Source organism: Enterobacter cloacae complex sp. SHL001 (genome assembly GCF_049236825.1).
In the GTDB taxonomy this organism is placed as follows: Bacteria; Pseudomonadota; Gammaproteobacteria; order Enterobacterales; family Enterobacteriaceae; genus Enterobacter; species Enterobacter hormaechei_C.
In genome coordinates, this window is record NZ_JBMKIP010000012.1 from 1 (window position 1) to 51319 (window position 51319).

Sequence of the window (51319 nt, forward strand, 5' to 3'; positions counted from 1 at the left end):
GTCGGTTAGAATACCTGCCTGTCACGCAGGGGGTCGCGGGTTCGAGTCCCGTCCGTTCCGCCACTTATTAAGACATTAAGCCTGCCCTTCCGGCAGGCTTAATGGCAAAAACTTTAGGGGCGTAGCTCAGTTGGTAGAGCACCGGTCTCCAAAACCGGGTGTCGCGAGTTCGAGTCTCTCCGCCCCTGCCATATAGAATCCTTTGCTTCGGCAAAGGATTTTTTTTGCCTGCAAAACAGCTCAACACCTTCCTGAAGAATAAGCAGCCTGCGTTTCCGCAGGCTGTTGCGTTAATCCAGTATGCTGGTTTTTAACAGATCTTTTATCTGCGACTGCTTATCGCTGTTTTGCAGCCAAATGGCATACAGCGGCCTGGAGAGCGTTGTCGAATCGGTGACAACATGGAGTGCGGGTTTATTATCCGCCCAGCGAACAGGTAACCAGGTACAGCCTTTCAATGCGGGAAGATGCTGGCATGCGATCTCCGCAGAGCTTGTCGTGAGCTGCGGGATATCATCGCTGGCAATTAACCCCGTCTCGTGTTGCTGAAAATCAGGCCCCCATTCCAGGCGTAAATAATTCAGGTCGGCCTTCATCATTGCAGGCTCCGATGCATAGAGCGCCAGGCTAAACTGTCCAACAATCTGGCTGCTAAATTCGTCCATCTTGGGGGCTTCTGTGGTGATCAGCAGATCAAGCTGCCGCTCGTGGAGTTGCTTAACCAGCGACTGACGTTGCGCAATCCTCGCCTCAAATTGCAGATGGTTGTGTGTGCGATATAGCCGCATAAGCCATTGGCTGAGCATGCATTCCCATAGCGATGCGCTGGCACCGATCGAGAATTCATTATGCCGGGAGGTGTGCGCAACCTCCTTTCGCGCTGCCTGCCAGGTATTCATCAGGGTTTCTGCATAAGGCAACAGCTTTTCACCAGCCGGAGTTAAACGAATATTGTTGCGATGGCGGGTAAAAAGGTTCACACCCAGTTGATTTTCCAGCTGTCGAATACGAAAACTGACTGCTGACTGCGTCAGGTAGAGGGCTTCAGCTGCTCGCCCAAAGTGTCGCGTTCTGCTCACTTCGAGGAAAGTTTTTAGCAATTCCGTATCCACATCTTTCTCCACAAAATTATTTGTCGTTATGATTTAAATGTTTTGTTTTACACTCTGTCAAGCGTAACTAATACTCCGCGCCATAAATAGCTCGGCCAAAGAATTAGGAGCGTGTAGGATGGCGGAAAGCTTTACGACGACTAATCGTTTTTTCGACAATAAACATTACCCGCGCGGGTTCTCTCGTCACGGCGATTTCACTATCAAAGAAGCTCAACTTCTTGAGCGCCATGGTTATGCCTTTAACGAGCTGGATCTGGGTAAACGTGAACCGGCAACCGAAGATGAAAAACAGTTTGTCTCTGTTTGCCGTGGTGAGCGTGAGCCGCAGTCTGATGCAGAACGTGTATGGATCAAGTATATGGCTCGCATTAAGCGTCCTAAGCGTTTCCATACGCTGTCTGGCGGTAAGCCGCAGATGGAAGGTGCAGAAGACTACACCGAGTCTGACGATTAAGAAGAGAAGGGGCTACGGCCCCTTTTTTTACGCCAGCATTTTTTGCAGATGCAACAGCAGCCGATCGATCGCACGGTAACTTAATGCCTCCTGCAAATGCCGCCTCTCTATTCCGGGGCAGCCCTCCACGTCGGCGACCGTGCGCGCTACTTTCAACAAACGCTGCCACGCGCGAATGGATAGCCCAAACCGCGTCAGTGTCTCTTCCAGCCAGCCTGCATCTTCAGCGTTGAGAGAACAAAACTGTCGGATCCCGCTGTTATCCAGCCGGGCATTCAGCCTGTTCTGACGAGCATACTGCCGCGCCTGCGCCGCAATAACCCGTTCACGCACAGTTGCTGAGCTTTCGCCCCTAATACCGGTTTGCCTCAGCAGACCGGGCGGGGGCAGGGGGATCTCGAGAGATAAATCAAAACGGTCGAGGAAGGGGCCAGACAGCTTACTCAGATAGCGCAGCGTCTGCTCCGGCGTACAGCGGTTATGATTGCCCTGATAATGACCCGTAGGGCTAGGGTTCATCGCCGCGACTAGCTGAAACTGCGCAGGGTAGCTTATTTTGGCCCGTGTACGAGACAAATGGATTTCGCCGGATTCAATCGGCTCCCGCAATGCATCCAGCACGCGGCGTTCAAACTCTGGCAATTCATCCAGAAACAAAATGCCGTTGTGCGCCAGTGAGATTTCACCCGGTCCGGGGATCGAACCCCCGCCCACCATCGCGGTAAGAGACGCACTGTGGTGTGGAGAGCGGAAAGGACGGCGGCGCCACTGTTTATGCAGCGAGGTAGAACTGACCAGGCTAAATATCGCGGCGCTTTCCAGTGCTTCATGATTATTGAGGGGTGGCAACAGGCCGCTCAATCTGCTCGCCAGCATCGTTTTCCCCGTGCCTGGCGGACCTATCAGTAACAGGTTATGCCCACCCGCGGCCGTTATCTCTAACGCCCGTTTACCCTGTTCCTGACCCATAATATCGCTGAGATCCTCGGGCGAAGCTGGCGCCACCTCGTCATTCTCCTGCGGCTCGGCAAGCTCGTGTCGGCCTTCCAGCCAGGCGCAAACCTCTTGCAAATGTCCCGCGACAAGACACCCCTTTTCGGCGATAAGGCTTACTTCAGAGGCATTTTCATTGGCCACAATGATTTGTCTTCCCGCGCGTATGGCTTCAAGCGCACCCGAGATTGCTCCGGGAACGCCTCTTAACGCGCCTGTAAGCGCTAATTCACCCACGAACTCACACGAGCTTAGCCCTGGCGTATTGAGCTGTTCAGAAGCCGCGAGAAGCGCTATAGCAATAGGTAAATCATATCGCCCTCCCTCCTTTGGCAAATCGGCGGGCGCAAGGTTAATGGTGATCTTCTTCGCCGGAAAAGCATAACCGCTATTAATAATTGCGCTGCGCACGCGATCCCTCGCCTCTTTAACGGTCGTTTCTGGTAAGCCGACCAGCGTCAGTCCGGGCAGTCCATTACTTAAATGAACCTCTACAGAAATAAGCGGTGCCTTCACACCGATGGCCGCGCGTGTATAAACAACTGACAATGACATAAGCCCTCCTTGGCGGTGACTATGCCAGCATCATTTTTTCCTGTTTAGCACTAATTCACTGAATTACGGCGCTCGTTCCAGCCTTTTAGCGGCAAAATGTAATCATTACATGTGGGTGGAATTGGCCTCGCAGAAAAGAAATCATGCGCGCCTTGCCTGATGAAACAGGACAAAAAAATGAAAAATCTTCATTTCTATTTTTTCCCTATATAAAACAACGATTTTGAAAGAAATAGTTCGCATGCTACAGATATAGGTCATAAAAAAATCTTGTGTCAGATGAAATATCTGTGGTAACTCTTTAGGTATTCCTTCGAACAAGATGCAAAAAGAACTGAAAATGACAGCCCTTCTACGAGTGATTAGCCTGGTCGTGATTAGCGTGGTGGTGATTATTATCCCACCGTGCGGGGCTGCACTTGGACGAGGAAAGGCTTAGAAATCAAGCCTTAACGAACTAAGACCCCCGCACCGAAAGGTCCGGGGGTTTTTTTATGACTAAAAAACTTAAATGAGGAGCAGAGAATGACGACTAGCACAAAATTCTGTTTCTCCAGATTTATGACGGGGAACTAACTATGAATGGGGCACAATGGGTAGTACATGCGTTGCGCGCGCAGGGAGTCGAAACCGTATTCGGTTATCCGGGTGGCGCAATTATGCCGATTTACGATGCACTGTATGACGGCGGCGTGGAACACCTGTTGTGCCGACACGAGCAGGGCGCAGCGATGGCCGCCATCGGTTATGCCCGTGCGACCGGTAAAACTGGCGTCTGTATGGCCACCTCAGGTCCCGGCGCAACGAACCTGATCACCGGCCTGGCTGACGCGCTGCTCGATTCCGTACCCGTGGTGGCGATCACCGGCCAGGTGGCCTCTCCATTCATCGGCACCGATGCTTTCCAGGAAGTGGATGTGCTCGGTTTATCGCTGGCCTGCACCAAACACAGCTTCCTCGTTCAGTCTCTCGAAGAGCTGCCGCGTGTGATGGCCGAAGCGTTCGAGGTTGCCAGCTCTGGCCGTCCTGGCCCGGTTCTGGTTGATATCCCGAAAGATATCCAGGTTGCACTCGGCGAACTGGAGCCGCATTTCTCTACCGTGGAAAGCGATAATGCGTTCCCGCATGCAGAGGTGGAAGAGGCGCGTCAGATGATGGCGCAGGCCAAACAACCGATGCTGTACGTAGGCGGCGGCGTGGGCATGGCGCAGGCTGTTCCGGCGCTTCGCGCGTTCATTGCGACCACGCAAATGCCCGCCACCTGCACGCTGAAAGGTCTCGGTGCGGTAGAGGCAGATTACCCGTACTACCTCGGCATGCTGGGGATGCATGGTACCAAAGCGGCAAACCTGGCGGTGCAGGATTGCGACTTGCTTATCGCCGTCGGCGCACGTTTTGACGACCGCGTTACCGGCAAGCTGAATACCTTCGCGCCGAACGCCAAAGTGATCCATATGGACATCGACCCGGCGGAGATGAGCAAACTGCGTCAGGCGCATGTCGCGTTGCAGGGCGATCTTAACGCGCTGTTACCGGCGCTGGAGCAGCCGCTGGATATCAACCCATGGCGTCAGCACACCGCTGATATGCGTACTGAACACGCGTGGCGTTACGATCACCCAGGCGACGCCATCTATGCGCCGCTGCTGTTGAAACAGCTGTCAGACCGTAAACCCGCAGACAGCGTGGTAACGACGGATGTCGGCCAGCATCAGATGTGGTCAGCCCAGCACATGACCTACACCCGCCCGGAGAACTTTATCACCTCGAGCGGGTTAGGGACGATGGGCTTCGGTCTGCCCGCTGCCGTGGGCGCACAGGTTGCCCGCCCGAACGATACCGTTATCTGTATCTCCGGTGACGGCTCCTTCATGATGAACGTCCAGGAGCTCGGCACCGTGAAGCGTAAGCAGTTACCGCTGAAGATCGTCTTGCTCGATAACCAGCGTTTAGGCATGGTTCGCCAGTGGCAGCAGCTGTTCTTCCAGGAGCGTTACAGCGAAACGACCCTGACCGATAACCCCGATTTCCTCACCCTGGCCAGCGCCTTTGGCATTCCTGGCCAGCACATCACCCGTAAAGACCAGGTTGAAGCGGCACTCGACACCATGCTGTCAAGCGAAGGGCCATACCTGCTTCATGTCTCAATCGACGAGCTTGAGAACGTCTGGCCGTTGGTACCGCCCGGTGCCAGTAACTCACAAATGCTGGAGAAATTATCATGATGCAACATCAGGTCGCCGTGCAGGCTCGCTTCAACCCGGAAACGTTAGAACGCGTATTGCGCGTGGTTCGCCACCGTGGCTTTCAGATTTGCTCTATGAATATGGAAACGGCCACCGACGCGCAGAACATCAGTATCGAATTAACCGTTGCCAGCCCGCGGCCGGTCGACTTACTGTTTAGTCAGTTATCAAAACTGGTAGACGTTGCCCATGTTGCCATCTGCCAGAGCACAACCACATCACAACAAATCCGCGCTTAAGCGTGACAGGACGAAAAAATGACGACAAAAAAAGCTGATTACATTTGGTTCAATGGTGAGATGGTTCGCTGGGAAGACGCGAAAGTTCACGTGATGTCCCACGCGCTGCACTACGGCACCTCCGTGTTTGAAGGGATCCGTTGCTACGATTCTCACAAAGGGCCAGTGGTGTTCCGCCATCGCGAACACATGCAGCGTCTGCATGACTCAGCCAAAATTTATCGTTTCCCGGTCTCCCAAAGCGTTGATGAGCTGATGGAAGCCTGCCGCGAGGTGATTCGCCAGAACAAACTGACCAGCGCCTATATTCGTCCGCTGGTGTTCGTGGGCGACGTTGGCATGGGCGTGAACCCGCCCGCCGGCTATAACACCGATGTGATCATTGCCGCGTTCCCGTGGGGCGCCTACCTGGGCGCGGAAGCGCTGGATCAGGGGATCGACGCAATGGTTTCTTCCTGGAACCGCGTGGCGCCAAACACTATCCCGACTGCGGCTAAAGCGGGCGGTAACTACCTTTCCTCACTGCTGGTCGGCAGCGAAGCGCGCCGTCACGGCTATCAGGAAGGTATCGCGCTGGATGTGAATGGCTACATCTCCGAAGGTGCGGGCGAAAACCTGTTTGAAGTGAAAGACGGCATTCTGTTCACCCCGCCGTTCACTTCGTCCGCGCTGCCGGGCATCACCCGCGACGCCATCATCAAGCTGGCAAAAGATCTGGGTATCGAAGTGCGCGAGCAGGTACTGTCCCGCGAATCCCTGTACCTGGCTGACGAAGTGTTCATGTCCGGTACCGCGGCTGAAATTACGCCGGTGCGTAGCGTAGACGGCATTCAGGTGGGCGAAGGCCGCTGTGGCCCGGTCACCAAACGCATTCAGCAAGCCTTCTTCGGCCTGTTCACCGGCGAAACAGAAGACAAATACGGCTGGTTGGATCAGGTTAATCACTAAATATAAATTTGGGACGGCACGCACCGTCCCATTAAATAGTCAGACGGGAGTAAATAAAGCATGCCTAAGTATCGTTCAGCCACCACCACCCACGGCCGTAATATGGCGGGTGCCCGCGCACTGTGGCGCGCCACCGGAATGACCGACGCCGATTTCGGCAAGCCAATTATCGCCGTGGTGAACTCCTTCACCCAGTTTGTACCGGGCCACGTGCACCTGCGCGATCTCGGCAAGCTGGTTGCCGAGCAAATCGAAGCCTCCGGCGGCGTGGCGAAAGAGTTCAACACCATTGCGGTGGATGACGGTATCGCAATGGGCCACGGGGGAATGCTCTATTCACTGCCGTCGCGCGAGCTGATCGCCGACTCGGTGGAGTACATGGTTAATGCCCACTGCGCCGATGCGATGGTCTGTATCTCCAACTGCGACAAAATCACCCCGGGGATGCTGATGGCTTCCCTGCGCCTGAACATTCCGGTGATCTTCGTTTCTGGTGGCCCAATGGAAGCGGGGAAAACCAAGCTCTCCGACAAAATCATCAAGCTCGACCTGGTCGATGCGATGATCCAGGGCGCGGATCCGAAAGTCACTGACGAGCAGAGCGACCAGGTGGAACGCTCCGCGTGCCCGACCTGCGGCTCCTGTTCCGGGATGTTCACCGCCAACTCCATGAACTGCCTGACCGAAGCGCTGGGTCTTTCTCAGCCGGGTAACGGCTCGCTGCTGGCGACCCACGCCGACCGTAAACAGCTGTTCCTTAACGCGGGCAAGCGCATCGTTGAGCTGACCAAACGCTACTACGAGCAGGACGACGCCAGCGCGCTGCCGCGTAACATCGCCAGCAAAGCGGCGTTCGAAAACGCCATGACGCTGGATATCGCCATGGGCGGTTCCACCAACACCGTTCTGCACCTGCTGGCCGCCGCGCAGGAAGCTGAAATCGACTTCACCATGAGCGACATCGACAAGCTCTCCCGCAAAGTGCCGCAGCTGTGTAAAGTCGCGCCGAGTACCCAGAAGTACCACATGGAAGATGTCCACCGTGCGGGTGGCGTGATTGGTATTCTCGGCGAGCTGGATCGCGCCGGGCTGCTGAACCGCGACGTGAAAAACGTGCTCGGCCTGACGCTGCCGGAGTCGCTGGAGCAGTACGACGTGATGCTGACCAAAGACGACGCGGTGAAAAACATGTATCGCGCCGGTCCGGCGGGCATCCGTACCACCCAGGCGTTCTCGCAGGATTGCCGCTGGGACACGCTGGATGACGATCGCGCCGAAGGCTGCATTCGCTCGCTGGAACATGCCTACAGCAAAGACGGCGGTCTGGCCGTGCTGTACGGTAACTTCGCGGAAAATGGCTGCATTGTGAAAACCGCAGGCGTGGACGACAGCATCCTGAAATTTACCGGCCCGGCAAAAGTGTATGAAAGCCAGGACGAAGCGGTAGACGCTATCCTCGGCGGCAAAGTGGTGGAAGGCGACGTGGTGGTCATTCGCTACGAAGGGCCGAAAGGCGGTCCGGGCATGCAGGAGATGCTCTACCCGACCACCTTCCTGAAATCGATGGGCCTCGGCAAAGCCTGCGCGCTGATCACCGATGGTCGATTCTCTGGCGGCACGTCAGGCCTCTCCATTGGTCACGTCTCGCCAGAAGCGGCAAGCGGCGGCAATATCGCGATCATCGAAGATGGCGACCTGATCGAAATCGACATTCCGAACCGCGGCATTCAGCTGAAGCTGAGTGACCAGGAGATTGCGGCCCGTCGTGAGGCGCAGGAAGCCCGCGGCGACAAAGCCTGGACGCCGAAAGATCGTCAGCGTGAAGTCTCCTTCGCCCTGCGCGCTTACGCGAGTCTTGCCACCAGTGCAGATAAAGGCGCGGTGCGCGATAAATCTAAACTGGGGGGCTAATGATGGCCGAGTCACAACCCTTATCCGCCGCCCCGGAGGGGGCGGAATACCTGAGAGCGGTACTACGCGCGCCGGTCTATGAAGCGGTGCAGGTCACGCCCCTGCAAAAAATGGACAAAATCTCTTCGCGTCTCGACAACGTCATTCTGGTGAAGCGTGAAGACAGGCAGCCGGTGCACAGCTTCAAGCTGCGCGGCGCCTACGCGATGATGGCCGGGCTGACGGACGAGCAGAAAGCGCGCGGGGTGATTACCGCCTCGGCGGGCAATCACGCGCAGGGCGTGGCGTTCTCCTCGGCGCGTCTGGGGCTGAAGGCGCTGATCGTGATGCCGGTCGCCACCGCAGATATCAAGGTCGACGCGGTGCGCGGGTTCGGCGGAGAAGTGCTGCTTCACGGCGCTAACTTTGACGAAGCCAAAGCCAAAGCGATTGAGCTGGCGCAGCAGCAGGGCTTCACCTGGGTGCCGCCGTTCGATCACCCGATGGTGATTGCCGGGCAGGGTACGCTGGCGCTGGAACTGTTGCAGCAGGACGCCCATCTCGACCGCGTTTTCGTCCCGGTGGGCGGCGGTGGCTTAGCCGCAGGTGTGGCGGTGCTGATCAAACAGCTGATGCCGCAGATCAAAGTGATTGCGGTTGAAGCGGAAGACTCTGCCTGCCTGAAGGCGGCGCTGGACGCCGGACATCCGGTAGATCTGCCGCGCGTCGGGCTGTTCGCCGAGGGCGTGGCGGTGAAGCGCATTGGCGACGAAACGTTCCGCCTGTGCCAGGAGTATCTCGACGATATCGTCACCGTCGACAGCGACGCTATCTGCGCGGCGATGAAAGATCTCTTCGAGGATGTGCGTGCGGTGGCGGAACCATCCGGCGCGCTGGCGCTGGCGGGAATGAAAAAATACATCGCCCAGCACAATATTCGCGGCGAGCGTCTGGCGCACGTGCTTTCCGGTGCCAACGTGAACTTCCACGGTCTGCGCTACGTTTCCGAGCGCTGTGAGCTGGGTGAGCAGCGTGAAGCGCTGCTGGCGGTGACCATTCCGGAAGAGAAGGGCAGCTTCCTGAAGTTCTGTCAGCTGCTGGGCGGTCGTTCGGTAACGGAGTTCAACTACCGCTTTGCCGATGCCAAAGATGCGTGCATTTTTGTCGGCGTGCGTCTGAGCCGTGGCGTGGAGGAGCGCAAAGAGATCCTCAGCCTGCTGCATGACGGCGGTTACAGCGTGGTCGATCTCTCCGACGACGAGATGGCGAAGCTGCACGTGCGTTACATGGTCGGCGGCCGTCCATCCAAGCCGCTGAAGGAACGCCTGTTCAGCTTCGAGTTCCCGGAATCGCCGGGCGCGCTGCTCAAGTTCCTGCACACGTTGGGCACGCACTGGAACATCTCTCTGTTCCACTACCGCAGCCACGGCACCGACTATGGCCGCGTACTGGCGGCGTTCGAGCTGGGCGAGCACGAGCCGGATTTCGAAACGCGCCTGAACGAGCTGGGCTATGAGTGCCATGACGAAACCCACAACCCGGCGTTCCGTTTCTTCCTGGCGGGTTAGGTTGTTCGGGAAAATGCCTGATGGCGCTGCGCTTATCAGGCCTACGTTCTAAGGTTTGAACTGCGTGTAGGCCGTGTAAGCGCAGCTCCACCCGGCTTTAGTGGTTCGGCAATATCGTCCAGAACGCATCAATAAGCGGCTCATGCAGCCGCTTTTTTTGTGCGCACACGCCGAGCTCGAACGGCGTTTTCTCATCGCTGCGTTCTAAAATCATCACGCGATTGCGCACCGGCTCCGGGCTGTTTTCCAGCACCACTTCCGGCAGCAGCGCCACGCCGCAGCCGAGCGCCACCATCGATACCATCGCCTCATGGCCGCCGACCGTGGCGTAAATCGACGGGTTACTGATCTTCTGGCGGCGGAACCACAGCTCAATGCGGCGGCGCACCGGCCCCTGATCGGCCATGATAAACGGCACCGTGGACCAGTCCGGTTTCTCCACCGAAACCTGGTTGCGCACCGGGCAGGGCAGCGCCGGGGCAATCAGCACTACCGCCAGATTTTCCAGCATCGAGAACGCCACCGCCCCCGGCAGCGTTTCGGGTTTCCCGGCAATCGCCAGATCCGCTTCGCCCGTTACCACTTTTTCCATCGCGTCGGCGGCATCGCCGGTGGTGAGCTTAATTTCAACCGACGGATGTTCCGCACGGAAGCGGTCGAGAATGGGGGGAAGATGGCTGTAGGCAGCGGTCACGGAACAGAAAATATGCAGCTCGCCGGAAAGCGACGGCCCTTGCTGGTCGATGGTGTGCCGCAGCTGCTGATACTGTAATAACGTCTGCTGAGCAAAGATGCGCAGCTCTTCACCGGCTTCCGTGAGGGTGACGGTGCGGTTATCGCGCACGAACAGCGGCTGGCCGAGGTCTTCCTCAAGGCGCTGGATCTGGCGCGACAGCGTGGAGGGGCTGACGTGCATCGCCCGGGCGCTACGGCCAAAGTGACGGCTTTCCGCCAGGTGCAGGAACATTTTCAGATCGCGTAAATCCACCGATTCCACTCCCTCTTTTTACATTGCATAAATTGCAATGTGACGTTGTGAATATATCAATTTCCGCAATAAATTTCCTGTTGTAATGTGGGTACATTCTCGCTGAAACGCGAACCGAACAATAAGACACACAACATCACGAGGTATCACCCATGGCTAACTACTTTAATACACTGAACTTGCGCCAGCAGCTGGCGCAGCTGGGCAAATGCCGCTTCATGGCGCGCGATGAATTTGCTGATGGCGCGAGCTACCTTCAGGGTAAAAAAGTGGTCATTGTCGGCTGTGGCGCACAGGGTCTGAACCAGGGCCTGAACATGCGTGACTCCGGGCTGGATATCTCCTACGCCCTGCGCAAAGAAGCGATTGCTGAGAAGCGTGCTTCCTGGCGTAAAGCGACCGAAAACGGCTTCAAAGTGGGCACCTACGAAGAGCTGATCCCGCAGGCGGATCTGGTGGTTAACCTGACGCCGGACAAGCAGCACTCTGACGTTGTGCGTTCCGTACAGCCGCTGATGAAAGACGGCGCCGCGCTGGGTTACTCCCACGGCTTCAACATCGTTGAAGTGGGCGAGCAGATCCGTAAAGACATCACCGTGGTGATGGTGGCACCGAAGTGCCCGGGCACCGAAGTGCGCGAAGAGTACAAACGTGGCTTCGGCGTACCGACGCTGATCGCCGTTCACCCGGAAAACGATCCGAAAGGCGAAGGCATGGCGATTGCCAAAGCCTGGGCTGCGGCCACTGGCGGCCATCGTGCGGGCGTGCTGGAATCTTCCTTCGTTGCGGAAGTGAAATCTGACCTGATGGGCGAGCAGACCATCCTGTGCGGCATGCTCCAGGCCGGCTCTCTGCTGTGCTTCGACAAGCTGGTGGAAGAAGGCACCGATCCGGCATACGCGGAAAAACTGATTCAGTTCGGCTGGGAAACCATCACCGAAGCGCTGAAGCAGGGCGGCATTACGCTGATGATGGACCGACTGTCCAACCCGGCAAAACTGCGCGCGTTCGCACTCTCTGAACAGCTGAAAACCATCATGGCGCCGCTGTTCCAGAAACATATGGACGACATTATCTCCGGCGAGTTCTCTTCCGGCATGATGGCGGACTGGGCGAATGACGATAAGAAACTGCTGACCTGGCGCGAAGAGACCGGTAAAACCGCGTTCGAAACCGCACCACAGTATGACGGCAAGATCACCGAGCAGGAGTACTTCGATAAAGGCGTCCTTATGATCGCGATGGTGAAAGCGGGCGTTGAGCTGGCGTTCGAAACCATGGTGGATTCGGGCATCATTGAAGAATCTGCGTACTACGAATCGCTGCACGAGCTGCCGCTGATCGCAAACACCATCGCTCGTAAGCGCCTGTATGAGATGAACGTGGTGATCTCCGATACTGCCGAGTACGGTAACTACCTGTTCTCTTACGCCTGCGTACCGCTGCTGAAAGAGTTCATGACCACCCTGCAAGCGGGCGATCTGGGCCAGGCGATTGCGGAAGGAGCGGTTGATAACGCGCAGCTGCGTGACGTCAACGAAGCGATTCGCAGCCACGAAATCGAGAAAGTGGGCCAGAAACTGCGTGACTACATGACCGATATGAAACGTATCGCGGTAGCAGGCTAAACACGACGAATCGGGTGGCGTAAGCCACCCGAACTGTTTTAGCTACGCAATATCGCGCCGGGATAACCCAGCTGGCGCCACGCCTCATACACCACCACCGACACCGCATTCGACAGGTTCATGCTGCGGCTGTCCGGCATCATCGGAATACGAATTTTCTGCTCAGCGGGCAGGGCATCCAGAATGGTGGCCGGCAGGCCGCGGGTTTCCGGACCAAACATCAGATAATCCCCGTCCTGATAGCTTACGGCGCTGTGCGCTGGCGTACCTTTGGTGGTCAGGGCGAACATGCGCTGTGGTTTTTCGGATCCCAGAAACGCGGCGTAATCGTGATGACGAACGACGGCGGTAAACTCATGGTAGTCCAGCCCCGCGCGGCGCAGACGTTTGTCGTCCCACGTAAAGCCCATCGGCTCAATGATGTGCAGACGAAAACCGGTGTTGGCGCACAGGCGGATAATATTGCCGGTGTTCGGCGGAATTTCTGGTTCGAATAAGACGATGTTAAGCATGCTGCCCCCTTAATTGCGGGGGCAGAATAGCAGAAAAGAGAGGGACTAGGCGACGCCCGGCTCCTGCGCGCGGCTATACAGCATTTTGTAGACGGTTGCCGCCGCAGCCACGAGAGCAGGTACGCTGAGGATCATTAAAATACTGTCCGCCTGCCACTGCATGGAAAGAAGCTGGGCGCTGGTCATGGTGCCCGCCACGCCGCCGAAGCGGCCGATCCCCTGCATCCAGGCGATACCCGTCGCACGGCACTCGGTAGGGTAAAAGGTGGCGGCCAGGGTCTGCATGCCCGACTGCGCGCCGTTCATCGCGATCCCCATCAGGAAAATTAACCCGCCAAACAGGGCGATATGGTTATGCTCAATGCCGAGTAAAAGAATCAGGCCCATCGTCAGCACGAAACCACACGCGACCACCTTGTGCGCTTCCCAGCGATCCATCATCCAGCCCGCGAGCAAAATGCCAGCGGTGCCGCCGAAGGTGAACAGCGAGGTAAGCCAGGCGGATTCCGCCAGCGCATATCCCATCCCCTGCATCAGCGTTGGCATCCAGCTCAGCAGGACGTAATAAATCACCAGCCCCATAAAATAGGTGACCCACAGCATCAGGGTGCCGGGCAGCCAGGGCATGGAAAACAGCTGCGACACGCTGCCTTTTTTCGACGCGACTTTCTCCTCCGCGAGGAAAAAGCCCGTGACGCTATCCAGCGTGCTGCGGGCGAACCGGCTGGCGATGCGGCGAACCTGGGCGACGTCTTTCCCGCGCTGCACCAGAAACTTCACCGACTCCGGCAACAGCAGCGCCAGCAGCACCGTTAAAATCAGCGGCGCAATCGCGCCGGTCAGCAGCACGCTTCGCCAGCCATGGTGAGGGATAAGCCAGGACGAGATTGCTCCGCCGCCCGCCGCACCCAGAGGGAAGCCGCAGTACATGGTGTTAATTGCCATGGCGCGGCAGCGCTGGGGGGCAAACTCGGAGATCAGCGTGATGGCGTTAGGCATGGCAGCGCCGAGGCCGAGGCCTGTCAGAAATCGCCATAGCGTCAGGGTATTCAGACTTTGCGCCCAGGCCGTGCCCAGGCTCGCCAGGCCGAAGAACAGACACGAAAAGACCAGCACGCGCTTGCGTCCCATCCTGTCCGATACCGGACCTGCAATAAGGGCTCCCAGCGACAGCCCCAGCAGCGCCGCACTCAGCACCGGCCCCAGATCCTGTTTATGTATTCCCCACTCCGTCGACAGCGTAGGCGCAATGTAACCCATCGCTGCGGTATCAAACCCATCGATCGCCAGCACCAGAAAGCCCAGCACAATAAGAAGCCAGTGAAACCCTGAAAAAGGACTTTCATCGATCACCTGCTGAATATCCACCTTACCTGAATACGCCATACGCTCCACTCCGATCTGATGTTGTTTTTGTGTTCTTGTATTTGCTTGTCTATACAATTGCGGACGGCAGGTGGATGTCAAATTTTCTTATCCAGAATGTTACGCAGGTGTTATTTTCGACAAAAAAAGCGCCCGAGGGGGAAGTCGGGCGCGGAAGAAGGGGAGGCTAACCGGGGGAGATCAGGCCGCGTTTCCCTGAGAAAGAGGGGCCAGCGCCGCAGGCAGCTTACTGAGCTCCTGCACCAGCGAGTCTTTGCTGATTTCACCGATTGTTTTCGCACCGGTCAGCGTCATCGCCACCTTCATCTCTTTCTCGATCAGGTTCAGCAGATTCGCCACGCCCGCCTGGCCGCTGGTGGCCAGCGCGTACAGGTAAGCACGGCCCAGCAGCACGCTGTCCGCGCCCAGGGCGATCATGCGCACCACGTCCAGCCCGTTACGGATGCCGCTGTCGGCCAGGATCGCAATATCGCCCTTCACCGCATCGGCAATGGCCGGCAGGGCGCGGGCGGAGGAGAGCACCCCGTCAAGCTGGCGGCCACCGTGGTTAGAGACCACGATCCCATCGGCGCCAAAACGCACCGCGTCGCGGGCATCTTCCGGGTCGAGGATCCCTTTGATCACCATCGGGCCGTCCCAGAATTCGCGGATCCACTCCAGGTCTTTCCAGGAGATGGATGGATCGAAATTGTTCGCCAGCCAGCCGATGTAATCCTCCAGCCCGGTCGGTTTACCCAGGTAGGCCGAAATATTGCCCAGATCGTGCGGACGGCCGTTCAGCCCGACATCCCACGCCCACTGCGGGTGCGTCACCGCCTGCCAGTAACGGCGCAGGGCCGCGTTAGGGCCGCTCATGCCGGAGTGGGCGTCGCGGTAGCGCGCGCCGGGGGTCGGCATGTCGACGGTAAAGACCAGCGTTGAGCAGCCCGCCGCTTTGGCGCGCTCCAGCGCGTTGCGCATAAAACCGCGATCGCGCAGGACGTACAGCTGGAACCACATCGGGCGCTTGATGGTCGGGGCGACTTCTTCAATCGGGCAGACGGACACGGTGGAAAGGGTAAACGGAATGCCTTTGGCATCTGCGGCGGCGGCGGCCTGCACTTCACCGCGACGGGCATACATGCCGCATAAACCGACAGGTGCGAGCGCTACCGGCATGGAGAGCGTTTCGTTAAACAGCTTCGTCTCAAGGCTCAGGTCAGACATATTCTTCAGCACGCGCTGGCGCAGGGCCACCTCCGACAGGTCTTCCACGTTGCGGCGCAGGGTGTATTCGGCATACGCCCCGCCGTCAATGTAGTGGAACAGGAACGGGGGCAAAATGCGCTGCGCCGCGGCGCGATAATCACTGGCTGCTGAAATAATCATGCTTTGTTCTCCCTGGAAATATCACTCTCGCCAGGCAGACGGGTAATACGCGCCTGTCGGGCCTGATCTTCATCGAATCGTTTAATGGTGGTATGCACGAAGCCGAGATGCGCCATCATCGCCTTGCGCGCGGCCTCGGCATCACCGGCCAGAATGGCGTTGAGCACCGCCTCGTGCTGTTCGGTCAGCTGAGCAAACACCGGCGGGACCAGATACATGCGCTGGCGGCTCTGCTTCACGGAGGATTGCAGCAGGTCGAAGAACCCGCGCATGGTTTGCAGCAGTACCACGTTGTGCGAGGCCTCGGCAATCGCCAGATGGAACCGCACATCCGCCTGGGAGGCGATGTCCGGGTCGCTGCTTTGCGTGGCTTCAAAACAGGCTTTGAGCTTCTCTTTGTCGGCGTCGGTTGCCCGCATCGCCGCGTGCCACGCTGTACTGGTTTCGATGGCGTGACGCGCTTCGAGGATGTCGAAGCTGTAGTCCGGGTCGTTTTCCATCAGCGTCTTCAGCGGCTGCACGATGTTTTGTTCGGACCAGTCGTCATGCTGCCAGCGCACGAAGGTGCCGCCGCCGCGACGGCTCAGCAGCACCCCTTCGCTGACCAGCGTCGCCAGCGCTTCGCGCAGTGAATTGCGCGACACGCCAAGCTGAGCGGCAAGCTGACGCTCGGCGGGCAATCTCATGCCCGCTTCCAGCTGTTGTTCTTCTATCAGCGCCCGTACGCGAGTGGCAATCTCGTCGGACAGGCGTCTGGGCATCACTATCATGGAATCATCCAGGTTAAGACATAGGCCTGCAATGTGGTGATCACGCCCACCATGCAGGTAAATATCAGGCTGTGTTTAACGGTAAAGCGGAACAGATCCGACTCTTTGCCTACCAGCCCCACCGCGGCACAGGCAATGGCGATGGACTGCGGCGAGATCATCTTCCCGGTCACGCCGCCGGTGGTGTTCGCGGCGACCAGCAGCACGTCCGAGACGCCAATCTGCTGCGCAGCCGTGGCCTGTAGGGCGGCAAACAGGGCGTTAGATGACGTATCTGAACCGGTCAGGAACACCCCCAGCCAGCCGAGGAACGGCGAGAAGAAGGTAAACGCGTGGCCGGTATGCGCCAGCGCTAACGCCAGCGTCGACGACAGGCCGGAGTAGTTCGAAATAAACGCGAACGCCAGCACCATGCCGATGGAGTAAATCGGCAGCATCAGCTCTTTTATCGTCGCCGCAAAGGTCTGCACCGCGGCGGCAGGCTTCATGCGCAGCCACACTACGGAAAGGATAGCGGCAAACAGGATGGCCGTGCCGGTGGCTGAGAACCAGTCGAACTTAAACACTGCCGCATATGGCGTGGCGTCGTGCACCACCGGCGGCATACGGGCGACCATTTTGTCGAGGAACGGCACGGAGATATTAATCACCATGTCGTACAGCGCGCCGCCCGGGGCGAACAGTGCTTTAAACGGCGGAATGCTCCACAGCGTCACGGTGGCGGTCAGGAACAGGAACGGTGACCATGCGCGCACAATCTGTCCGGCGGTATAGCCGGTGCGCGCCAGCGTCTGATCCACATGTGAGGCACCCATATCGGCAAAGCGGAAGATGCGCACCGGCTGCCAGCGTTTCAGGAACAGCGTCAGACAGACCAGCGACACCAGGGAAGAGATGATGTCCGGCAGTTCCGGGCCGAGGAAGTTGGAGCTGAGATACTGGGCAATGGCGAACGAACCGCCCGCTACCATCACCGCAGGCCAGGTCTCCTTCACGCCGCGCCAGCCGTCCATAATCGCCATGATCCAGAACAGCACGATAATGGTCAGGAACGGCAGCTGGCGACCTACCATCTGGCCGATCTCGAAGCTGTCCAGCCCGGTCACCTGGCCCGCCACCAGAATCGGAATGCCCATCGCGCCAAACGCCACCGGGGCGGTGTTCACAATCAGGCACAGGCCAGCGGCATACAGCGGGTTAAAGCCCAGCCCGACCAGCAGAGCGGCGGTGATCGCCACCGGCGCGCCAAATCCTGCTGCCCCTTCAAGGAACGCCCCGAAGGAGAAACCGACAATCAGCATCTGTAAACGCTGGTCCGGTGTAATAGAGAGAATCGACGAGCGAATAATGTCGAACTGCCCGGTTTTGACCGAGATTTTGTAGACAAAGACGGCGGCGATGATGATCCACGCAATCGGCCACAGGCCGTAGAAGAAACCATACACCACGGAGGCCAGCGCGCGATCGACCGGCATTTTATAGAAGAACAGAGCCACCAGCAGGGCGATGGCAACGGTGTACGTTGCGGCAAGGTAGCCCTTCAGCTTGAGCTTAATTAGCGCAAAGAAGAAAAACAGGATCGGTAGCGATGCGATCAGGCTCGACAGCCAGATATTCCCGGCCGGATCGTAGTTTTGTTGCCAGAGGCTCATGCAGGTCTCCTGAGGACCACACAGGTGTTCGTCGGGTGAGTCTCTGCTCATCTCAGCGTCACACTTAGTGTAAAAGTGGTCCATCCAATATTGTGATGTAGGGTTAATGGCAATAAATGGTTAACCAGGTGTTGCTATTCAGCAATGGTTTTGTGAAGTGGAGCATCAAAACTGTGAACGATGGATAGCTTTGCGCATGATTGGTAGGACCAAACCCGCAAAATTAACTCACCGTGTGCGTTGGGAGCGGTAGTCAGGTGGAGAGCATTACATTCGTTTTTGAGCAGATACGGCGCGTAAAAGATGTTGAATAAAATGGGGAGGTGATAATATTACGTGAATTGAATGAGGTTTGTTTGCTTTATTTGTGTTTTTGAAAAGCTGTATATATGTGAGCAGAGTGATTTATTTCCTATAAATAAAATTTTTTTTGGTTAAAAATGCGAAATCTAAGCTGTAGCAAAAAATTTTAATTAAGGTAAATTTCACATATAGATTTTAACAGTGTATTACAAACGATCAATTGCTGATCGATAAAGAAATATCCTGTTTAACCGTGATTTTTCAGGATAAAGGGCAAGTATTTTTTGCTGAAGTGACATTTTTTGGCTAATAATATTCTGAAATAAATTGATCAAACAATGATCAGTTGGCTCTCTTGTAATTTAGTTACGGTATTAAAAGCAAATTAATAATTATCAGGGCAATCGAAAGGGGTTAAATTTGTTAGCTGAGTGTTAATTCCAGAGTGTTTACAGACGCGGCGTACTGCTTTTCAATACGTAGACGCTAAAAGGCATATGATTTACTATTTATTCAGAAGCAACGTTACAGAAGACATTAAATTTATTACTAACCACAACGTATTCAGTGTTATTTTCGGCCAGAAGTCATTTCCTCAGTTGCAGGATATCTGTGTATGGCCTTCTGAAAATATACGGATTATCACCATGGGATGGACCCTGCTTTATTCTATAAGGTCGCGTCACCCATTCTGCTAAAACCCTTTTGGTGGCGTTTTTAAATCCTTATAGCGGTTATTGTACCTGGTACAACAAGTCTATATCTGTTTAATTTACAGAGGGGAAAGTGTTCCAAATGAAAATCAAAAATGTGGCGCTGGCGATTGCCGCGGCGGGGCTGCTGTTATCTTCTCAATCAGTACTGGCAAGCAGTGATTCTGGCGTTAATGCTTCCCTGGATACAGGCGCTGGCTCGCAGAGCACAGGCGGCGTGATCAACTTTACCGGGAAAATCACCCTTATTTCCTGTGATATTACCCCTGCGTCAAAAAGCAAAACGGTAGACCTCGGCGCGTGGGCGAAAAGCTACTTTGACGATCACAGCGAAACGACGCCGCGTGAGTTCAAAATCAACGTAGAGAACTGCCCGGAGACGGTTGAATCGGTTGCGGTACTGTTTGACGGAACCAAAGATACGGTGAATGACACACTGCTACAGGTTACGCCAGGCGAAGGTATGGCGACGGGCGTCGGCGTGAAGCTTTATAACAGCGATCGCAGCACCGCGATTAAACCGGGTACGGTATCTGAAACAACCGCACCGGATGCTGAAGGCAATGCTGAATTAACGTTTTATGCCTCTCTCGACAAAGACGGGTCGGAAATTAACGCGGGCGACGTCAATGCCGTTTCTAACTTCCTGATGGTTTATAACTGATTTCACTCTCAGCCACCTCCAGAGATAATAATGATGAAACGTTTATCGTATATTATGCTCACTGCATTAATGGTTAGTTCTGCGTCAGTTTCCGCTGGCGTTGTAATGGGGGGAACACGGATCGTATACCCACAACACAGCAAGGAGGTGGCATTTTCTGTTTCTAATATGGAAAGTGCGGTTCCCTATCTTATTCAGTCGTGGGTTGAAGGTGATGGGCAGGATAAAAATAACGCTGCGCCATTTATTGTTACACCACCTCTGTTCAGACTTGATCCGGAGCAGACCAACACGCTGCGTATTCAATATACCGGCGCTCCGCTGCCCACAGATCGTGAATCTGTATTCTGGCTCGATATTAAAGCGATTGCGCCAAAGCCAAAAGAGAGCAGCAACGAATTACAAGTTAACGTTAAATCGAAATTTAAAATTTTCTACCGCCCGGACAACCTTAAAGGGGACGCTGCCACTGCCTGGCAGAAAATAACGTTTTCGCGGACGGGAAAAGGGCTTAAGGCCGCCAACCCGACGCCATACTACGTCTCTTTTTATCGACTGTCCGTTGGCGGGCATAAAATTGAGCAGCCGGGCATGATCGGTCCAGGGGAAATCCGCGAATGGCCTGTGTCCGCCTCCGGGGGCGTAAGCTGGTCGGCTATTAATGATTTTGGTGCCATCACCGCCACCCACACCCAGCCTCTTTAAGACCATGTCTTTTCGCCTGTTTCGTTACGCGCCGCTTTCGGTGTTGCTGCTTAGCTTCAGCCGCGCGGGGATGGCCGAGGATTACTTTGATCCCGCCGCGCTGGAGCTTTCCTCTACCGAACAGAAAACGGCGGATCTGCACTATTTCTCTGAAAAGGGCGGGCAGATGCCAGGCACCTGGCTCGTGACGCTGGAGATTAACGGACGCGAGGAGCGGCATCAGGAGATCACCTTCGTCAATGAGAAAGGCAGCCTGCAACCCGTTTTTAGCGTATCGCTGCTGGAAGCGCTTGGGGTGAATGTCAGGGCCATTCCTGCATTCTCACGGTTGCGGGAGGGAGAAACGTTCACGCACCTCGCGGATTTCATTCCGGCAGCGCGAACCTCCTATGATTTCAACCAGCAGCGTCTCTTTCTCAGCCTGCCGCAGGCGGCGATGAAACACCGCAGCCGTGGCTACGTGCCGCAGTCGCAGTGGGACGATGGTATCCCGGCGGCATTTACTGATTACAGTCTGTCGGGCGGCCAGGCACATCATCAGCGTGGCGTCACGACATCCAGCTATCTGAGCCTGCGTAACGGTATCAATCTGGGGGCGTGGCGGTTGCGCAACACCTCCGCCTGGAGCCACAGCGACGCGGGCGGCGACCATTTTCAGTCGCAAAGTAGCTGGCTGACCCGGGATATTCGCCGTCTTAACAGCCAGCTACGGATCGGCGATGCCTGGACCGCAGGTGACGTCTTCGATAGCGTGGCGTTTCGCGGGGTACAGCTCACATCAAGCGAAAGCATGTTGCCCGACAGCCAGCGCGGCTTCGCACCAACCATCCGCGGCGTCGCACACAGCTTCGCTAAAGTCTCCGTTTCGCAAAATGGCTATGTGATCTATGAAACCTGGGTGGCCGCCGGGCCATTTATCATTAACGATCTGTTCCCCGGCGCACAAAGTGGCGATCTACAGGTGACGGTCACGGAAAGTGACGGCTCAACGCGCGTCTTTACCCAACCCTATTCTGCGGTGCCGTTTATGCGACGCCTGGGCAGCCTGAAATACAGCCTCAACGCCGGACGATTTCACTCCGGCTCCGGCGATGCGCGTTCACCTGAGTTTGTTGAAGGCGCTTTCTTCTACGGCCTGCTCTCGAGGATGACGGTGTATGGCGGCTTTCGTACGGCGAGCAACTATCAGGCCGGTGCAATTGGCGTAGGCAGAGGGTTTGGCGCATTTGGCTCGCTGGGCATTGACGATACGCTGGCAAAAAGCCGTTTACCCAATGGCAAAAGCGCGATGGGGCAGGCGTGGCGCATTCAGTATCAGAAAGATTTCAGCGCTACCGGCACCGCCTTCAACCTGGCGAGTTATCGCTATGCCTCGCGCAATTACTATGAATTCAGTGAACTGAATCAGTCTGACAGCCAACAGCTGCAACTCAATAATCGCCGTAGCCGCTCGCAGGTCACCTTCTCACAGACGCTGGGTCAGTTCGGCAGCCTCAGCGTCTCGGCATGGATGCAGGATTACTGGCATACGTCCGGGCAGGATAAAACCATCCACATTGGCTGGTACACCAGCTGGCGAGGCATTACCTGGGGCGCGGGGTATGACTACACCGACTCAGCGCTTGAGCAGCATCCCGATCGTACCGTGTCGTTTAACGTCAATGTTCCGCTTGGTCACTGGTTACCGGACAGCTCGGTCAGTTACTTCATCAACCACAACAATCGTGGGATGACCACTCAGCAGGTGTCACTCAACGGCAGTGCGCTGGCGAATCGCAACCTTAATTACAGCGTTCAGCAGAGTAAGGCCAGCGAGGGACAAGCCGACAGTACCAGCCTGGCGCTGCAATACAACGGTGGCTACGGCAACGTCAGCCTCGGTTATGACCACAGCCGAAGCGGTAGCAACGCGAGCCTCGGACTCGCCGGAGGCGTTATCGCCACGCAGTATGGCGTCACGCTTAGCCAGCCGCTGGGCGATACCGTCGCCCTGCTACGCGTGCCCGGCGCGGCGAACGTTGAGCCGGAGGGCTACAACGGGATCCATACCGACAGCCGCGGCTATGCGGTCATGCCAACGCTCTCGGCGTATCGCAAAAATACCGTCAGCCTTGATACGGCGACGCTGGGTGAGAACGTCGACGTTGAGCAGAGCGGTCTGACGCTCATTCCCACCAGCGGCGCGGTGGTGCTGGCCAATTACAAAACCCACATTGGTTATCGCGTTCTGTTTTCCCTGCGCTACCACGGCGAACCGTTGCCGTTTGGTGCGCAGGCTGAAGTGGTGGAGCAGAACCGCCATTCTGCAAACCGAAGCATGGTCGCTGACGGCGGTCAGGCCTACCTGAGCGGGGTACCAGAGCGCGGCACCCTGCGCGTCAGCTGGTATCAGGACGGGGAGCAGCAGCAATGCCAGACACCTTTCAGACTGGGGAAAGCTCATATGGCCCCCGGTATCGCCACGCTATCCGTTGAGTGCCATTAGAGGAATATCATGCGTCGTTTTATTCACTGGTTTTTCTATCTGAGCCTTCTTTCGCTTTTTGGCATGCTGAGTTTTCATGCCCATGCTCAGACCTCATCTTGCCGCACCACGCGCGATCAGTGGGTCGTTCAGGTGCCCTACGCCATAGGGTATGCGCCCGGCACGGCGGACTGGACGCCGATATCTGCGCCGATACAGTCTACCGGGGCGGATTTCTACAGCTGTGATGGCGGGAATGACGCCTGGCGTAGTATCGGCTTTGTCGACATGGATAACCCCGTCGGCACCGTGGTTGGTGAAGACGGCGCGTCACGTCACGTCTACAAAACTCAGATCGATGGCATCGGCTATGCGCTGGGGTTCCGGGAACAGCAGTACTGCGGCGCCGATGCGGTACGCTATATTGACGGCACAAGTCAGGTGAATGGCAATGAGTCCCGGCGCATTTGCGACGCATCGCAAAACCCCGCCTTTGCCAGCGCCTCAATGTATAAAATGCAGTTCTGGGTGGTGTTTTACAAAATTCCAACGACCAGCGTCATGCCTGACGATAACGCCAATTCCCAGGAGCAAAATGTCGGATCGCTGATATTGCAGGCGGGAGAAAATCAAGCCAGCGCCACCAACGTGGCGACACCGGTACAGATCCATCTCGCCAGCTTCACCGTCAGGCGTACCAGCTGTTCAGTGGGCTCTCGCAGCATTCTTGTTCCCATGGGGAGCGTGAGCCAGCGTGAATTTCATGGCATAGGCTCCCGCGCCGGAGGCGGACGCTTCAGCATTCCGGTGACCTGCGAAAATAACACGGCGGTGAAGATGGGTTTCTTTGGCGATACCACGCCGGGCAACGATCGGGCGCTGGCGTTGACGAAGCAGGAGGATAGCGCCAGCGGTGTCGGGATCGAACTGCTTTACGGTGACAATACCGGTTCGGTTCAGGGGCAGGTGGTACCGTGGAACACCCCACAGGTGTCAGCATTTGAGCAAGTGGGGGATAACCAGACGCAAACCTTCTGGTTTGATGCGCATTACCTTCAGACGGAAGAGAACGTGACGGCGGGAAAAGCGGATGCGATGGCGACGTTTAACCTGATTTACAACTGAGTTTCCCCTGCCGCAGCGGCAGGGGAGGACGATCAGAACGCGGTCTTACAAAAACCCGTCATCTCTTTCAGGCCCATTTCGCGACCAAGCTCAGTCATCGGGTGCACCACTACCAGGCCACGGACGCTTTTCTTCAGCTTGCCCATGTCGGCCTGCTCTTTTTTGGTGATCGCGCGGCGATGCGGCATGTTCATCAGCTTCTGCGCTTCTTTACTCAGCTTCTGGCCTTTCACTTCGCGCAGGCGTTCAATTTCCGCCTCCAGCTTCACGGACTCTTTTTCCAGCTCGGCATATTTCTCGGCAGAATCGACCAGGGAGAGGCCAGCCATCTGATGGCGGATCAGATCCAGACGGTCGCTCAGGCGTTTAATTTCGTTCTTTTCGACTTCTTTCATGACAAATAACTCTGAAAACGGGGAATTTACAGGGAAGGATACACCAATGTGTGCGGGCTTACTTCTGAAACGCTTTTTTTAAGCTGATTTTAGAAATCAGCTCAGTCAGGGAAAGCACCATGGTGGAGCGCACAACCTGTTGATAACGCAGCTTTTGCATCGCGTACAGCTCAGGGTCGCTGTTATCAAACTGAGGTGCGGGAGGGAGCGCGGATACGCAGTGCAGTTCGCCGAAGGGCCCCAGTATCTCATCATCGGTAAAGGTGTACTCATTACCGTCATGATTGAGCTCTTCGCGCAGCGCCATTAACAGCTCGGCGTCTTCATACTCCTGGCGGTTCAGCACGCCAAGACCGTAAATCAGCTTCAGCCGTACCGATAAATCGCCCAGCGGTCCGTCTCCGTCCAGTAACGGTTCTACAGCATACTTTACCGCGTAGTCGTCTTTGCGAAACACCTGAAGCACCAGAATGTTCACCGCCTCGGTTAACAGCTCGACGGCGGCAATCAGGAAACTTCGTACGGTTTTGCCAGCATTCAGACGCTCAAGCACACGATTTTCAAAGGCCTGGGTTTGTTCCATTATTGCCTGCATATCTGACAATCTGTTATTCGGGCGCAGGCTAACCTGCGCCGGACTCTGCATCATTTGGTTGCGTTGTATGCGCTGACCGCCTCCGCAACTACGTCACTGTTGGCATCCAGACCGGAGATCTGCGCCAGCGCGGCCTGCGCGCCTTTGTCATCAATCAGCTGAGCCAGCTCAATCGCCTGCGGGTCCTGCTCGCTGCGGTAGTGCATGGCGGCAGCGATGCCCTTCACCAGGTTAGCGTGCGGCAGGCCGTATTCCAGCGTGCCCAGCAGCGGTTTAATCAGGCGGTCGCCCGCGCTCAGTTTACGCAGCGGCTGACGACCCACGCGCTCAACGTCATCTTTCAGATACGGGTTTTCAAAACGACCGAGGATTTTCTGGATGTATGCTGCGTGTTTATCAGCATCAAAACCGTAGCGTTTGATCAGCACCGCGCCGCTCTCTTCCATTGCCCCTTTGACCACCGCACGGATGTTCTCATCGAGGATCGCGTCACGAATCGTCTGATGACCGGCCAATTTTCCGAGGTACGCGGTTATAGCATGCCCGGTGTTCAGCGTGAAGAGTTTACGTTCGACAAATGCCATCAGGTTATCGGTTAATTCCATTCCCGGAATGGTCGGCAGCGCGCCCTTAAACTGGGTTTTATCAACGATCCACTCGCTGAAGGTTTCCACGGTCACTTCCAGCGGATCGTTGGTGGCGGATGCTGACGGCGGAACGATGCGATCCACGGCGGAATCCACAAAACCTACGTGCGCTTCAACCCAGGCTTTATCTTCGTCTGCGACGGCCGCAAGAACGTGGCCTTTCAGCTGCGTGGTGCCGCGCACCATGTTTTCACAGGCGATGATGTTCAGCGGCGTTTCAACGCCCTGTGCTTTACGCTTCGCCAGGCCTTTCGCGACCGCCGGGGCGATACGCTCAAGCACCACCGGACCCACGGCGGTGGTGACCAGATCAACGCTCGCGATAAGGTCAATCACGTCGTCGCCAATGCTGCTTACCGCGTTGACGCCAGAGACCGTTTCAACCTGTTCGTTTTCACCCACCACGTGAACCTGATAGCTATGACGGGCATTCAGGGCATCCAGAACCACCTGATTCACATCGGCGAATGTCAGGGTAATGCCCGCGTCTGCCAGCAGTTTACCGATAAAGCCACGACCAATATTACCTGCGCCAAAATGTAATGCTTTCATAGTGTTAACCTTCATCAATGTTTTTACCCGAGAGGGCTGGGGTGAGGAACGTTTTCCCCTCACCCTAGCCCTCTCCCCGGGGGGAGAGGGAAGAGGCGCTGTTACTTGTTCAGCAGGGCCAGAACTTCTTCAACGCTGGTGGTGTTGGCCAGACGCTCAATAACCGTTTCGTCATCCAGCGCATTGGTCAGGCTGGTAATCACCTGGATATGCTCGTTGTTGCGAGCGGCGATACCAATCACCAGACGGGCGATGTCGTCCTCTTCTTCACCGAAGCGCACGCCATCAGGATACTGACAGAACACCACGCCGGTTTTCAGCACGCGGTCTTTGGCTTCCACCGTACCGTGCGGAACCGCGATGGATTCACCCAGGTAGGTTGGGGTCAGCTTTTCGCGTTCCAGCATCGCCTCAACGTACTCAGGCTGAACGTAGCCGCCTTTCACCAGCTGCTCACCGGCGAAGCGAATGGCCTCTTCTTTATTGGTCGCCGTGCGGCCAAGGAAGATGTTTTCAGCGCCCAGTTTGAACAGATGCGCGTTGCTCTCGTCGAAGCTGTCTTGCAGGCTGGTACGCACTTTCACTTCGTTATCTTCATGGCGCTGCGCCGCCACCAGGCGTTCGGTCAGGCTGGCGTACAGGCCGCTGTCGAGGAAGTTGGTCAGGGAAATGTGCTGTGCCTGCGGTACCTGACGCATAGCGCGTTCGGTCAGATCGCGGTGCGTGATCACCAGGTCAACGTCCGGCGGCAGGCTGTTAATCGCGCTGTTGGTGACGGAGATGTTGGTCAGACCCGCATCCTGCACTTTCTTCCGCAGTACGCCCGCACCCATTGCGCTGGAGCCCATACCGGCATCACAAGCCACGATGATTTTACGCACGTGGCTCAGGTCGTTAGAGACATCACCCGCCGCCAGCGGCGTTGCGCCTTTGGATTCGGCTTTCATGTCATGCATACGACGGGTTGCCGCTTCGATATCGTCGTCTTCTTTCACCTTGCTGGTTTTCAGCAGGATAGCGGAGGCCACGAAGGAGACCGCCATGGCCGCACAGATCGCCGCGATGTTCGCGAAGTAGGCGCCTTTCGGGGTCATCGCCAGCACCGCCAGGATAGAGCCTGGAGAAGCAGGAGACACCAGACCACCGCCCAGTACGCTCAGGGTGAACACGCCGGTCATACCGCCAAGGATAACGGCCAGGATCAGACGTGGGTTCATCAGCACATATGGGAAGTAAATTTCGTGAATACCGCCCAGGAAGTGAATGATCGCCGCGCCGCCAGCAGACTGTTTCGCGCTGCCGCGACCAAAGAACATGTATGCCAGCAGAACGCCCATACCCGGACCCGGGTTCGCTTCAATCAGGAAGAAGATGGACTTGCCGAGATCGTGTGACTGCTGAATACCCAGCGGTGAGAAGATACCGTGGTTGATGGCGTTGTTCAGGAACAGGATTTTCGCTGGTTCAACGAAGATAGACGCCAGTGGCAGCATGTCGTGCGCCACCATGAAGTTAACGCCTGCGGCCAGCAGCTTGGACAGCACTTCAACCGCCGGGCCAATGCCGAGGAACGCCAGAATCGCGAGGATCATCCCGATGATGCCCGCAGAGAAGTTGTTCACCAGCATTTCGAAGCCGGATTTGATCTTGCCATCAACCCAGACGTCAAATTTCTTGATCGCCCAGCCGCCCAGAGGACCGGCAATCATCGCACCGAGGAACATCGGCATATCCGCACCGACGATCACCCCCATGGTTGTGATGGCCCCCACGACGCCACCGCGGTCACCGCCCACCAGACGACCACCGGTATAACCGATGAGCAGTGGCAGGAGATAGGTAATCATTGGGCCAACAAGTTTTGCCAGCGTTTCGTTAGGCAACCACCCTGTCGGAATAAATAATGCGGTGATAATACCCCACGCGATAAACGCGCCGATATTTGGCATCACCATGTTGCTGAGGAAACGACCAAAGCTTTGCACTTTGATCTTGAAATCGGATGACATAAAACACCCCTTCTTATGTTTACGCTTAGGCTTGTGGCCCGAGGTTTATCGTTAATGTGCGGCGGCAGAGGTAGCCGGGCCCTGTTCTGATGCTGTGAAATCTGGCACTGAATCGTTCAACTGTCCAGACAGTGAAATTTTGTGTGATCTGAATCACATGAATGTAGGGGGTGAGGATATTAATGAAGTGATCGCGATCACAAAATGAGTGTGTAAAAAAAATACATCGCTCAGAAATACGCCATAATGGGCGGCGTTTTGTGATTTGCATCACAATGTTAAGTTGGTTGTTTGTTTCCAGATTGTGATTTGATTCACAAAATATTTTTATGCAGATTTCTCCCGTATCCCCTCATGGCAGGAATGCGATACGCACACCTGCCTTTTTCCACGGCTTGATCCATACTGACCTCTTTGTGGGCATTAAGGATAAGCAATGAAACTCATCGGCAGTTATACCAGTCCTTTCGTGCGTAAGATTTCGATTCTCCTGCTGGAGAAAGGGATTGAATTTGAATTCGTGAATGAACAGCCCTACAACGCAGAGAACGGCGTTGCGCAGTACAACCCGCTGGGGAAAGTCCCGGCGCTGGTAACGGACGAGGGCGACTACTGGTTTGATTCCCCAATCATTGCGGAGTACATCGAGCTGCTTGGCGTTGCGCCAGCCATGCTGCCGGCGGATCCAAAAGCAGCGCTGGCGATGAAGCAAATTGAAGCCCTGGCGGATGGCATTATGGATGCGGCATTGACGTCCGTACGCGAGCAGGCAAGGCCCGCCGCCCAGCAGTCAGAAAATGAGCTGCTACGCCAGCGCGAAAAAATCAGCCGCAGCCTGGATATGTGCGAACAGCTGATCCGCGACGGGAAAATTCAGAGCGATAGCCTGAATCTGGCGACGATCGCCATCGCCTGCGCCATTGGCTACCTCAATTTCCGCCGCGTCTCGCCGGGCTGGTGCGTGGATCGTCCGCTGCTGGTCAAACTGGCGGAGACGCTCTTCCAGCGCGAAAGTTTTGCCCGGACTGAACCGCCAAAGGCTTGATGCGGGTTATAACACTTCCTGGCGGGAGGCGGTACAATCCCCCACATGTTAACTCCCTCTCCCGTCGGGAGGGGGGAAGATATTTACTCGCCAGGCGCATTCATGACTACTCATCATTCCCTCTACAGCCAGATCCCCGCTACCGATCGTCTGCTTCGTGACCCGCGCATCACTGCGGTGCTGGAGCAGTTTGGCCATACTGCAACGGTCGACATGCTACGCCAGCTTCAGGACGATGCGCGTCGCCATATTCAGGCTGAGAACGCGCTACCCGGCTGGTGCGAGGCGTGGGAGCAGGAAGTTGAACGCAGGCTGAGCAAGCACGGGCAAAGCGCGTTGCGCCCGGTTATTAACCTGACGGGCACGGTTCTGCACACCAATCTGGGCCGGGCACAGCAGGCAGAAGAGGCAACAGAGGCCGTCACCCGTGCCATGCGCTCGCCGGTGACGCTGGAGTACGATCTGGACGGCGCCGGGCGTGGGCATCGCGATCGCGCACTGGCGGATCTTCTCTGCCAGATCACCGGCGCGGAAGATGCCTGCATTGTGAATAACAACGCGGCGGCGGTGCTGTTAATGCTGGCGGCCACCGCGAGCGGAAAAGAGGTTGTCGTCTCTCGCGGCGAGCTGGTGGAGATCGGCGGGGCGTTTCGTATTCCGGACGTCATGCGCCAGGCGGGCTGCACGCTGCATGAAGTGGGCACAACTAACCGTACCCATGCAAAAGATTATCGCGCGGCGGTGAATGAAAACACCGCCCTGCTGATGAAAGTGCATACCAGCAATTACCACATTGAGGGTTTCACCAAAACGGTGGAAGAGGCCGAACTGGCCGCCATTGGGCGCGAGCTAAACGTGCCGGTGATTGCCGATCTCGGCAGCGGGTCGCTGGTGGATATGCGCCAGTACGGTCTGCCGAAAGAGCCCATGGTGCAGGAAATGGTTGCCGCGGGCGTAAGCCTGGTCAGTTTCTCCGGTGATAAATTGCTGGGCGGGCCGCAGGCGGGGATTATCGTCGGCAGGCGCGAGCTGATTGCGCAGCTACAGCAGCACCCGCTGAAGCGCGCCCTGCGTGCCGATAAAATGACGCTGGCCGCGCTGGAAGCCACGCTGCGGCTCTATCTCCACCCGGAGAAACTGGCTGACCGCCTGCCCACGTTGCGTTTGCTGAGCCGTGATGCGGCCTCCATTCGCGCGCAGGCGGAAGCGCTACTGCCGCAGGTTGCTCCTCATTACCCTGAGTTTGACGTTCGTATCGAGCCTTGCCTGTCGCAAATTGGCAGCGGCTCGCTGCCGGTGGACAGGTTACCGAGCGAAGCGCTGACGTTCACCCCGCGCGACGGACGCGGAAGCCAGCTTGAGGCGCTGTCGGCGCGCTGGCGCGCATTACCGACGCCGGTGATTGGCCGGATCGGTGAGGGTCGCATGTGGCTGGATTTACGCTGTCTGGAAGATGAAGTGCGGTTTCTGGAGATGATGTTGAAATGATTATTGCCACCGCCGGTCATGTTGACCACGGCAAAACCACGTTATTGCAGGCCATTACGGGCGTGAATGCCGATCGCCTGCCGGAAGAGAAAAAGCGCGGCATGACCATTGACCTGGGTTACGCCTACTGGCCGCAGCCCGACGGTCGCGTGCTGGGCTTTATCGACGTGCCCGGCCACGAGAAGTTTCTTTCCAATATGCTCGCGGGCGTGGGCGGGATCGATCACGCCCTGCTGGTGGTCGCGTGCGATGACGGGGTGATGGCGCAAACGCGCGAGCATCTGGCGATCCTCCAGCTGACGGGAAACCCGCAGTTGACCGTCGCCCTCACCAAAGCGGACCGTGTGGATGAGGCGCGTATCGACGAGGTGCGTGAAGAGGTGCTGGCGGCGCTGAGTGAATACGGTTTTAAGGATGCGTCACTGTTTGTCACCGTGGCGACAGAAGGCCGCGGTATCGACGCTCTTCGCGACCATTTGCAGCAGATCCCGTCTCGTGAACATGCCAGCCATCACCGCTTCCGTCTGGCGATCGACAGGGCATTTACCGTGAAAGGGGCTGGGCTGGTGGTGACCGGCACCGCGCTGAGCGGCGAAGTGAACGTGGGCGATACCCTGTGGCTGACGGGCGTGAACAAACCGATGCGCGTGCGCGGGCTTCACGCGCAAAACCAGCCGGTGGAACAGGCCCACGCCGGGCAGCGTATCGCGCTGAATATTGCCGGTGATGCCGAAAAAGACCAGCTTAACCGCGGCGACTGGCTGCTGGCCGACGCGCCGCCGGAGCCTTCTGAACGGATCATCGTTTCTCTCCAGACCCATACCCCGCTGACCCAGTGGCAGCCGCTGCATATCCACCACGCGGCCAGCCACATCACCGGACGCGTGTCGCTGCTGGAAAACGATCTCGCCGAACTGGTGTTCGACTCCCCGCTCTGGCTGGCGGATAACGACCGCCTGGTTCTGCGCGATATTTCGGCGCGGGAAACGCTGGCGGGCGCGTGCGTGGTCATGCTGGATCCGCCCCGTCGCGGCAAGCGTAAGCCCGAGTATTTACAGTGGCTGGCCGCACTGGCCCAGGCCCGCGATGATAAGTCTGCGTTAGATATCCACCTTGAGCGTGGTGCGGTGGATCTGGCGGCGTTCGCCTGGGCGCGCCAGCTCAGCAGCGAAGGATTGCGTCTTCTGACGCAGGAGCCAGGTTTTATTCAGGCCGGCAACAGCCTGCTGAACGCGCCGGTGGCGGCGCGCTGGCAGCGCAAAGTGCTGAGCACGCTGGCGACCTACCATGAACAGCATCAGGATGAGCCCGGCCCGGGCCGTGAACGTCTGCGGCGCATGGCGTTGCCCATGGAAGACGACGCGCTGGTGCTGTTGCTGATTGAAAACATGCGTGAAAGCGGCGTGATTGCAAGTCATCACGGCTGGCTGCACCTGCCGGAGCACAAGGCCGGTTTTACCGCTGAGCAGGACGCGGTCTGGCAAAAAGTGGCGGCGCTGTTTGGCGATGAACCGTGGTGGGTGCGCGATCTGGCGCGTGAAACCAATACCGATGAGCAGCTGATGCGTCAGGTACTGCGGCATGCGGCGCAGCAGGGGATGATTGTGGCGATCGTGAAAGATCGTTATTACCGCAACGATCGGATCGTGGCATTTGCGAACCTGATCCGGGAGCTGGATCAGGCGCGCGGATCAACCTGCGCCGCAGACTTCCGCGATCGGCTGAACGTAGGACGCAAACTGGCGATTCAGATCCTGGAGTATTTCAACCGCATCGGGTTTACGCGTCGTCGTGGCAATGACCATGTGCTACGCGACGCGCAGTTATTTCCCTAAGCGTTAAGCGCTGCGCGCCTGCTTCTGCTTAGCCAGCCAGACCGCGCCCAGCCTTCCCGCCTGGTTACCCAGCTCGCAGGGAAGGATGGGCACCCGGAGCGCTTCCCACTCCTCGAATCGCTGTAGGTATTTATCCAGCAGGAGATAGATTTTCTCCTGCTCGCTAATGCCGCCGCCAATCAGCACCGCCTGCGGATCAAACATGGAGATCACGCTGTAGATGCCCCGCGAGAGGAAATGCGCCCACTCTTCTATGGCCTCACGCAGATGCACGTCGCTGTCCATGCGTTTAAACAGCTCCTCACCGTCAGGCATCTCATCTTCCGACACGGCCAGCGCGCGGCGGCAGGCTTTCATCAGGCCGCTGGCGGACGCCACTTCGTGCATCGGCTCGCCGTTGTTGCCAACGGGCAGCACGCCAAACTCACCCGCCCGGTAGTGCGACCCACGGTAGAGATCGCCCTCCATGACGATACCGCCGCCGATGCCGGTGCCGATGGTGATGCAGACAAAATGCTCATAGTCCTTGCCGGCGCCCTGCCAGCGTTCGCCCAGCGCCGCGCAGTTGGCGTCATTTTCGGTTGTTACGGGGAGATCGGTCAGCTGTGCGAAAAGCTCGCACAGGTTTTCACCGTCAAGGTAATCCAGCGCCCCGGCCTTGGCCGCTTCGCCGGTATGGTGATTGATGTGGCCCGGAAAACTCACGCCGATGCCGACGATCTCATGCTCCTGGCGGTACTTATCCACCACCGCTTTCCACTTCTGTTTGAAGGTGCTTTCATCGTCAGGCGTATCATATTCATCGGATGTCAGTTCTTCGCCGTTTTCGTTGATCACGCCGTGTTTGATGTGGGTTCCGCCCACGTCAAAGCCGATAAATAGCTGCATTGCATTGTTCCTCATGAGCCCCTGAGCTATTAAGTATGGCTCCGGCGGCAGAAACGAAACGTAAAGTACGGTAATCCGTGATACGGCTCGTAAACCCGTTACCGACTGGCGAGAAAATCACCAGCCGGAACTACCCTTGTTGTACACCTACTGCAAGGAGACGGTCATGACAAACAATCCTCCCACATCGCGTATCCAGCCAGGCGAGTATGGTTTTCCTCTTAAGCTGAAGCCCCGCTATGACAACTTCATCGGCGGCGACTGGGTGGCGCCCGTCGACGGTGAGTACTATTCCAACCTGACGCCCGTTACCGGCCAGCCGCTGTGTGAAATTGCCAGTTCGGGCAAGCGGGATATCGATTTAGCGCTGGATGCGGCGCATAAGGCGAAAGATAAGTGGGGACAAACGTCCGTTCAGGACAGAGCGGCCATTTTGTTCAAAATCGCCGATCGGATGGAGCAGAATCTGGAGCTGCTGGCGACCGCGGAAACGTGGGACAACGGCAAGCCGATCCGGGAAACCATGGCGGCGGACGTGCCGCTGGCGATTGACCATTTCCGCTATTTTGCGTCCTGCATTCGTGCCCAGGAGGGGGGAATAAGTGAAGTTGACAAAGATACCGTGGCGTATCACTTCCACGAGCCGCTCGGCGTGGTGGGGCAAATTATTCCGTGGAACTTCCCGCTGCTGATGGCGAGCTGGAAAATGGCGCCCGCGCTGGCGGCGGGTAACTGCGTGGTGCTGAAACCTGCACGCTTAACGCCGCTTTCGGTACTGCTGCTGATGGAGGTGATTGGCGACCTGTTGCCGCCGGGGGTCATTAACGTGGTCAACGGGGCCGGGGGAGAGATCGGCGAATATCTGGCTACTTCAAAGCGTATTGCTAAAGTGGCGTTTACCGGCTCAACGGAAGTGGGTCAGCAGATCATGCAGTACGCGACCCAGAACATCATTCCGGTCACCCTGGAGCTGGGCGGGAAATCGCCGAACATCTTCTTTGCCGACGTGATGGATGAAGAGGACGCCTTCTTCGACAAAGCGCTGGAAGGGTTTGCCCTGTTCGCGTTCAACCAGGGTGAAGTCTGCACCTGTCCGAGCCGCGCGCTGGTGCAGGAATCCATTTATGAGCGCTTTATGGAGCGGGCGATCCGGCGCGTGGAGTCGATTCGCAGCGGTAATCCGCTGGATAACGTCACCCAGATGGGAGCGCAGGTATCGCATGGCCAGCTGGAAACCATCCTCAACTATATTGATATCGGTAAAAAAGAGGGGGCCGATGTGTTGACCGGCGGTCGTCGTAAGGTGCTGGGCGGCGATTTGCAGGAGGGTTACTACCTTGAGCCGACCATCCTGTTCGGTAAGAACAACATGCGCGTTTTCCAGGAGGAAATTTTTGGACCGGTGCTGGCCGTCACCACGTTTAAAACCATGGACGAGGCGCTGGAGCTCGCCAACGACACGCAGTATGGCCTGGGGGCGGGCGTCTGGAGTCGTAACGGTAATCTGGCCTATAAAATGGGCCGCGGCATTCAGGCCGGACGCGTATGGACAAACTGCTATCACGCCTATCCGGCTCATGCGGCGTTTGGCGGCTACAAGCAGTCGGGCATCGGGCGTGAAACCCATAAGATGATGCTGGAGCACTACCAGCAAACGAAATGTCTGTTAGTCAGCTACTCCGATAAACCGCTGGGGCTGTTTTAATCTCCGGGCTCAGGCCGTCCCGGGTAGGGTGACCTGAGCCGGGTTAAAGCCGGGTGGCGGCTTCGCCTTACCCGGCCTACGAGAGTGTCCGCATTTTTATCTGCAACATGACATGCCTCCTTCTTCTTTTCTCGACGCCTCTTCCTGTTTCGACAAAGCCTGGCTGCACTGCCTTTTTTAATGCGCTAATGTCATTCAATCCAGTAGTGGTGGTGTGTATCATGTGTATAATCAGGGAAGGGTTGGGATGTGAAAAGTGCGGATATCATTGCTGTTCTGGTTAGCCATGGCTGGAAATGTGTAAGAACGAAGGGAAGCCATCATCAGTTTCGCCATCCAGTGCAAAAAGGGTTGGTAACCGTTCCGCATCCTAAAAAGGACATTAAACCGGGCACTCTCGCACAGATCTGGCGACAGGCGGGCATTAAACACTGATATCAGGAGTAGTTATGTTTTATCCGGCTTACATTCATTCTGATTCCGACGGTAGCGCCAGCGGTTTCTTCCCCGACGTTCCGGGATGTTTTTTTGCGGGGGATTCACTTGATGACGCTTTTCAGGATGCACGTGATGCGCTCACGGCGCACTTCGAAGCGCTGTTTGAAATGGATGAAGCATTGCCTCTCCCGGGTAGTGTCGAAGTGCACCTTGAAAATCAACCTGACGACTTCACAGGCGGGCAATGGTTGCTGGTGGATATTAATATGAAGCAATTCGACGGCAGAGCCGAACGCATCAACATCACGATGCCTCGACGTTTGCTGGTGAAGATTGATTCCTTTGTCAGCGAGCATCCTCAATTCGGCAATCGAAGCGCATTTCTGGCCGAGGCAGCACGTCGCGTGCTGCCGTAGCATTAACCCTCTCCCGTGGGAGAGGGCTGGGGTGAGGGCAACAGGCCGCAGTTATTCAGCTTTCATCCACCCATATCCGCATTTCCCCTTCTCCCCGGTTTGCCCAGCTGAACCACGGAATAAAGGTCAGCGTCCGGGGCTGACGTTCTACCGGCGAGTGGTCGTACTGCCACAGGGCATCAGTGCCCTTCGCCTGACACCCGATCCCTTCCGCCTGTATCAGCATCTTGTGCGCGAAAATGCCTTTGCCTTCGAAAACCCGAAACGCGCTGTCCTGGGGCAAAGAAAGGTTATGCAGATTTGTGCCGTTATCGGCTTCTTCCAGGCAGTAAACCAGCGGTCCACGCTGCAATGCGACTTTCCCCGCCTGCTGGCGCACCTGCGGGTTGCCGTACACGCGGCGGACCGGCATCGGTAACGTCAGCGTCAGCGTGTCGCCTTCCTGCCAGCTTCGGTTGAGGTATAAGTATCCACGGGAGACCTCGCCTGTAATGGCCTGACCATTGAGCGAAACAGCCGGTTCCGCACACCAGTCCGGCAGCCTCAGGGCCAGCGTGTGAGTCACCGGAACTGGTGAGGTAATCTCGATTTTCACCTGCTCATGCCACGGATAGTTCCCGCTAATCCGCAGCTGGAGGATGTTATCCCCAACCGGAATGGCGACGTCGTTCCCCACGTACAGGTTGATCAACAGCGCGTCCGGGCGAACGGTATAAATGTAGTGCCCCAGCGAGGTCAGCACGCGCGCAATATTCGGCGGGCAACAGGCGCAGCCGAACCAGCGCTGGCGCACCGGTTTGACGTGGTCATAGATATGGTTAAAGGCCAGGGTTTTCGGGTGCACTTCCAGCGGATTCACATAAAAGAAATGCTTACCGTCCAGCGCCATGCCGCCCAGCACCGTGTTGTACAGCGCGCGCTCCATCACGTCGGCGTAGTGGCCGTCCGCCTCCATCTCCAGCATCCGGCGGGCAAACATCATCAGGCCGATGGAGGCGCAGCTTTCGGCGTAGACCGTATCGTTGGGCAGATCGTAATCGCTGCTGAACGCCTCGCCGCTGCTTTGGGAGCCAATCCCGCCGGTGATGTACAGCTGGCGCTGTGCCATGTTGTTCCACAGCCGCAGGCAATCCTGACGTTTCCCCTCGTCGCTGCTCAGGCGCGCCAGATGTGCCATGCCCGCCATCAGATAGACAAAACGCACGGCGTGGCCGATGGCCGTTTGTTGTTCCGCAAGGGGCAGATGCGCCTGGCTGTAGGCTTTGTCCTTGACCATCCACGCCGGGCCATAGGTGTTCCAGTATGACGTTCTGCCGCGCTTCTCGTATTCGATATCGTAGAAGTGAGGCTGCGCGCCGCGTTCCTCAATAAAGTATTTCACCAGATTGAGATAGCGTTGCTCCTGCGTGACGTCGTACAGCCGCATCAGCGCCAGCTCGATTTCCGGGTGGCCAGGGTAACCGTGCAGCTGGTTTTCGCCCGGGCCAAACACGCTGTCGATATGATCCGCCAGCATGCACACCACGTCCAGCAGGCGGCGCTTTCCGGTTCCCTGGAAATACGCCACGCCCGCTTCAATCATATGTCCGGCGCAGTACAGTTCGTGGCATTCGGCCAGATTGGTCCAGCGCTCGGCCGGTGCTTTCACCGTGAAATAGGTATTGAGATAGCCATCTTCGCACTGCGCCGCTGCGACCAGCTCGATCACCTCGTCGGCGGTTTTTTCCAGTTCAGCATCCGGCTTCTGGCACAGCGACCACGCCACGGCTTCGAGCCATTTCGCCACGTCGCTGTCCTGAAAGACCATCCCGTAGAACTCCCCCTGTTCCAGACCGGCCGCAATGCGGAAGTTGGCGATGGCGTGGCTGGGTTCGGCCTCCGCCACGCGATCGTTAAGCGCATCCCACTGGTAGGGGATCACCACATCGCGGACCAGCCGTTGGTACTGACCAAGAAACGGGTCGTTGATTTTCAGCTGATGCAGGTCGGCTTCCATTATGGTCATATCGTTCTCCTCAGGACTGTAAATGACGCTGGCGCAAATCGGTGGCAATGCGCGACATCACGGGATTGTTAAGCCTGCACCAGCGGATAGCGACCGCCAGCAGCAGGTGGAAAAGGGCAGGAAGCAGCGTCTCCATGGCGGTGATGCCCTGCAATGAGGCGGGTGTCTGGTTAGCTGCGCCTGGCTGATAGGCCACGGCAATAAACACCAGGCTGATGATCCCGGCGCTGGATGCCCACGCGAGCTTGATGAAAAACAGATTGAAGGCGAAGTTCATCCCCGATGAGCGCACGCCGTTTTTCCATTCGCCGTAGTCATCGGCAAAGGCCATCAGCGAGAAGTGCAGCGGCAGGGTGAAGCCCAGGATCACGCCGTTACTTAAAATCACGATCAGCCAGAGCGTCTGGTGCGCCGGGCCACCCGGCAGGAACCACATTCCCACCGCAAGCGCAGCGAGTATCAGGTTGGTGTAGTAGTAGAGTTTGACGGTATCAATCCGCCGCGACAGCGGACTGACGATCACCGCGCCCAGAATAGCGGCAAAGGTCACCATGGTGAAAAACAGCGAGGTGTACGCCGTGCTGCCCTGAAGCACGTAGGTGATGAAGTACATGTATCCGCCGCCGCGAATGTTGAAGACGTTGATCAGCAGAAACGACATCACCAGCATCAGCAGCAGCTGATCGTTTTTCCGCAGGCCCGCCAGGTGCTCGCGCAGGGTGAATTTACCCATCAGCGCAAGCGGGACGCGCTCGCGCACCCAGAAGAAGCAGCACAGGAACATCACCACGGCGATGGTGCACAGCACGCCGACGCCCAGCTGATAACCCCGGGCGGTATTGCCCTGTCCCAGCTCTGACACCAGCCACGGCAGGCCAACGGAGACCAGAAAGCCCGCCACGCCGCACAGTACGAAGCGCCAGGACTGGCAGGATATAACCTCGTTGTGGCGGGTGGTCATGGTGTTGATCAGCGCGCAATATGGCACGTTGATGGCGGTATAGCCCACTGAAAGCAACAGATAGGTGCCGAACGCCCAGGCGATTTTCACGCCCATGCTGGCGTCCGGGACGGTGAAGGTCAGCACGCCGACGATCCCGATGGGAAGCGCGACCCACAGCTGCCAGGGACGAAAACGCCCCCAGCGGCTCTGCGTGCGGTCGGCAATCACGCCCATCACCGGATCGGAAATCGCGTCAAATACCCGAAGGGCAATAAACAGCGTGCCCACCAGCGCGGGCGTCAGGCCAAATACATCGGTATAGAAAAAGGTCAGAAAGTTCATGATCAGGCAGGTAATTACCGTGCCGCCCGCGTCGCCCAGGCCGTAGCCAATTTTCTCGCGGACTGACAGCCGGTCATCGGCTGCCTGTTTTGCAACTTCTGCGTCTGTAATCGGTGTGGAAGTCATGGGGTAACTCCTCGATAAACGATTTTTTATCGTATTTGTGCAAGGTACCCCATTTATTCTGCATTCAACGGGCAGACCAACAAGGGAAGGGAAAAGTATAAAAAGGTGACAATTCCGACCTGATGGTAAAACTGTGAGTTTGATCGAGCCGTTCTGCTGATATTTATTAATAATCAAGGGATAAAGACAATATCAGCCATCATAAAAGCGGAAAAATGAATATCCATGCTTGAATTATCCATAGCACTTCCGATCAGGGTTCAAAATGGCGGGTTATTTATCTCCCGGGGCGTAGGCCGTCATCCCGCACGAAAATTATCTTCGTGGGAGATAATTTTTGTCGAAAAAGGGACATTAACGATCCAGGAGGAAAATACGCTGTTTGAGGTAAATGCTGGCGAGAGTTTATTACTTTGGCCGAAGCGGCGGCATGTCGGCGTGGAAGATTTTCCGGGCGATCTCAAATTTTACTGGCTGCATTTTGAGGTGGATGAACGCTTGCCGGTGTTGCCAGGCGCGACGCCGCTGTCGATTGAGCAACACTGTAGCGTGCGAGATCCGCAATATGTTATTGCGTTATTCCGTCAGTTTTTAAGCGAGCAGGAAAAATTACAGCGTAGCCAGGCGCTGGAGATAATTTTGCTGTTAATTTTGCAGCAGATATCGCTCTCGCCGGGATATGAAGATAAAGCGGATGATGCGGGCGCGGCAATGGCATGGAAGGCCAAGCAGCTTATCCGCACGCACTTTCATTTGCCCCTGTCCACTTCGCAGCTGGCAAAAGAGCTGCACTGCAACGCAGATTACCTGGGGCGAGTATTTCGTCGGACGTTTCATTTAACCCTGACGGAGGCAATTCACCGCCAGCGCGTCAGGGCCGCTGAAAAACTGCTGCTGAACGATGCGGCCTCATTAACTGAAGTGGCCGCCCGGTGCGGTTTTAATGACGTGGGTTATTTCCGGCAAATATTCTCAAAACATACCGGGTTAACGCCCGCCGTCTGGAAACGGCGGTACTGTAAAGAGCATATTAATTCCGGATGATCACTGGCCGTAATAGGCATTTGCGCCATGCTTGCGCAGGTAATGCTTATCCAGCAATTCCTGCTGCATAACCGGAAGCTGAGGTGCAAGCTGGCGCGAGAAAAGCCCCATATAGGCGCACTCTTCCAGCACCACGGCATTGTGTACCGCATCGGCAGCGTCTTTGCCCCAGGCAAACGGGCCGTGAGAATGAACCAGCACCGCCGGGACCTGCATCGGGCTTATGTCGCGCTCCTCGAAGGTTTTGATAATGACTTCCCCCGTCTGGTATTCATATTCACCCGCGATTTCAGCCGTGGTCATCAGCCGCGTGCAGGGGATCGCACCGTAAAAATAGTCCGCGTGCGTCGTTCCCCACGCGGGTAAATCCTGCCCCGCCTGCGACCAGATGGTGGCGTGGCGGGAATGGGTATGCACAATGCCGCCAATTTCCGGGTAACGACGATACAGCGCGAGATGGGTCGGGGTGTCGGAGGAGGGTTTTTTACTCCCCTCGACCACTTTACCCGTGGCGATATTTACCACCACCATATCTTCTGCGTTCATCACGTCGTACTCCACGCCGGATGGTTTGATCACCATCATGCCGCTGGCACGGTCAACCGCGCTGACGTTGCCCCAAGTGAACGTCACCAGCTGGTGGGCGGGCAGGGCGAGATTTGCCGCCAGCACCTCGGCTTTGAGTTGTTCTAACATGTCATGCCTCCTTCCTGCATTCGGGCTTCAATCCAGCGGCGCGCCTGGATGATCTCCAGCACCGGCTCTTTGGCTTTCTCGGTCCACATTTCAATCAGAAATGCGCCGCGATAATTAAGTTGATTCAGCGTGTTAAACACGCCAACGAAATCGACGCAGCCCTCGCCAAACGGCACGTCGCGGAACTGTCCGGGGCTTTGCTCGGTAACGGGCCGGGTATCTTTCAGGTGGATAGCGGCGATGCGGTCAATGCCCAGCGTCAGCTCGGCGGTGACGTCGTTGCCCCACGCGCTCAGGTTGCCGACGTCCGGGTAAACGCTGAACCACGGCGAGGCGAGCATGTCGTCCCACTTTTTCCACTTGCTGATGGAGTTCATAAACGCAGTGTCCATGATCTCTACCGCCAGCATTACCTGCGCGGCTGCAGCCTGCTCTACGGCCCACGCCAGCCCTTCGGCAAAGCGCTGTTGCGTGCCCTCGTCGTGCTCCTCGTAGTACACGTCATAACCCGCAAGCTGGATGGTGCGAATACCCAAATCACGGGCCAGCCGGATGGCTTTGGTCATGATCTCGCGGGCGCGTTCGCGCACGATTTCATCGCGGCTGCCAAACGGGAAGCGACGATGGGCAGATAAGCACATCGACGGGATGGCCACGCCGGTCTCCAGCATCGCTTCCACAAGAGAGGCGCGCTGCGTGGTACTCCATTCAAGGCGCGATAAACGCTCGTCGGTCTCATCCACCGACATCTCCACAAAATCGAAGCCGCAGCTTTTTGCCAGAACCAGGCGCTCCGGCCAGGAGAGATCTTTTGGCAGCGCTTTTTCGTAAATGCCTAACGGATGCTGACGCATGGTTACTCTCCCCAGATGTCGCGGATTTGCGAATGGAATGCCTGTGCCACCTGCGGCGGATTATCGGCGCCTGCCAGCGCGCGCCCGGCAATGAAGGCTTTGACGTTGATCTGCTTAAACAGCGACAGGTCAGCGGGGGTGATACCGCCAGTTATAGAAAGCTGCAAACCGATATCGGACAGCGCCTTCATTTTGCTGAGATCCGCCTCACCCCACTGCTGGCCGCTGGCCTGTGCGTCGCGCCCGCGGTGGTAAATCGCCTGCTTCACCCCGATGCGATGCCACGCGCGCGCGTCGTCCAGCGTCCAGTTGCCAAACAGCTCCATCTGGATCTCGCCGCCGCCGCGTAGTGCGACCTCGTGACCACGTTCAACGGTGGCCAGCGGGGCGGCACAGATGATGGTCATCCAGTTTGCGCCTGCGCCAAACGCCTGCTCAGCCAGCGTTTCTCCGGCATCGGCGACTTTCCAGTCCGCCACGATAATTTTATCCGGACACTGCGCACGCAGGGCGCGAACGGCGTTTAGCCCTTCGGTCAGGCATAGAATGGTGCCGGCTTCGACGATGTCGACGTGATCGGAAAGCGTCGCGACATCGCGCTGCGCGGCCTGAAGCGAGGTGTGGTCGAGCGCCAGCTGCAATAATGGTCGGCTCATAGGTCGTACTCCTTAACACGGGCGTGATAGCCCTGTAATGCTGAAATCAGTAGCTGGTAACGGTGATATTTGCGCTGGTAGGCGGCATGGGCACGCATGTCAGGTTCAATCATCCGGATGTCATGCCTGAGGGCGCGCTGAGCGGCGTAAAAATCGGGATAAAGGCCTGTACCGACGAGCGCGGCCAGCGCCGCACCGGAACAGCCGGTCTCTTCCACCTGCGGGAGTTCAATCGCCAGGCCGCTGACGTCCGCGAGCATCTGCATCCACACGTCCGAATGGGTTGGGCCGCCCGTCACGCGCAGGGCCTGCACGTGGGGAAAGCGTTCGAGCATACGGTTGAGGTGGGTCATATGGCTGAATACCACCCCTTCATAAACCGCCTGGAGGAGGTGCGCGCGGGTATGCAGCGCCTGCAAGCCATAGAAGCCGCTGGTCATCTCCAGCCCGGCGTTGCTGCCGTAGAGGAAAGGCAGGAAGAACACATCGCTTTCAGCTTTTGGCAGGCTGGCCACGGCGTGGTTAATCTCATCGAATGACATATCGCCCCATTGGGCCGTCAGCCATTCCAGGTTGCCGGACGACGTGGGGCTGGCTTCATGAACGATGAACTGCTGCGGATGGACGTAGCGGCCATAGACGTAGGGGAAAGGCTCGTTGTCGCGGATGCCGTGGGCAATCCCACTGGTTACGGCCCAGGTCCCCATTACGGCATTCAGCGTATGTTCGTCATGCAGCCCGGCGCAGATCGCGGTGGAAACCACATCAAACAGTCCACCAACGACGGGAGTACCCGCCGTGAGACCGGTCAGTGCGGCTGCCTGAGCGGTGATTTCCCCGCAAATTTCTGCTGAACCGATAATAGGCGGCAGGGCACCGTCAATGTCGCTGATGCCGAGCCAGCGCGTGAGCTGCGGATCGTACTGCCCGGTATTCATGTTGTAGAGATTGGATTCCGAGATGTTGCTCTCTTCGCAGCCTTTGACCCCGGTCAGACACCAGCGCAGGTAATCGTGCGCCATCATCACGCTGCCGATTTGCTGATACCGCTGCGGCTCGTTCTCTTTAACCCAGCGCAGGAGTGAGGCCGGATGCCCCGTCCACAGCGTCTGGCGAGTATGCGGATAGAGCTTTTCGGGTATACCGTCCTGCTGCCAGCGTTGCACGATCTCCAGCGCACGGCGATCGGAGGAGAGTATGGCGTTACCCAGGGGGCGATCCTGTTTATCGAGCAGAAACAGCCCCTTGCCCTGGGCTGAAATGCCAACGCCTTTGATCTGACCGCCGTCAGCGCCTGAATTTTTGAGCAGCAGGGCGACGGTTTTGTGGCAGTGCTGCCAGAGCTGGTGCATATCCCGCTCGGCGTAGCCGGCGCGGGGGCTGAGCGTGGCCACTGAGCGGCGTTCAATACAGACTTCTTTGCCCTGGCTGTTGTATAAACCGGCTTTCAGATAAGTACCGCCACAATCGATACCCAGCCAGAAGGGCTCTTTTTCACTCATCTTCTTCTCGCTTAATTGCCGGGTGGCGCTTCGCTTACCCGGCCTACGGTTTGGTTTAGTGGGTCAGGTGAGGGCCTCAGGCCGCACGCTTATGCGAGTTCACCGTGGGATTAGGCTCTGCTCCGGCATCGCATTTCGCCGGTAACAGCAGGGCCAGCAGCGATGCCAGCGCCAGCGAAACTGCCAGGCAGTAAACGCCTGCGTCTTTGCTGTACAGGGTGATCAGTACGCCTACCGCATAAGGACCGCAGAACCCGCCGAGGTTGCCCAGGGCATTGATCACGCCGCGAGCGCCGCCCGCCATCTCAGCGCTGAACAGACGCGCCGGGATGGTCCAGAACACGCCTGCTGCGGATTGCAGGAAGAAGCCACAGCCCACCAGCGCGGCATAGGCCAGCCAGGTGTGCTCTTTCAGCGCCACGGAGAGGAACATGCAGAGCGCAAAGCCAATCAATGGCAGGGAGACAAACAGCTTGCGCTTGCCGGTGCGGTCAGAGAGCGAAGAGAACAGGAACATACCGGCAATGGCGCCGATGTAAGGCAGAATGGCGAGCATTCCCACCTGGCCGATGCTGGTGTGCGTCAGTTCTTTCAGAATGGTGGGCAGCCAGAGGGTGTAACCGTAAATGCCGGTCTGGTAGAAGAAGTTGAGGGCGATCAGCTGCCACATGGTTTTGTCAGACAGCACCGCGCTGAGCGAGGCGTTTTTCACCTCTTTACCCGCAATGGCCTGCTGCTCTGCCGCCAGGGTTTGTACCAGGTAGTTTTTCTCGGCCTCTGAGATCCAGCGCGCTTCCTGCGGCCGGTCGTAGACGGTGAACGCCCACAGCACCAGCACAACAACGGACATCAGACCTTCAATAATGAACAGCCAGCGCCAGTCGAGAGCGGTAATAATCCAGCCCGACAGCGGGGCGGTGATGATCCCGGCGATGGGCACGAACATGATCACAATCGCGTTGGCGCGGCCGCGCTCGGCATCCGGGAACCAGTTACTGATCATCGTGAGCACAACGGGCAGCATCCCACCTTCCGCCACGCCGAGTAAGAAGCGCAGCACCAGCAGCTGATACTGGTTGGTCACAAGCCCGGTCAGAACCGAGATCACCGCCCAGGCAACCAGCGACCAGCCGATAAACTTCTTACCGCTGCCGTGCACGGCGATTTTGCCGCCGGGAACTTGCAGGAACAAATAGCCGATAAAAAAGATCCCCCCCGCCAGGCCCGCCATCGTGGCGGAAATGCCCAGCTCTTCATCCATACCGCCGGGCATCGCAAAGGCTATATTTACGCGGTCCATATAGGAAATAATGCAGGCGATAAGAATAGGGGGAATGATCCTTAGCCAGCGCTGGCGCGGAATGTCCGCGTGTAGAGCATTAGAAGAAATATTCATAGTTAATATCTCATTGAAGGTAACCGGAAAATGTATTCTTTATTTTTATTGTGACGCTTTATTCATAGCGCTAATGCCGTCGCGCAAAATAGCGATGCGATGGCTGACGTCAGCATTAGCATTTATTTCCAGTAATTTAATACCGGAGAATTTCAATGTTGCGGCGCTCGCCGCAGTAAACAGCGTTTTTACATGTTCAGTGGACATGAGACTGTCGGCGCAGAACGAAGAAAACGGCGCGTGCAGATCCTGCCATTCTCCATACTCACCGTGAGGGGTCGTGCCCGAAAACATCAGCGCCCCCAGCTTCCCGGCAGCGAGTGCCGCCTGAACATGTTCCAGTGGAAGGGTGGTATTGCGACCTTCGATAGCCGAACGTGCCCAGTTGATACAGACGCTGATATTGGTATCTTTCACAACCTCCAGCACCTGCTCTAAGGGCAAGAACCCTTTACGCGGCGCCGGACCGGTCATCGCATCACAGTGTTCCAGCACCAGATCGCAGCCCCAGTCCCAGCTCGCGATTTCCCGTACCGAGCGGGAGAATGCTTCTGTCGCTTGCTCGACAGAATCATTACCCGCCTGCGGTGCGGCCTGCATTTCCAGAGCGATCACTTTCCCGGGAAAGCGGGTGTTAACGGCATCAATCTTTTGATGCAGATGGCGGTAATATTCAATGCACGCTTTACGCTGTTCTTCGTCCGCGGACGCCAGGCCAAACGCGCCGTTGCTGCCGCGGCGGCGCATGGTTTCCATAACGGCTGTGACAACGATCTGCCAGTCGCCCGGCGTATGACAAAACAGCCATTCATCACCAAACGGATGGAGATTTTCAAGGCAAGGTTGTTCCAGCCCGCGAATATTTGGCGTGTCGGAAAGTTCCCGCCAGAAGGCGTATTCTTCCTGCTCCCCTTTCTGGTGAAATGAGGGTGCACAGGGGTACGCACCAATAATAAAACCGGTGTTGGTCATTTCGCATTCCTGTATTTATCAGAAAATTAATCTAATTCGCTGATGGCCACTTTCACCACAATTTTACGAATTGCGGATCCCTTGTTTTTAATACAGGCAGGACGATGAACATCCTGCGGGAAAAATATGGCGTAACTGCCAGGTATCATTTCGATAAATGACTCATGTTCGCTGTCGTGATAAAAAATAATATCCCGTTGCTCCAGCAATGATTCGCTGATTTTGTTATTCCCGGTATCAATAGCAATACCGATTTTTTCTTCGCCCCAGGCCAGAAACTGGATATCCAGATAGCGGCGATGGACTTCAGGGCGGTTCTCGTGCTGTTCCTTTGTGGTGAGGTCGAGAACCTGGGCAAAAATGTTGCGGCCTTCAATTTCGATCACGCCCGGCGCCAGGGTGGTGAAATCCGTGGTACGCAGAAAATTAAGCGCCTTTTCTATCGCCAGCGGCAGGCGACATGGATTTGGCTGTGCAATATGTCCGAATATCATGACCCACTCCTTACAGAGACTGGATTTTCGCCCACACGCTGTCGTCAACCGTGATGCCGTTGCGGCGATTCTCCTCCAGCAGGCGTGTGAACTCATGGCCTGGCAGACGGACGGCGACATTTTCATCAGCGCGTTCTGCGGTGGTGATGAAGTCCATGATGCGCTGTAGTTTGGCATCGCGGGTTGGACCGTCGATCAGGCGATCCACTTCGATGGCGATAAAGATCTGCGATACGCCGTATTCGTCGCTGTTGTCCTGGGTCACTTCCGCGACGGACGCGCCGTCAGAGAGCAGGGTGGCGATCATGTCGAGCACAATCGACAAGCCGGAACCTTTCCAGTAGCCCATGGGCAGAATGCGACGGTTTTTCTCAATCACGCCCGGCTCTCTGGTCAGATTGCCTTCATCGTCAAAGCCGCCGTCGACCGGTAATTCGCGTCCGGCCAGGCGATTCACCTCCAGCATGCCGTAGGAGAACATCGACATCGACATATCGACCATGGTGATTGGATTCGACGGGATAGCGACGATCAGCGGGTTTGTGCCGATGCAGCATTCTTTTGATCCCCACGCGGGCATCACGGCAATAGAGTTGGTCCAGCAGATGCCGATATAGCCTTTCTCCGCCGCCTGCCAGCCGTAGCTGCCGCCGCGCATCCAGTGGTTAGCGTTACGCAGCGCCACCAGGCCGATCCCGTGATCGGACGCCAGCTCGGTAGCACGGTCCATCATCTTCTTCGCCGTCAGGTTGCCGATGGAACGCTGGGCATCCCACTGTTCGATGGCGCCTAATGTCGTTACGCGTTTCGGCTGGGCGTCAGGGATGATGTCGCCTGCGTCAAGCTGCTGAATAAATCGCGGGAAGCGGTTGACGCCGTGTGAATAAACGCCGGACTCCGTGGTGCGGGCGAACATCTCGGCGCAGGCGTCTGCGGTATCCGCTTTTACACCGCGATCGAGCAGAACCCGATTGAACGCCGCTTTCAACTCTTCGAAGGTCACTTTCATCCCTGTTCTCCTGTTTTTTTAGGGGCAAGTGCGAGTGCTTTTTTATCGCTAAATTTCACTATACGAAATCTGATTTCAAATATAACGATCAAATTTTGTCAGATCAACGACATTCACGTTTTTCAAAATCGATTAAAATCAAATGGTTGTGTTTTTTCTGTTGAGATCGTGAACTAAACCACACTTTGCGCTACCATCAGGGCGCGATAAACAGGAGCCATTTGATGAGCATAAAAGAGAGCGAAATGACGCAAGAAAAAGAGAGGCCAGCAGGTAGCCAGAGCTTGTTTCGCGGCCTGATGCTGATTGAAATCCTCAGTAACTATCCGAACGGGTGTCCGCTTGCGCATTTATCAGAACTGGCGGGGCTGAATAAAAGCACCGTGCACCGGTTATTGCAGGGGTTGCAGTCGTGCGGGTACGTGACGCCGGCGCCGGCGGCAGGGAGCTATCGTCTGACCACCAAATTTATCGCCGTCGGGCAAAAGGCGCTTTCATCGCTCAATATTATTCACGTGGCGGCGCCGCACCTCGAGGCGCTGAACATTGCCACCGGCGAAACGGTCAACTTCTCCAGCCGTGAAGATGATCACGCGATCCTGATTTATAAGCTTGAGCCGACAACCGGTATGCTGCGCACGCGCGCATATATCGGCCAGCATATGCCGCTCTATTGTTCTGCGATGGGCAAAATCTATATGGCGTTTGGCCATCAGGATTACGTGGCGAGCTACTGGGAAAGCCACCAGGAACAGATCCAACCTTTGACCCGCAACACCATCACCGAACTGAGCGCGATGTATGATGAGCTGGCGGAAATTCGCGATCACAGTATGGCGATGGATAAAGAAGAGAACGAGCTGGGGGTGTCATGTATCGCCGTGCCGGTCTTTGATATTCACGGGCGCGTGCCCTATGCCATCTCCATTTCGCTGTCGACGTCGCGCATGAAGCAGGTGGGTGAGAAAAACTTGCTAAAACCGCTGCGTGACACGGCGGAAGCTATCTCGAAAGAACTGGGGTTTAACGTGCGCGAGGCGTAACTGATGAACCGATTTATTCTGACGGATCCAGAAAAATGTATCGGGTGCCGCACCTGTGAGGTGGCGTGCATGATGTCGCATCAAAGCAGCGCCACGCCAGAAGCGCTTACGTCACGGATCCGCGTGGTTAAGGGGGGTACCTTCACTACGGCGGTGGGCTGCCACCAGTGTGAAGATGCGCCCTGCGCGAATGTCTGCCCGACGGGGGCCATTCACCGCGCTGCGGGAGCCTGGCTCGTTGAGCAGGCTCGCTGTATCGGCTGCAAAAGCTGTATGGTGGCGTGCCCGTTCGGGGCAATGCAGGTTCGGGTCGTGGAAGATCGCGTTCAGGCGCTGAAATGTGATTTGTGCGCGCATCGCGAGGGCGGTCCCGCCTGCGTCGAAGCCTGTCCCACCCACGCGCTGCGCTGCATAGACCCCGCCAGATTACGCGCGGAACGGCTGCGTAATCTGGCCTGAGGTTTTATTAACCGGCCTCGCGCCAGGCGTTCTCAATCTCCTCGGCGAGAATTTTCACACCCGCTTCGATTTTTTCCGGGTCCGGGACGTAGTTCATGCGCATGCACTGGTGCGTGTGCGGCCACGGCTTATCCAGCCCCGGGAAGAAGTAATCCCCTGGCACCATCAGTACGCCACGTTTTTTCAGACGCTGATAAAGCAGCTCTGTCGTAATGGGCAGATCCTTAAACCACAGCCACAGGAAAATTGCCCCTTCCGGTTTATGGATCAGGCAGCGTTCTTCCGGTAAGTAGCGGCGAAGGATGGCAATAGTTTCCTGAACGCGCTGAGAGTAAAACGGCTTAATCACCTCATTCGACAGGCGCAGCAGGTCGTTACGCCTGATCATCTCGCACATCATCGCCGGGCCGATGCCGCCAGGAGAAAGGCTAATAATGCCGTTCATGTTGGTAATGGCGGTGATGATTTTCTCGTTAGCAATGATAATGCCGCAGCGGCTGCCCGGCAGGCCCAGCTTGGAGAGGCTCATGCAGAGGATGATATTCGGGTTCCATAGCGGACGCGCTTCGCTGAAGATGATCCCCGGGAACGGTACGCCATAGGCGTTATCGATCACCAGCGGGATGCCGTGCTGATTCGCCAGCGCATCCAGCTTCATCAGCTCGTCGTCGGTGATCACGTTGCCCGTCGGGTTGGTGGGACGTGATACGCAGATCATGCCCGTCTCTTCACCGATATGCAGATGTTCAAAATCGACGTGATATTTGAACTGGCCCTCTGGCAGCAACTCGATATTCGGGCGTGCGGAAACAAACAGGTCTTCTTCGAGGCCGGCATCGGCATAGCCAATATACTCCGGTGCCAGCGGGAACAGCACTTTTTTCGTGGTGCCGTCGGCGCGGCGTCCGGCGAACAGATTGAATAAGTAGAAAAACGCGCTCTGACTGCCGTTTGTCAGTGCAATATTCTGTGGTTCGATATCCCAACCCAGCGCTTCCCGCAGCATTGCCGCCAGAAGCGTCAGTAGTTCTGTTTTACCCTGAGGGCCGTCGTAATTACATAGCGCATCGGTTGCTTTACCGTTTTCCAGCATCTCTGCCAGCAGCGTCTGGAAGTAGGTGTTCATCTCCGGAATTTGAGCCGGGTTTCCGCCACCAAGCATGATAGCGCCTGGGGTGCGCAGCCCGTCGTTGAGGTCCTCCATCAGGCGGGTAATGCCTGAATGGCGGGTAAATTTGTCGCCGAATAGTGAAAACGTCATAGCAGGTGATCTGTCGGGCTTAATATGAAAGGCAGTAACCATAACGCCAGCACCGTGTTGGTGCAAATCGGCGAATGTGGTCGGATTTGTTGTTTTATGTGGTAGGTTTGTATTTGTGTGGTGAATTGTTCTGGTGAATGCCCCTCACACCGGCCCTCTCCCCCTGGGGCTGAGAGTTCCCCACAAAATAATGCCTGCACAGACGGCCCCCTCTCCCT

46 protein-coding genes and 1 tRNA gene are annotated in these 51319 nt (G+C 56.8%); 23 read left to right on the top strand and 24 right to left on the bottom strand.

Going from position 1 to position 51319, the window contains the following annotated elements; translation table 11 throughout:
• Positions 1–115 precede the first annotated feature (115 nt).
• Positions 116–191 (top strand) — tRNA-Trp (locus tag ACOTYH_RS20800).
• A 99-nt stretch (positions 192–290) separates the two neighbouring features.
• On the opposite strand, the gene hdfR is transcribed toward ACOTYH_RS20800, so the two are convergent.
• A complete protein-coding gene (gene hdfR, locus ACOTYH_RS20805; RefSeq protein WP_017693775.1) occupies positions 291–1112 on the bottom strand; it encodes an HTH-type transcriptional regulator HdfR in 822 nt (273 codons plus the stop codon).
• A 118-nt stretch (positions 1113–1230) separates the two neighbouring features.
• Here hdfR and ACOTYH_RS20810 point away from each other — a divergent pair, with 118 nt between their 5' ends.
• On the top strand, positions 1231–1569 hold the full coding sequence (locus ACOTYH_RS20810; RefSeq protein ID WP_006808641.1) for a DUF413 domain-containing protein: 339 nt from the start codon (positions 1231–1233) through the stop codon (positions 1567–1569).
• Positions 1570–1596: 27 nt separating this feature from the next.
• Here the strand turns inward: ACOTYH_RS20810 and ACOTYH_RS20815 are convergent, their stop codons facing one another.
• A complete protein-coding gene (locus ACOTYH_RS20815; protein ID WP_032620478.1) occupies positions 1597–3117 on the bottom strand; it encodes a YifB family Mg chelatase-like AAA ATPase in 1521 nt (506 codons plus the stop codon).
• 340 nt (positions 3118–3457) lie between these two features.
• Between ACOTYH_RS20815 and ilvL the strand changes: the two genes are divergently transcribed.
• The 7 genes from ilvL to ilvA all read left to right on the top strand — a co-directional run bounded on the left by ilvL (position 3458) and on the right by ilvA (position 10008).
• Positions 3458–3556, top strand: a complete 99-nt coding sequence (gene ilvL, locus ACOTYH_RS20820) for an ilv operon leader peptide (RefSeq protein ID WP_001311244.1) — start codon at positions 3458–3460, stop codon at positions 3554–3556.
• A gap of 86 nt (positions 3557–3642) precedes the next feature.
• On the top strand, positions 3643–3693 hold the full coding sequence (ilvX, locus tag ACOTYH_RS20825) for a peptide IlvX (RefSeq protein WP_166792073.1): 51 nt from the start codon (positions 3643–3645) through the stop codon (positions 3691–3693).
• Between the two features lie 2 nt (positions 3694–3695).
• Positions 3696–5342, top strand: coding sequence for an acetolactate synthase 2 catalytic subunit (ilvG, locus tag ACOTYH_RS20830; RefSeq protein ID WP_058689195.1), 1647 nt, complete (start codon positions 3696–3698; stop codon positions 5340–5342).
• Positions 5339–5602 (top strand): acetolactate synthase 2 small subunit, encoded by a 264-nt coding sequence (ilvM, locus tag ACOTYH_RS20835; protein ID WP_003860184.1) that lies wholly within the window; start codon positions 5339–5341, stop codon positions 5600–5602. Before ilvG ends, ilvM begins: the two co-directional genes overlap by 4 nt.
• Before the next feature lie 18 nt (positions 5603–5620).
• Complete coding sequence (ilvE, locus tag ACOTYH_RS20840) at positions 5621–6550, top strand: branched-chain-amino-acid transaminase (RefSeq protein ID WP_003860182.1); 930 nt, start codon at positions 5621–5623, stop codon at positions 6548–6550.
• Between the two features lie 60 nt (positions 6551–6610).
• Positions 6611–8461 carry a dihydroxy-acid dehydratase gene (gene ilvD, locus ACOTYH_RS20845; RefSeq protein WP_033488021.1) on the top strand — a complete coding sequence of 617 codons (1851 nt, stop codon included), beginning with the start codon at positions 6611–6613 and terminating at the stop codon, positions 8459–8461.
• Positions 8462–8463: 2 nt separating this feature from the next.
• A complete protein-coding gene (ilvA, locus tag ACOTYH_RS20850; RefSeq protein ID WP_086524719.1) occupies positions 8464–10008 on the top strand; it encodes a threonine ammonia-lyase, biosynthetic in 1545 nt (514 codons plus the stop codon).
• 97 nt (positions 10009–10105) lie between these two features.
• Here the strand turns inward: ilvA and ilvY are convergent, their stop codons facing one another.
• Complete coding sequence (gene ilvY / locus ACOTYH_RS20855) at positions 10106–10996, bottom strand: HTH-type transcriptional activator IlvY (RefSeq protein ID WP_017693777.1); 891 nt, start codon at positions 10994–10996, stop codon at positions 10106–10108.
• A gap of 152 nt (positions 10997–11148) precedes the next feature.
• Between ilvY and ilvC the strand changes: the two genes are divergently transcribed.
• Complete coding sequence (gene ilvC, locus ACOTYH_RS20860) at positions 11149–12624, top strand: ketol-acid reductoisomerase (RefSeq protein WP_421637885.1); 1476 nt, start codon at positions 11149–11151, stop codon at positions 12622–12624.
• Positions 12625–12662: 38 nt separating this feature from the next.
• On the opposite strand, the gene trmL is transcribed toward ilvC, so the two are convergent.
• From trmL to lldP, 5 genes are all read right to left on the bottom strand, one after another.
• Entirely contained in the window at positions 12663–13136 is a 474-nt protein-coding gene (trmL, locus tag ACOTYH_RS20865; RefSeq protein WP_003860178.1) for a tRNA (uridine(34)/cytosine(34)/5-carboxymethylaminomethyluridine(34)-2'-O)-methyltransferase TrmL, read from the bottom strand.
• A gap of 45 nt (positions 13137–13181) precedes the next feature.
• Entirely contained in the window at positions 13182–14522 is a 1341-nt protein-coding gene (locus ACOTYH_RS20870) for an MFS transporter (RefSeq protein ID WP_032651952.1), read from the bottom strand.
• Positions 14523–14702: 180 nt separating this feature from the next.
• The gene (gene lldD, locus ACOTYH_RS20875; protein WP_017382576.1) at positions 14703–15890 is read right to left on the bottom strand and encodes an FMN-dependent L-lactate dehydrogenase LldD; all 1188 of its coding nucleotides are present in this window, start codon (positions 15888–15890) and stop codon (positions 14703–14705) included.
• Positions 15887–16660 (bottom strand): transcriptional regulator LldR, encoded by a 774-nt coding sequence (lldR, locus tag ACOTYH_RS20880; RefSeq protein ID WP_006808630.1) that lies wholly within the window; start codon positions 16658–16660, stop codon positions 15887–15889. Before lldR ends, lldD begins: the two co-directional genes overlap by 4 nt.
• Positions 16657–18312 carry an L-lactate permease gene (lldP, locus tag ACOTYH_RS20885; RefSeq protein WP_003860175.1) on the bottom strand — a complete coding sequence of 552 codons (1656 nt, stop codon included), beginning with the start codon at positions 18310–18312 and terminating at the stop codon, positions 16657–16659. Before lldP ends, lldR begins: the two co-directional genes overlap by 4 nt.
• A gap of 1098 nt (positions 18313–19410) precedes the next feature.
• Here lldP and ACOTYH_RS20890 point away from each other — a divergent pair.
• From ACOTYH_RS20890 to ACOTYH_RS20905, 4 genes are read left to right on the top strand one after another with little or no spacing between them, the layout of a single operon-like run.
• Positions 19411–19992: a fimbrial protein gene (locus ACOTYH_RS20890; protein WP_015572771.1), complete on the top strand. Its 582-nt coding sequence runs from the start codon at positions 19411–19413 to the stop codon at positions 19990–19992.
• Positions 19993–20022: 30 nt separating this feature from the next.
• A complete protein-coding gene (locus tag ACOTYH_RS20895; protein WP_023295610.1) occupies positions 20023–20697 on the top strand; it encodes a fimbrial biogenesis chaperone in 675 nt (224 codons plus the stop codon).
• A 4-nt stretch (positions 20698–20701) separates the two neighbouring features.
• Positions 20702–23182, top strand: coding sequence for a fimbria/pilus outer membrane usher protein (locus ACOTYH_RS20900; protein ID WP_032651950.1), 2481 nt, complete (start codon positions 20702–20704; stop codon positions 23180–23182).
• Between the two features lie 9 nt (positions 23183–23191).
• Positions 23192–24286, top strand: coding sequence for a fimbrial protein (locus ACOTYH_RS20905; protein ID WP_421637886.1), 1095 nt, complete (start codon positions 23192–23194; stop codon positions 24284–24286).
• Between the two features lie 32 nt (positions 24287–24318).
• On the opposite strand, the gene ACOTYH_RS20910 is transcribed toward ACOTYH_RS20905, so the two are convergent.
• From ACOTYH_RS20910 to ACOTYH_RS20925, 4 genes are all read right to left on the bottom strand, one after another.
• Positions 24319–24681 (bottom strand): YibL family ribosome-associated protein, encoded by a 363-nt coding sequence (locus ACOTYH_RS20910; RefSeq protein ID WP_015572767.1) that lies wholly within the window; start codon positions 24679–24681, stop codon positions 24319–24321.
• Between the two features lie 58 nt (positions 24682–24739).
• Positions 24740–25330, bottom strand: coding sequence for a mannitol operon repressor MtlR (gene mtlR, locus ACOTYH_RS20915; RefSeq protein ID WP_015572766.1), 591 nt, complete (start codon positions 25328–25330; stop codon positions 24740–24742).
• Positions 25327–26475, bottom strand: coding sequence for a mannitol-1-phosphate 5-dehydrogenase (mtlD, locus tag ACOTYH_RS20920; protein ID WP_017382581.1), 1149 nt, complete (start codon positions 26473–26475; stop codon positions 25327–25329). The genes mtlR and mtlD overlap by 4 nt, the downstream gene beginning before the upstream one ends.
• A 101-nt stretch (positions 26476–26576) precedes the next feature.
• Complete coding sequence (locus ACOTYH_RS20925; RefSeq protein WP_015572764.1) at positions 26577–28484, bottom strand: PTS mannitol transporter subunit IICBA; 1908 nt, start codon at positions 28482–28484, stop codon at positions 26577–26579.
• A 436-nt stretch (positions 28485–28920) separates the two neighbouring features.
• On the opposite strand from ACOTYH_RS20925, the gene ACOTYH_RS20930 reads away from it, so the two are divergent.
• The 3 genes from ACOTYH_RS20930 to selB all read left to right on the top strand — a co-directional run bounded on the left by ACOTYH_RS20930 (position 28921) and on the right by selB (position 32852).
• Entirely contained in the window at positions 28921–29529 is a 609-nt protein-coding gene (locus tag ACOTYH_RS20930; protein ID WP_015572763.1) for a glutathione S-transferase, read from the top strand.
• 102 nt (positions 29530–29631) lie between these two features.
• Positions 29632–31017, top strand: coding sequence for an L-seryl-tRNA(Sec) selenium transferase (gene selA / locus ACOTYH_RS20935; protein WP_033488025.1), 1386 nt, complete (start codon positions 29632–29634; stop codon positions 31015–31017).
• On the top strand, positions 31014–32852 hold the full coding sequence (selB, locus tag ACOTYH_RS20940; protein ID WP_058686522.1) for a selenocysteine-specific translation elongation factor: 1839 nt from the start codon (positions 31014–31016) through the stop codon (positions 32850–32852). Before selA ends, selB begins: the two co-directional genes overlap by 4 nt.
• A 3-nt stretch (positions 32853–32855) precedes the next feature.
• Here the strand turns inward: selB and ACOTYH_RS20945 are convergent, their stop codons facing one another.
• Entirely contained in the window at positions 32856–33740 is an 885-nt protein-coding gene (locus tag ACOTYH_RS20945) for an ROK family protein (RefSeq protein WP_003860164.1), read from the bottom strand.
• A 166-nt stretch (positions 33741–33906) separates the two neighbouring features.
• Between ACOTYH_RS20945 and aldB the strand changes: the two genes are divergently transcribed.
• From aldB to ACOTYH_RS20960, 3 genes are all read left to right on the top strand, one after another.
• On the top strand, positions 33907–35445 hold the full coding sequence (gene aldB / locus ACOTYH_RS20950) for an aldehyde dehydrogenase AldB (RefSeq protein ID WP_421637887.1): 1539 nt from the start codon (positions 33907–33909) through the stop codon (positions 35443–35445).
• A gap of 249 nt (positions 35446–35694) precedes the next feature.
• A complete protein-coding gene (locus ACOTYH_RS20955) occupies positions 35695–35880 on the top strand; it encodes a type II toxin-antitoxin system HicA family toxin (protein WP_071788668.1) in 186 nt (61 codons plus the stop codon).
• Between the two features lie 14 nt (positions 35881–35894).
• A complete protein-coding gene (locus tag ACOTYH_RS20960) occupies positions 35895–36299 on the top strand; it encodes a type II toxin-antitoxin system HicB family antitoxin (protein ID WP_023295606.1) in 405 nt (134 codons plus the stop codon).
• A gap of 55 nt (positions 36300–36354) precedes the next feature.
• Here the strand turns inward: ACOTYH_RS20960 and ACOTYH_RS20965 are convergent, their stop codons facing one another.
• Positions 36355–38304, bottom strand: a complete 1950-nt coding sequence (locus ACOTYH_RS20965; RefSeq protein ID WP_254309451.1) for a glycoside hydrolase family 127 protein — start codon at positions 38302–38304, stop codon at positions 36355–36357.
• 10 nt (positions 38305–38314) lie between these two features.
• Positions 38315–39715, bottom strand: coding sequence for an MFS transporter (locus ACOTYH_RS20970; protein WP_149500541.1), 1401 nt, complete (start codon positions 39713–39715; stop codon positions 38315–38317).
• Between the two features lie 225 nt (positions 39716–39940).
• Between ACOTYH_RS20970 and ACOTYH_RS20975 the strand changes: the two genes are divergently transcribed.
• The gene (locus ACOTYH_RS20975; RefSeq protein WP_032649828.1) at positions 39941–40759 is read left to right on the top strand and encodes an AraC family transcriptional regulator; all 819 of its coding nucleotides are present in this window, start codon (positions 39941–39943) and stop codon (positions 40757–40759) included.
• Here the strand turns inward: ACOTYH_RS20975 and araD are convergent, their stop codons facing one another.
• From araD to yiaK, 8 genes are all read right to left on the bottom strand, one after another.
• Entirely contained in the window at positions 40760–41455 is a 696-nt protein-coding gene (araD, locus tag ACOTYH_RS20980; RefSeq protein ID WP_015572759.1) for an L-ribulose-5-phosphate 4-epimerase, read from the bottom strand. It lies immediately after the preceding gene.
• Positions 41449–42309: an L-ribulose-5-phosphate 3-epimerase gene (locus ACOTYH_RS20985; protein ID WP_017693794.1), complete on the bottom strand. Its 861-nt coding sequence runs from the start codon at positions 42307–42309 to the stop codon at positions 41449–41451. The genes araD and ACOTYH_RS20985 overlap by 7 nt, the downstream gene beginning before the upstream one ends.
• Before the next feature lie 2 nt (positions 42310–42311).
• Positions 42312–42965, bottom strand: coding sequence for a 3-keto-L-gulonate-6-phosphate decarboxylase UlaD (gene ulaD / locus ACOTYH_RS20990; RefSeq protein WP_017693795.1), 654 nt, complete (start codon positions 42963–42965; stop codon positions 42312–42314).
• Positions 42962–44467: an FGGY-family carbohydrate kinase gene (locus ACOTYH_RS20995; RefSeq protein WP_015572756.1), complete on the bottom strand. Its 1506-nt coding sequence runs from the start codon at positions 44465–44467 to the stop codon at positions 42962–42964. The genes ulaD and ACOTYH_RS20995 overlap by 4 nt, the downstream gene beginning before the upstream one ends.
• Positions 44468–44543: 76 nt before the next feature.
• Positions 44544–45863, bottom strand: coding sequence for an MFS transporter (locus tag ACOTYH_RS21000; protein ID WP_017382592.1), 1320 nt, complete (start codon positions 45861–45863; stop codon positions 44544–44546).
• A gap of 45 nt (positions 45864–45908) precedes the next feature.
• A complete protein-coding gene (locus ACOTYH_RS21005; RefSeq protein ID WP_058689008.1) occupies positions 45909–46835 on the bottom strand; it encodes a DUF4862 family protein in 927 nt (308 codons plus the stop codon).
• Positions 46836–46861: 26 nt separating this feature from the next.
• Positions 46862–47329, bottom strand: coding sequence for a YhcH/YjgK/YiaL family protein (locus ACOTYH_RS21010; protein ID WP_015572753.1), 468 nt, complete (start codon positions 47327–47329; stop codon positions 46862–46864).
• A gap of 10 nt (positions 47330–47339) precedes the next feature.
• Complete coding sequence (gene yiaK / locus ACOTYH_RS21015) at positions 47340–48338, bottom strand: 3-dehydro-L-gulonate 2-dehydrogenase (protein ID WP_015572752.1); 999 nt, start codon at positions 48336–48338, stop codon at positions 47340–47342.
• A gap of 224 nt (positions 48339–48562) precedes the next feature.
• Here yiaK and yiaJ point away from each other — a divergent pair, with 224 nt between their 5' ends.
• Complete coding sequence (gene yiaJ / locus ACOTYH_RS21020; protein WP_015572751.1) at positions 48563–49381, top strand: IclR family transcriptional regulator YiaJ; 819 nt, start codon at positions 48563–48565, stop codon at positions 49379–49381.
• Between the two features lie 3 nt (positions 49382–49384).
• Positions 49385–49840: a 4Fe-4S dicluster domain-containing protein gene (locus ACOTYH_RS21025; protein WP_023295598.1), complete on the top strand. Its 456-nt coding sequence runs from the start codon at positions 49385–49387 to the stop codon at positions 49838–49840.
• Between the two features lie 7 nt (positions 49841–49847).
• Here ACOTYH_RS21025 and avtA read toward each other — a convergent pair whose 3' ends face one another.
• Positions 49848–51101, bottom strand: a complete 1254-nt coding sequence (avtA, locus tag ACOTYH_RS21030) for a valine--pyruvate transaminase (protein ID WP_015572749.1) — start codon at positions 51099–51101, stop codon at positions 49848–49850.
• Positions 51102–51319 lie beyond the last annotated feature (218 nt).

Coding starts and splice junctions, on each gene's coding strand:
- ACOTYH_RS20810 (WP_006808641.1), top strand. CDS start 1,231: ATGGCGGAAAGCTTTACGACGACTAATCGTTTTTTCGACAATAAACAT.
- ACOTYH_RS20815 (WP_032620478.1), bottom strand. CDS start 3,117: ATGTCATTGTCAGTTGTTTATACACGCGCGGCCATCGGTGTGAAGGCA.
- ilvL (WP_001311244.1), top strand. CDS start 3,458: ATGACAGCCCTTCTACGAGTGATTAGCCTGGTCGTGATTAGCGTGGTG.
- ilvG (WP_058689195.1), top strand. CDS start 3,696: ATGAATGGGGCACAATGGGTAGTACATGCGTTGCGCGCGCAGGGAGTC.
- ilvM (WP_003860184.1), top strand. CDS start 5,339: ATGATGCAACATCAGGTCGCCGTGCAGGCTCGCTTCAACCCGGAAACG.
- ilvE (WP_003860182.1), top strand. CDS start 5,621: ATGACGACAAAAAAAGCTGATTACATTTGGTTCAATGGTGAGATGGTT.
- ilvD (WP_033488021.1), top strand. CDS start 6,611: ATGCCTAAGTATCGTTCAGCCACCACCACCCACGGCCGTAATATGGCG.
- ilvA (WP_086524719.1), top strand. CDS start 8,464: ATGGCCGAGTCACAACCCTTATCCGCCGCCCCGGAGGGGGCGGAATAC.
- ilvC (WP_421637885.1), top strand. CDS start 11,149: ATGGCTAACTACTTTAATACACTGAACTTGCGCCAGCAGCTGGCGCAG.
- trmL (WP_003860178.1), bottom strand. CDS start 13,136: ATGCTTAACATCGTCTTATTCGAACCAGAAATTCCGCCGAACACCGGC.
- ACOTYH_RS20870 (WP_032651952.1), bottom strand. CDS start 14,522: ATGGCGTATTCAGGTAAGGTGGATATTCAGCAGGTGATCGATGAAAGT.
- lldD (WP_017382576.1), bottom strand. CDS start 15,890: ATGATTATTTCAGCAGCCAGTGATTATCGCGCCGCGGCGCAGCGCATT.
- lldR (WP_006808630.1), bottom strand. CDS start 16,660: ATGATAGTGATGCCCAGACGCCTGTCCGACGAGATTGCCACTCGCGTA.
- lldP (WP_003860175.1), bottom strand. CDS start 18,312: ATGAGCCTCTGGCAACAAAACTACGATCCGGCCGGGAATATCTGGCTG.
- ACOTYH_RS20890 (WP_015572771.1), top strand. CDS start 19,411: ATGAAAATCAAAAATGTGGCGCTGGCGATTGCCGCGGCGGGGCTGCTG.
- ACOTYH_RS20895 (WP_023295610.1), top strand. CDS start 20,023: ATGATGAAACGTTTATCGTATATTATGCTCACTGCATTAATGGTTAGT.
- ACOTYH_RS20900 (WP_032651950.1), top strand. CDS start 20,702: ATGTCTTTTCGCCTGTTTCGTTACGCGCCGCTTTCGGTGTTGCTGCTT.
- ACOTYH_RS20905 (WP_421637886.1), top strand. CDS start 23,192: ATGCGTCGTTTTATTCACTGGTTTTTCTATCTGAGCCTTCTTTCGCTT.
- ACOTYH_RS20910 (WP_015572767.1), bottom strand. CDS start 24,681: ATGAAAGAAGTCGAAAAGAACGAAATTAAACGCCTGAGCGACCGTCTG.
- mtlR (WP_015572766.1), bottom strand. CDS start 25,330: ATGATGCAGAGTCCGGCGCAGGTTAGCCTGCGCCCGAATAACAGATTG.
- mtlD (WP_017382581.1), bottom strand. CDS start 26,475: ATGAAAGCATTACATTTTGGCGCAGGTAATATTGGTCGTGGCTTTATC.
- ACOTYH_RS20925 (WP_015572764.1), bottom strand. CDS start 28,484: ATGTCATCCGATTTCAAGATCAAAGTGCAAAGCTTTGGTCGTTTCCTC.
- ACOTYH_RS20930 (WP_015572763.1), top strand. CDS start 28,921: ATGAAACTCATCGGCAGTTATACCAGTCCTTTCGTGCGTAAGATTTCG.
- selA (WP_033488025.1), top strand. CDS start 29,632: ATGACTACTCATCATTCCCTCTACAGCCAGATCCCCGCTACCGATCGT.
- selB (WP_058686522.1), top strand. CDS start 31,014: ATGATTATTGCCACCGCCGGTCATGTTGACCACGGCAAAACCACGTTA.
- ACOTYH_RS20945 (WP_003860164.1), bottom strand. CDS start 33,740: ATGCAGCTATTTATCGGCTTTGACGTGGGCGGAACCCACATCAAACAC.
- aldB (WP_421637887.1), top strand. CDS start 33,907: ATGACAAACAATCCTCCCACATCGCGTATCCAGCCAGGCGAGTATGGT.
- ACOTYH_RS20960 (WP_023295606.1), top strand. CDS start 35,895: ATGTTTTATCCGGCTTACATTCATTCTGATTCCGACGGTAGCGCCAGC.
- ACOTYH_RS20965 (WP_254309451.1), bottom strand. CDS start 38,304: ATGACCATAATGGAAGCCGACCTGCATCAGCTGAAAATCAACGACCCG.
- ACOTYH_RS20970 (WP_149500541.1), bottom strand. CDS start 39,715: ATGACTTCCACACCGATTACAGACGCAGAAGTTGCAAAACAGGCAGCC.
- ACOTYH_RS20975 (WP_032649828.1), top strand. CDS start 39,941: ATGCTTGAATTATCCATAGCACTTCCGATCAGGGTTCAAAATGGCGGG.
- araD (WP_015572759.1), bottom strand. CDS start 41,455: ATGTTAGAACAACTCAAAGCCGAGGTGCTGGCGGCAAATCTCGCCCTG.
- ACOTYH_RS20985 (WP_017693794.1), bottom strand. CDS start 42,309: ATGCGTCAGCATCCGTTAGGCATTTACGAAAAAGCGCTGCCAAAAGAT.
- ulaD (WP_017693795.1), bottom strand. CDS start 42,965: ATGAGCCGACCATTATTGCAGCTGGCGCTCGACCACACCTCGCTTCAG.
- ACOTYH_RS20995 (WP_015572756.1), bottom strand. CDS start 44,467: ATGAGTGAAAAAGAGCCCTTCTGGCTGGGTATCGATTGTGGCGGTACT.
- ACOTYH_RS21000 (WP_017382592.1), bottom strand. CDS start 45,863: ATGAATATTTCTTCTAATGCTCTACACGCGGACATTCCGCGCCAGCGC.
- ACOTYH_RS21005 (WP_058689008.1), bottom strand. CDS start 46,835: ATGACCAACACCGGTTTTATTATTGGTGCGTACCCCTGTGCACCCTCA.
- ACOTYH_RS21010 (WP_015572753.1), bottom strand. CDS start 47,329: ATGATATTCGGACATATTGCACAGCCAAATCCATGTCGCCTGCCGCTG.
- yiaK (WP_015572752.1), bottom strand. CDS start 48,338: ATGAAAGTGACCTTCGAAGAGTTGAAAGCGGCGTTCAATCGGGTTCTG.
- yiaJ (WP_015572751.1), top strand. CDS start 48,563: ATGAGCATAAAAGAGAGCGAAATGACGCAAGAAAAAGAGAGGCCAGCA.
- ACOTYH_RS21025 (WP_023295598.1), top strand. CDS start 49,385: ATGAACCGATTTATTCTGACGGATCCAGAAAAATGTATCGGGTGCCGC.
- avtA (WP_015572749.1), bottom strand. CDS start 51,101: ATGACGTTTTCACTATTCGGCGACAAATTTACCCGCCATTCAGGCATT.